General features: G+C 45.5%; 46 protein-coding genes, 1 tRNA gene and 1 pseudogene (2 of these 48 cut by a window edge). 28 read left to right on the forward strand and 20 right to left on the reverse strand.

The window, feature by feature from the left end; translation table 11 throughout:
* From AC060N_RS12040 to pip, 4 genes are all read left to right on the forward strand, one after another.
* Window positions 1-1,689, forward strand: partial view of a right-handed parallel beta-helix repeat-containing protein gene (locus AC060N_RS12040; RefSeq protein WP_479524014.1) — the 3' portion only. 306 nt of this gene lie to the left of the window's left edge; only the last 1,689 of its 1,995 coding nucleotides appear in the window; its start codon lies beyond the left edge, outside the window; its stop codon occupies window positions 1,687-1,689.
* 366 nt (window positions 1,690-2,055) lie between these two features.
* Window positions 2,056-2,541, forward strand: a complete 486-nt coding sequence (locus AC060N_RS12045) for a GNAT family N-acetyltransferase (RefSeq protein WP_479524015.1) — start codon at window positions 2,056-2,058, stop codon at window positions 2,539-2,541.
* 5 nt (window positions 2,542-2,546) lie between these two features.
* Entirely contained in the window at window positions 2,547-3,260 is a 714-nt protein-coding gene (locus AC060N_RS12050; protein WP_479524016.1) for a hypothetical protein, read from the forward strand.
* A gap of 184 nt (window positions 3,261-3,444) precedes the next feature.
* Entirely contained in the window at window positions 3,445-4,380 is a 936-nt protein-coding gene (gene pip / locus AC060N_RS12055) for a prolyl aminopeptidase (protein WP_479524017.1), read from the forward strand.
* 27 nt (window positions 4,381-4,407) lie between these two features.
* On the opposite strand, the gene AC060N_RS12060 is transcribed toward pip, so the two are convergent.
* Window positions 4,408-4,896 carry a threonine/serine exporter family protein gene (locus tag AC060N_RS12060; RefSeq protein WP_479524018.1) on the reverse strand — a complete coding sequence of 163 codons (489 nt, stop codon included), beginning with the start codon at window positions 4,894-4,896 and terminating at the stop codon, window positions 4,408-4,410.
* Window positions 4,897-4,899: 3 nt separating this feature from the next.
* A complete protein-coding gene (locus tag AC060N_RS12065; RefSeq protein ID WP_106542540.1) occupies window positions 4,900-5,667 on the reverse strand; it encodes a threonine/serine exporter family protein in 768 nt (255 codons plus the stop codon).
* Window positions 5,668-5,881: 214 nt separating this feature from the next.
* Between AC060N_RS12065 and AC060N_RS12070 the strand changes: the two genes are divergently transcribed.
* Window positions 5,882-6,742, forward strand: a complete 861-nt coding sequence (locus tag AC060N_RS12070; protein ID WP_479524019.1) for a 3-keto-disaccharide hydrolase — start codon at window positions 5,882-5,884, stop codon at window positions 6,740-6,742.
* 203 nt (window positions 6,743-6,945) lie between these two features.
* Window positions 6,946-7,179 (forward strand): hypothetical protein, encoded by a 234-nt coding sequence (locus AC060N_RS12075; RefSeq protein ID WP_479524020.1) that lies wholly within the window; start codon window positions 6,946-6,948, stop codon window positions 7,177-7,179.
* Window positions 7,180-7,449: 270 nt separating this feature from the next.
* Here AC060N_RS12075 and AC060N_RS12080 read toward each other — a convergent pair whose 3' ends face one another.
* Complete coding sequence (locus tag AC060N_RS12080; RefSeq protein ID WP_479524021.1) at window positions 7,450-10,908, reverse strand: ligand-binding sensor domain-containing protein; 3,459 nt, start codon at window positions 10,906-10,908, stop codon at window positions 7,450-7,452.
* A gap of 185 nt (window positions 10,909-11,093) precedes the next feature.
* Between AC060N_RS12080 and AC060N_RS12085 the strand changes: the two genes are divergently transcribed.
* The 8 genes from AC060N_RS12085 (at window position 11,094) to AC060N_RS12120 (ending at window position 21,855) form a co-directional block, all read left to right on the forward strand.
* Window positions 11,094-11,948, forward strand: coding sequence for a damage-control phosphatase ARMT1 family protein (locus AC060N_RS12085; RefSeq protein ID WP_479524022.1), 855 nt, complete (start codon window positions 11,094-11,096; stop codon window positions 11,946-11,948).
* 59 nt (window positions 11,949-12,007) lie between these two features.
* Entirely contained in the window at window positions 12,008-12,511 is a 504-nt protein-coding gene (locus tag AC060N_RS12090; protein ID WP_479524023.1) for a hypothetical protein, read from the forward strand.
* Between the two features lie 98 nt (window positions 12,512-12,609).
* On the forward strand, window positions 12,610-12,945 hold the full coding sequence (locus tag AC060N_RS12095) for a hypothetical protein (RefSeq protein WP_479524024.1): 336 nt from the start codon (window positions 12,610-12,612) through the stop codon (window positions 12,943-12,945).
* A gap of 200 nt (window positions 12,946-13,145) precedes the next feature.
* Complete coding sequence (locus tag AC060N_RS12100; protein WP_479524025.1) at window positions 13,146-15,578, forward strand: TonB-dependent receptor; 2,433 nt, start codon at window positions 13,146-13,148, stop codon at window positions 15,576-15,578.
* Between the two features lie 453 nt (window positions 15,579-16,031).
* On the forward strand, window positions 16,032-18,335 hold the full coding sequence (locus AC060N_RS12105) for an NADP-dependent malic enzyme (RefSeq protein ID WP_463229378.1): 2,304 nt from the start codon (window positions 16,032-16,034) through the stop codon (window positions 18,333-18,335).
* A 208-nt stretch (window positions 18,336-18,543) separates the two neighbouring features.
* Window positions 18,544-19,020: a flavodoxin domain-containing protein gene (locus AC060N_RS12110; RefSeq protein ID WP_463229376.1), complete on the forward strand. Its 477-nt coding sequence runs from the start codon at window positions 18,544-18,546 to the stop codon at window positions 19,018-19,020.
* A 123-nt stretch (window positions 19,021-19,143) separates the two neighbouring features.
* Window positions 19,144-19,647, forward strand: coding sequence for a DUF4199 domain-containing protein (locus AC060N_RS12115; protein WP_479524026.1), 504 nt, complete (start codon window positions 19,144-19,146; stop codon window positions 19,645-19,647).
* Between the two features lie 228 nt (window positions 19,648-19,875).
* Window positions 19,876-21,855 (forward strand): fructose-1,6-bisphosphatase, encoded by a 1,980-nt coding sequence (locus AC060N_RS12120; protein ID WP_479524027.1) that lies wholly within the window; start codon window positions 19,876-19,878, stop codon window positions 21,853-21,855.
* A gap of 317 nt (window positions 21,856-22,172) precedes the next feature.
* Here AC060N_RS12120 and AC060N_RS12125 read toward each other — a convergent pair whose 3' ends face one another.
* On the reverse strand, window positions 22,173-23,342 hold the full coding sequence (locus tag AC060N_RS12125; protein ID WP_479524028.1) for an IS4 family transposase: 1,170 nt from the start codon (window positions 23,340-23,342) through the stop codon (window positions 22,173-22,175).
* A 309-nt stretch (window positions 23,343-23,651) separates the two neighbouring features.
* Here AC060N_RS12125 and tnpA point away from each other — a divergent pair, with 309 nt between their 5' ends.
* From tnpA to AC060N_RS12150, 5 genes are all read left to right on the forward strand, one after another.
* Window positions 23,652-24,101 carry an IS200/IS605 family transposase gene (gene tnpA / locus AC060N_RS12130; protein ID WP_479524029.1) on the forward strand — a complete coding sequence of 150 codons (450 nt, stop codon included), beginning with the start codon at window positions 23,652-23,654 and terminating at the stop codon, window positions 24,099-24,101.
* Window positions 24,102-24,553: 452 nt separating this feature from the next.
* Window positions 24,554-25,012 (forward strand): RrF2 family transcriptional regulator, encoded by a 459-nt coding sequence (locus AC060N_RS12135; protein ID WP_479524030.1) that lies wholly within the window; start codon window positions 24,554-24,556, stop codon window positions 25,010-25,012.
* Between the two features lie 76 nt (window positions 25,013-25,088).
* On the forward strand, window positions 25,089-25,538 hold the full coding sequence (locus AC060N_RS12140) for a transposase (RefSeq protein WP_479524031.1): 450 nt from the start codon (window positions 25,089-25,091) through the stop codon (window positions 25,536-25,538).
* Window positions 25,539-25,755: 217 nt separating this feature from the next.
* A complete protein-coding gene (locus tag AC060N_RS12145; RefSeq protein WP_479524032.1) occupies window positions 25,756-27,738 on the forward strand; it encodes a M1 family metallopeptidase in 1,983 nt (660 codons plus the stop codon).
* Window positions 27,739-28,229: 491 nt separating this feature from the next.
* Window positions 28,230-31,799, forward strand: a complete 3,570-nt coding sequence (locus AC060N_RS12150) for a hybrid sensor histidine kinase/response regulator (protein WP_479524033.1) — start codon at window positions 28,230-28,232, stop codon at window positions 31,797-31,799.
* A 6-nt stretch (window positions 31,800-31,805) separates the two neighbouring features.
* Here AC060N_RS12150 and AC060N_RS12155 read toward each other — a convergent pair whose 3' ends face one another.
* Window positions 31,806-32,966, reverse strand: a complete 1,161-nt coding sequence (locus AC060N_RS12155; protein WP_479524034.1) for an MFS transporter — start codon at window positions 32,964-32,966, stop codon at window positions 31,806-31,808.
* A 262-nt stretch (window positions 32,967-33,228) separates the two neighbouring features.
* On the opposite strand from AC060N_RS12155, the gene AC060N_RS12160 reads away from it, so the two are divergent.
* The 3 genes from AC060N_RS12160 (at window position 33,229) to AC060N_RS12170 (ending at window position 34,239) form a co-directional block, all read left to right on the forward strand.
* Window positions 33,229-33,450, forward strand: a complete 222-nt coding sequence (locus tag AC060N_RS12160) for a DUF6132 family protein (protein WP_106542520.1) — start codon at window positions 33,229-33,231, stop codon at window positions 33,448-33,450.
* Window positions 33,428-33,871: a thioredoxin gene (gene trxA, locus AC060N_RS12165; protein ID WP_479524035.1), complete on the forward strand. Its 444-nt coding sequence runs from the start codon at window positions 33,428-33,430 to the stop codon at window positions 33,869-33,871. The genes AC060N_RS12160 and trxA overlap by 23 nt, the downstream gene beginning before the upstream one ends.
* A gap of 173 nt (window positions 33,872-34,044) precedes the next feature.
* Window positions 34,045-34,239, forward strand: a complete 195-nt coding sequence (locus AC060N_RS12170) for a 4Fe-4S dicluster domain-containing protein (protein WP_106542519.1) — start codon at window positions 34,045-34,047, stop codon at window positions 34,237-34,239.
* Between the two features lie 63 nt (window positions 34,240-34,302).
* Here the strand turns inward: AC060N_RS12170 and tilS are convergent, their stop codons facing one another.
* From tilS to proS, 4 genes are all read right to left on the reverse strand, one after another.
* Window positions 34,303-35,631, reverse strand: a complete 1,329-nt coding sequence (gene tilS / locus AC060N_RS12175; RefSeq protein ID WP_479524036.1) for a tRNA lysidine(34) synthetase TilS — start codon at window positions 35,629-35,631, stop codon at window positions 34,303-34,305.
* Window positions 35,632-35,730: 99 nt separating this feature from the next.
* A complete protein-coding gene (locus AC060N_RS12180) occupies window positions 35,731-36,726 on the reverse strand; it encodes a YhdH/YhfP family quinone oxidoreductase (protein WP_479524037.1) in 996 nt (331 codons plus the stop codon).
* Window positions 36,727-36,821: 95 nt separating this feature from the next.
* Entirely contained in the window at window positions 36,822-38,066 is a 1,245-nt protein-coding gene (gene pepT / locus AC060N_RS12185; RefSeq protein WP_479524038.1) for a peptidase T, read from the reverse strand.
* 180 nt (window positions 38,067-38,246) lie between these two features.
* The gene (gene proS, locus AC060N_RS12190) at window positions 38,247-39,722 is read right to left on the reverse strand and encodes a proline--tRNA ligase (protein WP_479524039.1); all 1,476 of its coding nucleotides are present in this window, start codon (window positions 39,720-39,722) and stop codon (window positions 38,247-38,249) included.
* Window positions 39,723-39,827: 105 nt separating this feature from the next.
* Between proS and AC060N_RS12195 the strand changes: the two genes are divergently transcribed.
* Window positions 39,828-41,384 carry a hypothetical protein gene (locus AC060N_RS12195; protein WP_146142015.1) on the forward strand — a complete coding sequence of 519 codons (1,557 nt, stop codon included), beginning with the start codon at window positions 39,828-39,830 and terminating at the stop codon, window positions 41,382-41,384.
* Window positions 41,385-41,438: 54 nt separating this feature from the next.
* Entirely contained in the window at window positions 41,439-42,968 is a 1,530-nt protein-coding gene (locus tag AC060N_RS12200) for an OmpP1/FadL family transporter (protein WP_479524040.1), read from the forward strand.
* Between the two features lie 248 nt (window positions 42,969-43,216).
* Here AC060N_RS12200 and AC060N_RS12205 read toward each other — a convergent pair.
* The 3 genes and pseudogenes from AC060N_RS12205 to cysD all read right to left on the reverse strand — a co-directional run.
* A pseudogene (locus tag AC060N_RS12205) lies at window positions 43,217-44,737 on the reverse strand (IS1182 family transposase); the annotation flags it as partial.
* 117 nt (window positions 44,738-44,854) lie between these two features.
* Entirely contained in the window at window positions 44,855-46,126 is a 1,272-nt protein-coding gene (locus AC060N_RS12210) for a sulfate adenylyltransferase subunit 1 (protein ID WP_479524041.1), read from the reverse strand.
* A 75-nt stretch (window positions 46,127-46,201) separates the two neighbouring features.
* On the reverse strand, window positions 46,202-47,128 hold the full coding sequence (gene cysD, locus AC060N_RS12215) for a sulfate adenylyltransferase subunit CysD (protein ID WP_228492094.1): 927 nt from the start codon (window positions 47,126-47,128) through the stop codon (window positions 46,202-46,204).
* A 201-nt stretch (window positions 47,129-47,329) separates the two neighbouring features.
* Here cysD and AC060N_RS12220 point away from each other — a divergent pair, with 201 nt between their 5' ends.
* Window positions 47,330-48,031, forward strand: coding sequence for a phosphoadenylyl-sulfate reductase (locus tag AC060N_RS12220; protein WP_479524042.1), 702 nt, complete (start codon window positions 47,330-47,332; stop codon window positions 48,029-48,031).
* 110 nt (window positions 48,032-48,141) lie between these two features.
* Here the strand turns inward: AC060N_RS12220 and AC060N_RS12225 are convergent, their stop codons facing one another.
* The 7 genes from AC060N_RS12225 to AC060N_RS12255 all read right to left on the reverse strand — a co-directional run bounded on the left by AC060N_RS12225 (window position 48,142) and on the right by AC060N_RS12255 (window position 54,189).
* Window positions 48,142-48,993: an enoyl-ACP reductase FabI gene (locus AC060N_RS12225; protein WP_106542510.1), complete on the reverse strand. Its 852-nt coding sequence runs from the start codon at window positions 48,991-48,993 to the stop codon at window positions 48,142-48,144.
* Window positions 48,994-49,141: 148 nt separating this feature from the next.
* Window positions 49,142-50,794, reverse strand: coding sequence for a DNA repair protein RecN (gene recN, locus AC060N_RS12230; RefSeq protein ID WP_479524043.1), 1,653 nt, complete (start codon window positions 50,792-50,794; stop codon window positions 49,142-49,144).
* A gap of 21 nt (window positions 50,795-50,815) precedes the next feature.
* A complete protein-coding gene (gene porD / locus AC060N_RS12235; RefSeq protein WP_479524044.1) occupies window positions 50,816-51,721 on the reverse strand; it encodes a type IX secretion system protein PorD in 906 nt (301 codons plus the stop codon).
* A gap of 48 nt (window positions 51,722-51,769) precedes the next feature.
* Entirely contained in the window at window positions 51,770-52,423 is a 654-nt protein-coding gene (locus AC060N_RS12240; RefSeq protein WP_479526993.1) for a phosphopantothenoylcysteine decarboxylase domain-containing protein, read from the reverse strand.
* On the reverse strand, window positions 52,417-52,977 hold the full coding sequence (locus AC060N_RS12245; RefSeq protein WP_479524045.1) for a flavoprotein: 561 nt from the start codon (window positions 52,975-52,977) through the stop codon (window positions 52,417-52,419). The genes AC060N_RS12240 and AC060N_RS12245 overlap by 7 nt, the downstream gene beginning before the upstream one ends.
* A gap of 53 nt (window positions 52,978-53,030) precedes the next feature.
* Window positions 53,031-53,357 carry a DNA-directed RNA polymerase subunit omega gene (locus tag AC060N_RS12250; RefSeq protein WP_106542507.1) on the reverse strand — a complete coding sequence of 109 codons (327 nt, stop codon included), beginning with the start codon at window positions 53,355-53,357 and terminating at the stop codon, window positions 53,031-53,033.
* Between the two features lies 1 nt (window position 53,358).
* Complete coding sequence (locus tag AC060N_RS12255; RefSeq protein ID WP_463229335.1) at window positions 53,359-54,189, reverse strand: outer membrane protein assembly factor BamD; 831 nt, start codon at window positions 54,187-54,189, stop codon at window positions 53,359-53,361.
* Window positions 54,190-54,488: 299 nt separating this feature from the next.
* Between AC060N_RS12255 and AC060N_RS12260 the strand changes: the two genes are divergently transcribed.
* Window positions 54,489-55,733: an aminotransferase class I/II-fold pyridoxal phosphate-dependent enzyme gene (locus tag AC060N_RS12260; protein WP_106542506.1), complete on the forward strand. Its 1,245-nt coding sequence runs from the start codon at window positions 54,489-54,491 to the stop codon at window positions 55,731-55,733.
* Window positions 55,734-55,815: 82 nt separating this feature from the next.
* On the opposite strand, the gene trxB is transcribed toward AC060N_RS12260, so the two are convergent.
* Window positions 55,816-56,814, reverse strand: coding sequence for a thioredoxin-disulfide reductase (gene trxB, locus AC060N_RS12265; RefSeq protein WP_479524046.1), 999 nt, complete (start codon window positions 56,812-56,814; stop codon window positions 55,816-55,818).
* A 262-nt stretch (window positions 56,815-57,076) separates the two neighbouring features.
* On the opposite strand from trxB, the gene AC060N_RS12270 reads away from it, so the two are divergent.
* Together AC060N_RS12270 and AC060N_RS12275 are read left to right on the forward strand one after the other, a co-directional pair.
* Window positions 57,077-57,151: transfer RNA gene (locus tag AC060N_RS12270), tRNA-Pro, on the forward strand.
* Between the two features lie 164 nt (window positions 57,152-57,315).
* Window positions 57,316-57,671 carry the start of a phage integrase SAM-like domain-containing protein gene (locus AC060N_RS12275; RefSeq protein WP_479524047.1) on the forward strand. 874 nt of this gene lie beyond the right edge of the window, so only the first 356 of its 1,230 coding nucleotides appear in the window; the start codon lies at window positions 57,316-57,318; its stop codon lies off the right edge, out of view.

The raw sequence follows: 57,671 nt of genomic DNA on the forward strand, positions 1-57,671 counted from the left end.
AGCCACTCAACTTCCCTGAAAGTAGAGGCCTTCGCTGTCCTTGAACACGCCGGAAATATCAATACCGACGAGGTCTGGGAAGAGGGTACCCATCTGGTTACCAGCAATGTTTATCTGAATAACGCCACCCTCACCATTATGCCGGGAGCAACGGTTAAATTTAAAAAGGGTACATCGCTGATCATTGGCCAAAGCAGTGAAAACTCGGCTCTCATAGCAAACGGCACGTCAGATAAACCGATTGCGTTCACATCCAATGCCAGTTTACCATCACCGGGAGATTGGGACCTGATCAACTTCAAAGACGGAACAATGACCTCATCGAGCATGAAGTATTGTGAGGTCAGTTATGGCGGTGGCTATAGCAGTTCCAGTGCGATGATCAACATTGAAAACACCTCACTTGTCATCGAAAATTGCAGATTTTCTCATAGCTCTTCATCAGGGTTTAACATTGATGGCGACGGTTTCTTTCAATCCTTTGTCAATAACGAAATCAATGATTGCGATGGCTTTGCCATCCACCTTTTTCCGAACGCGGTAAATTCCATCGGAACCGGGAACAGTATATCTTCGGAGCTGAGTATCGGAATAAAAGAGGGTTACTATACGATGGACAACTCCACCTGGTTAAATCAATCGGTTCCATATATCATTGAAGGAGACGTTTATGTTGGCAGCACAACCGGGGCGGCCTTAAATATCTCACCCGGGGTTATTCTCAAACTAAAAGAAAATGCGAGTATCCTGGTGGCATACGGAAGTTCAAAAACAGGGACATTAACTGCTGAAGGAACGACATCTGAACCTATTTTGTTTACCTCTGCAGCGGTAGCAAATGAAACACCCGGCAGCTGGGATCGGATTGGTTTTTACGACGGTACAAGTCCCAATACATCGTTAAAATATTGTACCATTGAATATGGAGGAGGATACAGTTCATCCGAAGGGATGATAGTGGTGGATAACTGTTCCGTAACTATAGAAAATTGCGAAATCAGATATTCAGATAATTATGGCATCAGGGCCGGTATCAAGGGGATGTTCAATACTTTTACCCAAAATTACCTGCATGATAATAACTCTTTTGCAGTAAAGATATTTGCCAACAACGCGCATACCATCGACACCGGTAACACCATTGAAAGCCCGTTGGGTATTGAGGTCAACGCCGATACCTATACCCGGGCAGATGAAACCTGGAGGAAACAGAGTTGTCCTTATGTGGTGAATGGTGTCGTGAATATTATCAGCCCCACCACAGCAAAACTCACAATAGAGCCCGGAACAATGATTAAATTGATGGAATCCGGCATGTTTAGGATTGGATATGGAACCAACCAGTATGGCGTTCTGGTAGCCAATGGTACTGCTTCTGAAAAAATCACCTTCACCACCAGTGCTGCTGCAGGAAGTGAGGCACCCGGACAATGGAAAGGCATTTTCTTTGATGATGGCACGGCAAATGGTTCCATTTTAAACAACTGTACCTTCTCATATGGCGGAGGCTATTCATCATTATCGGGAATGGTCAATTGTAGTTTAACACCATCAGGTGTACCTGTCATCACCAATTGCGACTTCTCCTATTCCGAAGCCTGGGGGATCTATTTAGGGGCAAACACAAGCCCCAATATGAATGGTAACTCATTTTCCAATAACACCCTAGGTGATATAAAAAGAAATTAAACAATCAAAAACATCCGGCGGTCGCCTGGGGATTTGTCTTCACGCTCGCTATGCTGAAAACCATTAATGTGCCGGTACCGGTAAAAGTGAAACTAGCCGATGAGCTGCAAGGCCTCGACCTGGTTTTCCACGGCGAAGTGGCCCGCCGGCAATAATAATACTGAACAAAAAACAGTTCGAACCCCCTTGATTGGAGTCTGCAAGCTCTGGTCGGGGGTTTTCTTTGCACAAATGTGCGTGCCTCGTCCAACTCTCAGGGAAGGCATGCTCATACCTCCACGCCGTTACTTTTGATTTATGATAATAAAAACCTAATTTCATTGGGAAAATGAGGCGGATGGGAAGATTGGCAATTAATTTGAAAATATGAACATTGAATATCAAATAATCTTAAAGGAGAGAATTACTGATTCTCACCGTAAGACTTTTGCACAACTATTAAAAAAACAAGGAAAAGTAAAAGGAGATCTAAACTTAAAGGCAGATAGGTGTAAAATGATTGCTTTTGCAATCTTAAATGGCGAAGCTATTGGTTGTGGAGCTATTAAAGAAAAAACACCTTCTGACTTTTTAAAAGAAAAAGGTAATTTACCCGATGAGTCTCAAAATTTCGATTGGGAACTAGGTTATATTTTTACAAAACCTACATATTCTGGAAAAGGAATAGCTTCTACATTAATAAGCAATCTGATTACAGAATATGGAGAAGACAATTTAATGGCTTCAACTGAAATTTCAGCGAACCCAGGAATGGTGAGAATTTTAGAAAAGAATGGTTTCAGGCGTTGTGGGACTCCTTGGAAAAGTGGAATACATTCGAATTATTTAGGACTCTTTCTAAAATACAAGTAATTGGAATGAATGAAACTCATAGAAATATATCACTAGTAATTGAAGTTGGTAATTCTTTTAAATTTATCAAAAGAGGTCTTGGCGAGATTCAAAAAATTACAGGAGCAAATGATTTTTACCATCCGGCACTACTTTTTTTATCAAGTGGATTTGAGAGGCTTTTTAAAACAATGCTTTGTCTAAACTATAAAGAGGTTAATAACAGACTGCCATCGTATAAAGAATTATTGAAAGGGAAAAATGGACATGATATTTTATACTTAAAATCAGAAATTGAAAAAATATGCATACCTGTAAATCGACCTTTTGCAAGTATGGATTACGATATAATAACCAAAGATAAAATCATCAACCGTATTTGTTCAACTTTATCTGAATACGGACAAAAATCTCGTTATTTTAATCTTGATGCAGTTTTGGGGAAAGAACAAGAATTTGATGCGATTAAAGCATGGGAAAAGATTGAGACTAAAATGTTAATAGAACATTTTGGAGAAAAAAAGTTTTATAGCTTGTTACAAGACCCGAAGAATTTAGACGCGCTTTATGAGAAATCAAATGAACTAATTACTTCAAGAATAGAACTCTTTACCAGAGCAGTAACCAGACAATTTATTTTTGGAAACTTCTCAAAAGATTCTAAAACATTTTTGTTTGAAATTCAATTATTTAGCGACATTGATGATGAGCGTATTGGAAAAACAGATTATAGATTTTAATGAAAAACTGGCTATAACAATGTATATATAAAATAGGTGTAACATTAGTATATTCAAGGGGTGTAGACCCTTTTAATTTGCAACGGTCAGATAAGTTTGAAACCCGCAATTACCTAATTTACATATACTCACCGTTAGGCAACTAAAAATCATGCAAGCAAAATCAAAAAATAGAAATATAATTATGACAGCAGAAAGCAACAACCAACCCTACCAAAACGGGTACATTGATGTTTCGGAGCAGCACTCACTCTATTTCGAATTGTATGGAAATCCGGAGGGAATTCCGGTGTTGTTCCTGCACGGCGGACCGGGAGCCGGATTTTCAGACAAAGACAAACAGTTCTTCGACGAAGAAAGGTACAACGTGATTTTCTTCGACCAACGGGGCTCGTCGAAAAGCAAACCATTTGGCTCCATCGAGAACAATACGACGCAGGACCTCATTGACGACATCAATAAAATACTGGACCACTTAGGATTTGAAAGCGTTTATGTTTTTGGTGGTTCGTGGGGAAGCACCCTAGCACTGGTGTATGCCATCCATTCGCCAGAACGTGTGAAGGGTTTAGTCCTGCGAGGTATCTGGCTGGCCAATCGATACGGACTAGATCACTATATGAATGGCGGAATTAAGCACTTCTTCCCCGACGTTTGGGAACGGTTTGCCAAACTGGTGCCCGAGGGAGAAAATCCGGTCAGTTACTATTTGACTCAAATGCTGTCGGATGATGAAGAACTCAGTGAAAAATATGCGTATGAATGGGCCTATTATGAAATGTCGTTTTATACCATCAATAAAATTGCCGATCCGGCTGAATCATTAAAATCCTTCTCGTTCAAATCGATGGCGATATTGGAAGCCCATTACATTAAAAACGATTGCTTTTTGCCGGAAGATTTCATCATGAACAACATCGATAAAATCGCCCATATCAAAACCTCCATCGTACAGGGAAGGTATGATTTTATTTGTCCTCCGGCACAGGCATTCAGGTTACATTCCCAATTGAAAAATTCAGAGCTGCATATGACGATTGCAGGACACTCTTCAACGGATGAAGAGACTAAAAAAGCCTTGATTAGTGAACTGGAAAGAATAACAACCGGGAACAAATAACCTGATCAATCTGGCTTAAGATGAAGACTATTTAATAATCTTCATCTCCTTTGCCGACTCTTTCCGGGTAACCAACATGGGAATGGCAACACCGGCCGCCAGCGACAGTAAAATGAACAAGGTCTTCAGTCCATTGCTGACGGCTGAATTCAGAATGTCGCTGTAGCTGTCGGCGTGCGTGTCGCCGGCCAGCCTGATCAGGCCCAGCATCATTCGATAGGCAAAAGCACCGGGAACCATGGGAATGACCGCAGGAATGGAAAAAACCAACGGCGGTGCATGTTTGCTGTGGGCCGCGGGAATACTCAGAAAACCGACCAGCGTAGCTCCGGCCAGCGACGCCAGAATAATATTGCCACCGAAATGCAGTATGACCAGCTTGGTGATTCCGCCCAGCGCTCCAACCAGCCAGATAACCGGCAAAGCACGCTGTGGCACGTTGAACAGCACGGCAAACCCGATGGCTGCAAATCCCAGCCATACGCCCATCTCCAGAAAGTGATACAGTTCCGTCATCGCCTAAATATTATAAATTATCATGGCTCCCAACATGCCCAATGCAATGGCAAAAGAGATAATCATTCCGTTGGCCCCACGCACCAAGCCGTTCATAATGTTTCCGTCGATTAAATCGGTGAATGAATTGATTAACGGTACACCCGGAATCAGAAACAGCACCGAGGTAGCAAAAGCCAACTCGGGATTACCGCCCAGTCCCCACTTCACGGAGGCGCCGGAAATCAGCGAAGCAGTGAGGGAGGCGAAGAAAACGCACATGTAACCGTTGAAGGAACGCTTCGCACTCTCCTGCCTGACAAATAACCCGGCAAAGGTGGCCACAAAAGCAACGCCCATTTCGGTCGCTTCGCCGCCGAATAAACGGCAGAAAGAAGCGCCGGCCAGACTAACCAGCAATAAAATGACTAACCGGGGATAATGCGGTAAACTTCGCAGCCGTTCTATCTCTTCGTTGATTTTCGGAATATCCCATCCTTCTTCCACGACCCGCCAGCTCATTCGACTAATACCGGAAACCACTTTAAAATTGACGCCGTGTGGCGAAGTTCGCTTCAAGCTACTGAAGAAGTATTGCGACTCCTCCTCCACCAACGTAAGCATCAGGGCGCGGTGCGTTACCAGCAACTCGGAGTTATAGCCCAATGCTTCGGCAATCCGGGAAATGGTCACCCGAATACGGCCGGTACTGGCGCCGGAGCTCATCAACAAAGCCCCTATTTCCAATAGTGTAGAAGCTAGTTCTTTGGTTCGCGTACTTACTTTTTCCATATTTTCAGGAATCGATATCCGGATACAAAATTAGGCCATTCCTGCCGGAACTCGGGAGCTAATCGCCATTTTTAACGATATGTTGATTTTATTTCCAGTTGAAAAGCGGTGTAGCTATCTCTATAGGCAATCGATCGTACCAGGACACATCATCGTTCCCGGCTACGAACCAGTTATTTTTATACTTTTGTTTATCTGACTAAACTCGAAACACATGAAAAAGCTAAGCTTCCTTTTCGGATTCCTGATTCTACTTGTTTCCTGCCAACAGGAAAAACAACCGCAATTTACCAGCATGTTTAACGGGAAAAACCTTTCGGGATGGGATACCTATCTGACGGCACCTTACGATACGTTGCAAAAGCTCGGGCTGAATTACGGCGATCCATTTCCGGATTCTCTCGTTTTCGGAGTAAATAACGATCCATTGGGCGTTTTCACGGTAGTGGAAAAAGATGGTGCCCCGGCCATCCGAATTTCGGGACAGATATTCGGATGCATTGCTTCGCAAAAAGAGTACGGAAACTATCATTTCCACCTCCAGTTCAAATGGGGTGAGAAGAAATGGGCCCCCAGAACAGAAGCGCCGCGCGACTGTGGTTTGCTCTATCATTCCGGCGGTCAGTTTGGCGTGGGCTCCAGCACCTGGATGCGCTCACTGGAATGCCAGATTCAGGAACGGGATTGCGGCGACTTTTACCCGGTTGGCGCTGCTTACACCGATATTCCGGCTTTGCCGAATAATGAAAACCGGTTTTACACTTACAAAGTGGGAGCTCCGCTGGTGACTTTTGGTGGAGACCTCTGGCGCTGTCAGCGTGATAAAAACTGGGAGAGCCTACCGGGAAAATGGACTTCCATCGACCTGTATACGGTTGGCGATACCAGCATTCACGTGGTAAACGGACACAAGAACATGGTGCTTTTCCATAACCGGCAGGTGGTTGACGGGAAAGAAGTGCCGGCGACCCAAGGCAAAATTCAAATTCAGTCGGAAGGTGCCGAGGTATTTGTGCGTGATATGAGAATCACGCCCATTACACATCTTCCCAAAGCATTACTGAACCAGAAGTAAACTGATATCGTTCTTTCGGTTTACCGGATACAACAAAATCCGTTGTTTGTCTGAAATGGCTGGCAACGGATTTTTTACGTATCAGAAGGTTCGGGAGTAGGAAAAGGATGTCATCCCTCCGATACAGTCTAAGAATGTAGGGTCAGGACATGTCCTGACCGCGGGGATGATATAGCTTTGGCAAGCTGGTTAACACCATAGGGATGACATCCTTAGCCTACATAGAAACCATTGCAACCTGGAAACAGCACAACCGGAAACCTGAAATAGGCCTCCACGTGCGGCGCAACAACGTTTCCATTTCAATGATGGCCGGAATGTGCGCCTCTTACCGTTCACACAATCTAAACCCGGGGTGGCGAAAACTACGTTTCCTTACCCCGGGCTACGCAATTTCAGCCCTTCAGGCTGACGGACGTAATAGCTGTAAAGTGTAAACCTGAATATTGGATACAGCGCGGCCACGATATATCGTGGCCCTACAGCATTGGCGCAACCTGAAACCTTGAAATCAATGAGAAATGAGTAATGAACAATGTAAGAGTCGAAAGTCGAAGGTCCAACGTCTAAGGTTGAGCAAAGCGAAATCCCGACCGTGCGTCGGGTTCTAATGTCCGGAGTCTTCTGTCTTTTTTCCAACCACAGGAACAGCGAAGCACAACCTGAAACCTTATCAGTCTAAAGTCTATTGTCTGATATCTGGTGTCTTACGACACAATTTCCGGTGTCACCGGAATGGTAAAATAGAAGGTACTTCCTTTATCGACTTTGCTTTTCACTCCTATTTTACCACCATGCCGTTCGATAAACTCCTTGCATAAAATCAATCCCAAACCAGTTCCACGTTCACCATGCGTCCCCTTCGATTTGAATTTCATATCGATGCGGAAGAGCATATTCAGATTCTCCTTCGCGATTCCCATTCCCTCATCTTTCACCCGGACTTCCACGTCATGACTGTTTTTCTTCACTTTCACAGCAATCTTTTTCCCTTCGCTGGTGAATTTGACCGCGTTACTCAACAGGTTCCGAACAACGGTATTGATCATGTCACGGTCCCCAAACGCCATGATATTTTCTTCCAGTTCGGTTTGCAGGTGAATGCCTTTCCGTTCAGCGGGAACCCGGTGTAGATTAATGTTCTCGTACACCACATTCGAGAGATTAAACGGACGAGGCTCAAAGTTAATGCGGCCGGTCTGTGCTCTCGACCAGGTCAGCAGATTCTCCAACAAGGAATAAATTTCCTTAATGGCATCGTTCACCCTTTTCATGCCCAAATGCTTGTCTTCCTCGTCGGCGTGCTCAAAATCCTCCAGCAATAAATCGGTAATGGAAAGCAGACTGGTAAAGGGATTCTTCAAATCGTGCGCAATGATGGAGAAAAATTTGTCCTTTGTAGCATTCAGTTCCAGCAGATTGTGTTCCGATTCGGTCAGTTGGCGGTTGGCCTCAGCGATTTGCCGGTTCTGCCGTTTCAGTAGCCGATTGGTTTTCGCTTTTACCAGGTAGTGATAAATCAGCAAACTAATTCCCAAAGCAAACAAAAACTCAAACGACATAAACCACCAGGTACGGTAAAACGGCGGCGTAATGATGATGCTCAGTCGCGCCTGATGCGGGCTCCACTGACCATCAGAGTTCTGCGCCTTTACATTCAGCACATAAGTTCCGGCATCCATATTGGCGAAGGAAATGTAGTTTCGGGTACCGGCATGAGTCCAATCCATATCGAGGTTTTCCATCCGGTAAGCAAAGCGGTTCGTTGCGCCGACCGGACATTTCAGTGCGGCAAATTCCAGTGCTAAAAACCGATGTCGATAATCCAGCTTGATGGTATTTGCATAAGAAATGCTTACCGGCAGGGTAAATTTTCCTCCCTCTTCAGTCACCTGGTAAATGCCTTTTTCTTCCTCTTTTATGTCCCGGTCCGGTTTTACTTGCACTTCACTGCCAAGCACATCCATACTGGTAATAACAACCTCCGCATCGTTGGCAACCGGTTTCAGTTTATCCGGTTCGATAATGTTCAATCCGTAAACTCCGCCAAAATAAAGTTTTCCATTGCGTCCCCGGTGATAAGCGCCTGCATTGAACTCATTACTTTGCAAACCGTCGTTTACGTCGTAGTTCTTCGTTGAATAATCTTTCAGGTTGAACCGACAGATTCCACCATTCGTGCTCAGCCAGAGATTCCCCTCTTCATCCGGCAAGATACCGTAGACCACATTACTGGGAAGTCCGTCCTCAGTGGTGAACCGCTGAAATTTACCGATATGGGTATCGAAGCGATTAAAGCCATCGTTGGTGGCAACCCACATCACGCCTTCTTTCTCCTCGAAAATGGAGAAAACATTATCATCGGATAAACTTTCCGGGTCGTTTGGATCGGAACGGTAATGTGTGAACTCTCCTTTTTGAATATCGAGACGATTCAGCCCTCCACCGTAAGTACCTATCCACAAATAACCCTTTTCGTCCTGCAGAATGGACGCAAAGATGATGTCATGCGAAAGGCTATGAGGGTCGCCGGGTTCATGTCGGTACCGAATGCATTTCCCGGTTGTCGGGTCCATCCGGTTGAGCCCTTCCCGCGTACCAATCCACAGGTAGCCATCTTTGTCCTCATAAATCACTCTGGCCGTATTTCCTGTCAACGTGGTACTATCATCCGGAATCGAACGGAAATGCTGAAATGTGCCGGTCGCCGGCCGGAATTTGTTCAATCCGCCACCATCCGTACCCACCCAAATGTTTCCTTTCCGGTCCTGAAAAACGGCCCTGACAGCTGATTCGGACAGTGAAGAAGCGATGCCTGGCTGATGTTCGTAAAAGGTAAAAGTTCCGTTTTTCGGCCAGTATCGTGCCAGTCCCCGGTCGTTCGTGCCTATCCACAAAGTACCGTCGCGGGCTTCAAGTATCGACCAGACGAAGTTACTGGGCAAGCTGTTTTCTTCCAGCGGATCGTGCCGCCACAATTCCACCTGGTGCGCATTGGGATCGTAGATACTGATTCCGGCACCGAAAGTTCCGACCCAGATAACGCCCGCCTCATCTTCGTATATGCAATTGATAAAATTCTCCGACAAGCTTTCAACATCGGCCGGACTATTCACATAATGATTTTGCTCTCCGGTTAAGGGATCGATTCGATAAAGACCATCCCCGTGCGAACCGTACCAGATATGCCCCGTCCGATCCCGCAGAATCGCTTTATTTGTATTGATCGACAAACTATTGGTTGAAGCGAAAGAACGAATTTTTGCTTGCAGTCTATCCGTGGCAAAATCCAGTTTCGAAAGCCCGAAGCTACTGACAAGCCACAATGCCCGGTCGCCATCCACAAGCAGGTTTTCCACGATCTGCCCGTCACTGTGTTCCTCGTCGGAGTTGGGGATTCGGTAGTGGCGGGTTCGTTTGGTTACCGATGAATAGTGCACCAGCCCATCGGTGGTTCCAATCCATAAGTCACTGTCTTTTATAGCCAATGCGGTCACCGAAACAGGAATTCCCTGGGGAAACAGGCCCGGAGGCTGAGTAACAACTCCCTTTGCCGGGTCGCATTTAAAAAGTCCTGCATCTGTGCCTATCCACAGCGTGTTATTGTTCTCAGGCAACAAGGTATTGATGCGCACCCGATTGGCGGCAACCGGCATTCTGATTCGTTCCACGGAAAGACTATCCAGTCGGATGCGATTCAGGCCGCTCAGCGTGCCAACATACAGATACTTTCCTCCATCATGAAAAAGCGTAGTAATGGTATCGCTGGTGAGGGAAAGTTCGTACCCCGGTTGATGTTTGAACCGGGTAAAAGTTTCGGTACGTGGATCGAACCGGGTAAGACCGCCTCGGGAGCCAAACCACAAAATGCCGTCGGGAGCAACAAAAATCTGCTCAATCCATTTATACGTCAGACTATTTGGATTTCGTTGTTCTGGCCGGTAAATCGTGAAATTTTTGCCGTCGTACTTGTTCAGACCGTCTTCCGTGGCAAACCACATAAATCCCATGCTGTCCTGCCGAATACAATAAACCGAACTGAGTGACAACCCATCGTTGATTGTTATTCGTCGAAACCGCACATGGTTGCTGTTTCCGTAAGTCGAAGCAGTAGATGAAAGGAAAAAACAGAAAAAAAAGAAATAGCTGACAGCTTTCAATCTCATCCCCTTTAGTTTAGTTGGTCAACACGCTCCATCTGCCCCCTTGCGCACCCGATATAGTAAGTTAAGGATAAAACCCTTTGAAATCAACGACGCAAAAATGTTTTCACCACCTCTCCCGCCATCAATTCCTTTGGTTTAAACCAATTCGTTTTTACTTTTACAATTCCCTAACTAAAAGACGCATCATGGATCACCGTTGTTACACTTGTCTGGTTAAATCGTTCGATAAATTACTCGAATCGCATCCCTTTCCGGAAGAAACCAAAGAAGCGCACATGAAAGATTTTCTTCGCTTTCTGGGTGCTGAAAACGGGAAAATGCTGCCGGCTGATGTCAGTCGCCGGAACCACCAGAAAATCCGGGAGATGTTGCAAAACGATGATCCCTACCGGGAAATCAAGATTCAGTCGAACAACGGTTTGATGGCTCAATACCATCACTGGAAGGAAAAAGTGCAGCAAAGTGACAATCCTTTCGAAACGGCCCTTCGTCTGGCCATTGGCGGCAACATTATCGATTATGCAGCGAATCCGGAATTTGACGTGGATGAGACTTTTGAAAAAGTCCTGACCAGCGACTTTGCCATTAACCATTCGCAACTGCTTCGTGAAAAACTGGAACAAGCTGACACGGTTCTTTACCTGGGCGACAATGCCGGCGAAATCGTCATGGACAAGCTATTTCTCGAGACCTTGAATCATCCGGGAGTAGTTTACGCTGTGCGCGGAAGACCTGTCATCAACGACGTAACCCTGGAAGATGCGCAAAGCGTCGGCATTGACCAATATGCGAGAGTGATTAGCAACGGAGCAGATGCACCTTCTACTCTGCTACACCTCGTTTCCGACGAGTTTCTGGATGTTTACCGGCAAGCTGATGTTATTATTTCCAAAGGACAAGGCAACCTTGAAGGACTTCTGGGAAACCGCGAAAAATCAATCTTCTATCTGCTCATGGTGAAATGTCCGCTGATTGGCGATAAACTAGGTGTGCAAAAAGGCGATTTCGTTGTCGCACACAACCACCTAATGAGAAACTAATTACCTGACGGGAAAACAAACAACCAGCATTTTACCCCTCAATACCAAACCAACTAACTATGAAAAGATTTACGGCAAACGGACAAAAGTGGCTCAAAATATTCCATCTCTTTTTCGTCGCTCTTTGGATTGGCGGCGCTTTCAGTATTAACCTGAAACAGTTTTTCATTCACCCGGAAACCGGAGACGAGCTTTACGGTATCATGTCAACGATGGATTTCATCGACTGGTATGTGATTGTGGTCGGTGCGAACGGAACCTTGCTGACAGCACTTCTATATTCCATTTTTACCAAATGGGGCTGGTTCAAACATCGCTGGATTACGGTAAAATGGATCATTTTACTGGCGGGAATTTCCTTTGGAACCTATCCACTCGGTCCGTGGCTGTCGGAAATGGCCGAAATCTCCCGAACACAGGGATTGGGAGCTTTTCACAACCACACCTTTCTGCACAACCAAAAAATGCTGATGATTTTCGGAACCATTCAGCTTTGCACAATTCTCTTTGCATCTGTCATTTCGGTACTAAAACCATGGAAGAAGAAGCTTAAGTCCGCCTAAGTTCTCTTTTATTTTAACGTTCGTTAAAACATTTCCAGCAAACGTCGTGTTATTTTTGCGACAGTTTTTAAAAGAACCGGACAAGTTTTATAACTCCGATGAGACGGAACCGATTTAATCTGCTTTTACTAGTCGCTTTTCATCTGGCAGCGTTTACACAACCGTTGCTGGTACCGTCTATTCACTGGTATGTTCACCATCATAAAGCCATTCACACTTCCGGTGATTCATCGGTTCTCAGTCATGAAGATACTTGTCCGATCAACCAGTTCCATTTTGTTCATTACATTGGAACGGATAGTGAGCAAGCGCATGTTGTTTTAGACGGTAAACCAATCGTCAACACTCTGTTACCCGAACAGCGTTTTGCCGAGTTTACTCACTTCTTTTTCCTGCGAGCCCCACCCGCACTTTCACTCCCACACACTGCATAAATTATAGCCTTTAGCTCATTTCCCGGAAGGAAATCCTAATCGGCTAATCCGAAGCCACCTGAATCCTGCGTGTTATTTCGCATAGGATAACTGTGTATGTTATTCATAGTGACTTCGATCAGAAAGGAATATGTTCCGATGGGAACGTATGTCCGAAAAGAACATCAGGTAAAATGAACACATCTAATAAGTTGAAGAAAATGATCAAAAAGATATTCCTCATTTCCATTATTGTTTTATTGTTACCATTTATCGTAACAGCAGCGCCTGCTGACGCGGCCAAAACTTCACTTACAGGAAAGGTGACTGATGCCAAAACAGGCGAATCGTTGCCGGGTGTCAGCATCTACTTCCCCGATTTGATGACCGGAACCGTAACCGACATGAACGGTAACTTTAAAGTCGACAATCTTCCTGCGTCCAAAATGATGGTCCAGGTGCGGTTCATCGGCTACAAGCTCATTGCCGAAAACATCGATTTATCGGAGGTGCATGAGAAAAATTTTGCCATGAATCCTTCGGTAACCGAAATCAATGAGGTGGTGGTAACCGGACTTTCCAAGGCTGCTACCCAAAACCGGACGCCAACTCCCATCGAGATTGTACCCAAAACCAAATTGCTGCAAAATGCGTCTTCGAACATTATCGATGCATTGGCAAAAGAACCGGGTATTTCGCAGGTGACTACCGGTGCCGGAATTTCCAAGCCGGTCATTCGCGGTCTGGGCTTTAACCGCGTTGTTGTCGTGAATGACGGTATCCGCCAGGAAGGTCAGCAATGGGGCGGCGAGCACGGAATCGAGATTGACCAGTATGATGTCAAACGGGCCGAAATTCTGAAAGGTCCCGCGAGTTTGGCTTATGGTTCCGATGCCATGGCCGGCGTCATCAACCTCATATCAGAGCCTCAGATACCTGAAGATCATCTGCAGGGCGGCGTGCTCACCAACTACCAAACCAACAACGGTATGCTTGGCTATTCGCTGAATCTCGGTACCAACAAAAACGGACTGCTTTGGAATCTGCGTTACAGCAATAAACGCGCTCATGATTATAAAAATAAGTACGACGGTTATGTGTACGATTCCCGTTTCAAAGAAGATGCATTGAATGGTGTTATCGGGCTGAACAAAGCCTGGGGATACTCACACCTGATTCTGAGTTACTACCATATGGTTCCCGGCATTGTGGAAGGCGAACGCGACAGCCTGACCGGGAAATTCCTGAAACCGGTGATGGTGAACGGTCAGCCAGGGGAAACACTGGCAACACACTCCGATTTCATGTCGTACAAACGGGGAATGCCTTACCAGCAAATTCACCATTACAAGGCGGTTTGGAAAAACAATTTCGTTACCGGAAAAGGAAACCTGAAAACCATTTTCGGATTTCAGCAAAACAACCGCCAGGAATACGGCGATATTGCCAATCCTGAACAGTACGGTTTGTACCTCAAACTGAATACCCTGAACTACGACCTGCGTTACCTGGTCCCCGAATCCAATTCGATGAACATATCCTTCGGGGTTAACGGCATGTTTCAACACTCGATAAATAAGGGAACGGAGTTTCTTGTTCCGGATTACCATCTATTCGATGCCGGTGTTTTTGTGCTGGCCCGAAAAAGTATCGACCAACTCGATTTGAGTGGTGGCCTGCGTTTCGACCGTCGTTCGGAGCACGGAGAATCGCTCTACCTCAACAATACCGAGGAACCGGTTTCTTTGGGTACTCCGGGTGCCACCGAACGCTTTCCTTCTTTCCATTCCGATTTCAACGGGATTTCGGGAAGTCTGGGAGCCACGTACCAGTTCTCGGAAAATATCTACGGAAAAATGAATATCTCGCGGGGATTCCGTGCGCCCAACATTGCGGAACTCGGCTCAAACGGCGTTCATGAAGGAACGCAGCGATACGAAATCGGTAACCCCGGTTTGAAACCGGAAAACAGCTGGCAATTCGACCTGGCTATGGGGATGAATACCGAACATGTCAATGCTGAGGTAGACCTTTTTAGCAACCGGATTCAAAACTTCATTTTCTCGCGAAAGTTAAACGGCGTTGCTTCGCAGGATTCCATTATTGACGGTGCTCCGGCTTTCAAATACGTATCGGGTGACGCGCACCTGTACGGTGGCGAAGTTCATCTCGATATTCATCCGCATCCGCTCGATTGGTTGCATTTCGAGAACAGCTTTTCCTATGTGCGCGGCGTCCAACTCAACCAACCGGACTCGACGAGGAACCTGCCGCTTATCCCGGCACCACGCTTTCAGTCAACGCTCCGGGCTAATATTCTTCCGAAAGGTAAAACGCTGCGAAATGGTTACATCGAATTTGGCCTGGAACACGATTTTGCCCAAAACAATTTCTTTGCAGCTTATGGCACCGAAACCCGGACTCCGGCATACACCTTGTTACATGCCGGCATCGGAACGGACATCTACTGGAACAACAAGAAACGATTCTCACTTTGGATTCAGGCCAATAACCTGGCAGACGTGGCTTACCAAAGCCACCTGAGCAGGTTAAAATATACCGGGATGAACTATGCTACCGGACGTGAAGGCGTGTACAACATGGGACGAAACTTCAGTTTTAAACTGCAAATTCCCATCGATTCAAAGCTTTGACAATCATTTTCAACGGAAAGCCTGCTGAAAGAAGTGGGCTTTTCTTATACAAATGCTAAAAAACGTTTAAACCTTTTTCGTTATTCTTCATCAAAGCTTTATTCAATCGCCGAACGTTGTATAATAGATATATCATGTTGTGATGTAAAATGCAATGCGGCTTAGTTAGTAGTTAGCAGGCAGCCGTCCCTCCCCGGGATGGCTGCTTTGCTTTTGGTCCACCCGGTTCTGCTTGTCAAACGCCCGTTCACTATTTATTTCGATTCTCAATCAGGAGACACTGCACGCTCCTTTCTGCTATCTGTCAAATAACTAGATACCACTTATAGTACAAGAGGAAGAATAAAGACAGGAGTTAACTCTTTCGAAAATAAAATGAACATATCGAAAAAAATAGATATCTGGACATGGAAAGTATTAATTTTGCTGTAGAAAACTTTAACGATCGATACCATGGCAAAAAAATTTCAGGATGATGCCCTACTGTACCACTCACAGGGCCGGCCAGGAAAAATTGAGGTAATTCCAACCAAACCGTATAGTACCCAGAAAGACCTTTCATTAGCCTACAGTCCGGGAGTTGCTGTTCCTTGTCTGGAAATAGAGAAAAATCCGGAAGATGCGTACAATTACACGGCGAAAGGTAACCTCGTAGCTGTTATCTCCAACGGAACAGCCGTGTTAGGACTGGGAAATATCGGCGCTTTGGCAGGCAAACCCGTCATGGAAGGAAAGGGATTGCTTTTCAAAACCTTTGCCGACATCGACGTATTCGATATTGAGCTGGACACGCAGGACGTCGAGAAATTTATCCAAACCGTCTCCCTGATTGCTCCTACGTTCGGCGGTATCAACCTCGAAGACATCAAAGCACCGGAATGCTTCGAAATTGAGCAGCGATTAAAAGAAACGCTGAATATTCCGGTGATGCACGATGATCAGCACGGTACGGCCATCATCTCTTCGGCTGCATTTCTGAATGCTTTGGAAATAACCGGTAAGAAGATTGAAGAGGTAAAAGTGGTGGTGAACGGAGCCGGCGCTTCGGCAGTGGCCTGTTCCAAACTCTACTTTTCGCTTGGCGTGAAACGCGAAAACCTGGTGATGTGCGACTCGAAAGGAGTCATTCACCGTTCGCGAACGAATTTAACGCCTACCAAGGCGGAATTTGCCACCGACCGCGATGTCCATACACTGGAAGAAGCACTCCGTGGCGCTGACATGTTCCTCGGATTATCGGTCGCCGATTTGTTGACGGAAGAGATGGTTCGTTCAATGAGCGACAACCCGATTGTCTTCGCTCTCGCGAACCCCAATCCCGAAATCTCGTATGAAAAGGCAAAAGCTTCGCGTCCCGATGTCATCTTTGCTACCGGCCGAAGTGATTATCCCAACCAGGTGAACAACGTGCTTGGATTCCCGTACATTTTTAGAGGTGCGTTGGACGTTCGGGCGAAAGCCATTAACGAGGAGATGAAAATCGCTGCAGTAAAAGCGCTTGCAGAATTGGCAAAAGAACCCGTTCCCGAAATTGTTTCCTCTGCTTACAATCAGAATACCATGAGCTTTGGTCGGGAATATCTGATTCCCAAACCGCTCGATCCCCGTTTGATATCGACCATTTCGGTGGCTGTTGCTCAGGCAGCTATCGAATCGGGAGTTGCCCGACATGAAATTGCTGACTGGGATGCTTACCGCGATGAACTGGACCGCCGACTTGGGCACGATAACGCGCTTATCCGGACCATCCGCGACCGGACGAAAAAATCAGGAAAACGGATTGTGTTCGCTGAAGGCGGTAAGCTTAAAATTCTGCAGGCAGCGCAAAATGTGCTTCACGAAGAGATAGCCACCCCGATTCTCCTGGGGAACAAAGAAAAAATTCTCCGGCTTGCCGAGGAAAACAACATTGACATCGAAGGCGCAACTATCGTCGAATTCTTTGGTCACGGTGAAGCCTGCCGTCGGGAAGAATACGCCAAAGTGCTTTTTGAGAAAAGACAGCGCAAAGGACTTACTCTGCAGGAAGCCAACGACCGGATGTATAACCGCGACCATTTTGGTATTATGATGGTGGAAATGGGCGATGCTGATGCCTTTATTTCAGGTTATTCGACTAAATATTCCGATATCATCCGTCCAGCACTGCGCATTATCGGTACCAACAATCCGGGCAGACACATTGCCGGTATGTACATGGTCATGACCAAAAGAGGGCCGATTTTCCTCGCGGATACCACAGTCAACTCGGAGCCAAATGCTGAGACACTGATGGCAACCACCTTGCTGGCCGACAGAGCTATTCGCCGTTTCAACATCGAACCGGTGATTGCCATGCTCTCCTATTCCAACTTTGGTTCGGTCCGAAAAGGAAACCCGGAAACACCGCGCAAAGCGGTAGAAATGTTGCATGAGCAGCATCCCGATGTGATTGTTGACGGTGAGATACAAGCCAACTTTGCCCTGAACAAAAAGATACGGATGGAGAAATTTCCGTTTGCCAAATGGGGCGACAAACATATCAATACGCTGATTTTCCCGAGTCTCAGTTCCGGAAACATCGCGTATAAATTGCTCCAGGAACTTGGCGGTTATGAGATTATTGGCCCGATATTACTGGGAATCGACAAGCCGGTTCACATTATCCCCATCGAAAGTTCGGTTCGTGAAATTGTGAACATGTCAACCATCGCCGCTCTCGATTCCATTTGCATGGAAAAATGTGACGACGAAGATACGAATGAGCCCATCGGCTAGTCAGTCAAAAAAGAAGTTAACAAAAGCCGGAACGAGCAGCGAATTCGTTCCGGCTTTTTATTTTGTTTTTACCCATTACAAATTTCCGGAAACCGGAATTTCATCCCTTCATATGCCTGTATCGAATTTCAGCAATTTGTAACTTTACACATTGAAAATCTGCACATGAGCAGACATTTTGTTGATTCATTCTGATACAAGCTAACGTATGAAAACTGCCATTATCTTTCGATCCAAACACGGAACCACCGAAACCGTTTCCCGCACCATGGCTCAAAAGCTGAGCACCGACGAGGTAACCCTCATCGACCTGAAGAAATACCCGAAACCCAACCTGCAGGATTTTGGACGCATTGTAGTAGGCGGCTCTATCCATGCCGGAGCCGTTCAAAAACAGGTAAAGAATTTCTGCACGGCACACCTCAACGACCTTCAGCAAAAAGAGGTAGGATTGTTCATCTGCTGCATGGACCGCGAGTTGCAGGAAAAAGAGTTTGAGAATGCCTTTCCGGACGAGCTAAAAACTCATGCCAAAGCTACCGGCATTATGGGCGGCGAATTTGTCTTCGAACGGATGAATTTTCTGGAACGGTTTATTGTAAAGAAAATCTCGAAAACCGACCATTCCGTTTCGGATATCAACGAGGAAGCCATCGATGCTTTCGTGAGTCGTTTGCAGGGCTGAATAGAAAACACACCCTAGTCACACCTCGCCGCCAGAATTGGCCTTCTGTTTTCTTTGCCGAAAAAAGAATAACTTTAGGTAAAATGAATCGTATTTGCCTAACCACCTAAACTAACAGAACTTATGAAAAACATTGGCATCGAAATTAAATGGGCTCTTATTTTCGTCATTATCCAACTGTTGTGGATGTTGCTGGAGCGCATGGCCGGCCTTCACGGTGAAAATATCGACAAACACGCCGTATTCACCAACTTTTTTGCGATACCGGCCATCGCCGTGTATGTGATTGCCTTGCTCGACAAACGCAAAAACCATTACGGGGGATTTATGACCTACGGACAGGGATTCATTAGTGGCGTTATCATCACCGTGATTGTCACCATCCTGAGTCCGCTGACGCAATACCTGGTTAGTACGGTGGTTTCACCCGACTATTTTGCGAATGCTATCGAATATGCAGTGAGTAATGGCAAACTAACACAGGAAGCTGCCGAAACCTATTTTAGTCTGAAAAGCTACATCATCCAGGGATTGATTGGTGCTCCCATCATGGGACTCATCACCACAGCTATTGTAGCGCTCTTTACCCGTAAGAATAATAAGCCGGAGGCAGCGGAGGCAGCGTAAAAAGAATAACGCTCAATAAACAAAGCTCCAATATTCTAGGTATTGGAGCTTTTATATTTTGCCCCCGTTACAACATTTTTATCACAAATTAGCAACACTTCAACTTTCGAAGGGTTTCATGCGTTTGCATGTTATCAAACAACCTTGCCGGCGCATTTTAATGGCATTTGTCATCTTTCAGCTTGCCGGATGGTTGTTATTTTGTTAACAGACTTCAAATCGCAAGTAATGAGTAATAACGACAATCTCTCCTTTTCAAGAGAAGAACTTCAGGACGAAATCAAATACCTGCGCCTGCTATCCGACCGCTTCCAAAACATCCAATCTGCCAGCACCGAGGTCATCAACCTCGAAGCCATCCTCAATCTTCCGAAAGGAACCGAGCATTTTTTGAGTGATATCCATGGCGAATACGAAACTTTCAGTCATGCGCTGGCCAACGCATCGGGTGTGGTCCGCAAGAAAATCGACGACGTATTCGGCAAGAATATCCGGGAAAAGGACAAGAAGATACTGGCCACGTTAATTTATTACCCGGAAGAGAAACTGGATTTGGTGCTGAAAGAGGAAGAAAATCCGGAAGAGTGGTTTACGGTTACGCTGCGCCGTCTGGTAGTGGTTGCCCGGGCTGCTGCTTCGAAATACACCCGTTCGAAAGTGCGAAAAGCCATGCCGCCCGATTTCGCTTACATCATCGACGAGCTCTTGAACGAGAGTGGCGAAGACAAAGAAAAATACTTCGAAGGCATTATCAGCACCATCATCCACATCGACCGGGCCGATGCATTTATCATCGCCATCTGCCGGTTCATCCAGCGACTCCTCATCGACCGTCTTCACGTTATCGGCGATATTTTCGACCGGGGACCGTCGCCCGAAAAAGTGATGGACCGTATCCTGAATTATCACTCCATAGACATCCAGTGGGGAAACCATGATATGTTGTGGATGGGAGCCGCATCGGGCAACCGGGCGCTGATTGCCAACATGATCAGGATTTCGCTCCGGTACAACAACATTGATACGCTGGAAGACGCATACGGAATCAACATGATGCCGCTGGCCACACTGGCGCTTCACTCATACGACAATGACCCTTGTGAAAAGTTCATTCCACTGGTTCTCGATAAAGGGAAAGACAGGGACCTGGTGAAGAAGATGCACAAGGCCATTTCCATTATTCAGTTTAAACTGGAAGGGCAAATCATCGAGCGCAACCCACAATTCAACATGCGCGACCGGTTGCTGCTCGATAAAGTCGATTACGAGAAAGGGACCATCAAAATTGGGAATAAAACCTACGAGTTGCTCGACAAGAACTTCCCGACCATTGACCCGAAGAATCCATATCAGCTAAACGAAGAAGAAACAGCGGTAATCGACAAACTGGCCAATAGCATTAAAAATGCCAACCGTTTGCAGAAACACATTGCCTTCCTGTTCTCGCACGGTAGCATGTACCTCACCTTTAACGACAACCTGATGTATCATGGATGTATTCCCATGACGAAAAAAGGTGAATTTCAGTCACTGGAAATTGAAGGAACGGCTTATTCCGGCAAGGCTCTTTGCGACCACTTCGACCGGATGGCCCGTAAGGCATACCAATTCCGCTTTCAACGGAAGTACGAACCCATCAGCGATTATATGTGGTACCTGTGGTGTGGTGCTTCTTCTCCCCTTTTCGGGAAAACGAAAATGGCGACATTCGAGCGTTATTTCCTGGCAGAGAAAGAGACGCATGCCGAAGGAAAGAATTCATACTACTCGCTGGTTTACGATGATGAAGCGTACTGCGATAAAATCCTGAATGAGTTCGGCATCGGCGGCCCCAATTCGCATATCGTCAACGGACATGTGCCGGTGCAGGTGAAGAAAGGCGAAACGCCCATCAAAGCAGGAGGCAAACTTTTCGTTATCGACGGTGGTATGTCGAAACCGTACCAGAAAGTGACCGGGGTTTCGGGCTACACACTCATCTACAACTCGTATGGTTTGGTGCTGGTGGAACACGAACACTTCGATTCGCGGCAAACCGCCATCCTCGAAGAGAAAGACATTATCTCGAAGCGGATTTATATTGAGGCTAGTGCCCAGCGTATGCGAGTAAAAGAGACCGATATCGGTAAAAGCTTGCTGGCGCAAATCGAGGACCTGCATAAACTCCTCGCGGCCTATAAACGCGGTTTAATTAAAGAACGTTTCTGATAAAAATAAAGGAGGCCCGCCAGCCTCCCTATAAAGTGTGAATACACATATCTCAGGGGGCTTTGCCCCCTTTTTTTATTGCCTTGCCTAATTTTGTAGAAGCCCTTCAGGCTTCTATCATTTTTTCGGCCTTTTTACCTGGGGGCGTTGCCCCCAGGTTTGGAATTTCAGACTTTCAGCCTGATACAGATAAGCTGACGTTGAATAAGCAATGAATTTCAATTGCCCATGGCTTTAGCCCAAATTCTTTAAGCCTGAAGGGCTCACATTCCAAAACTTGGGGCAACGCCTACGAGTGTTCGAAACCTTGTAAGAAGTTATCGAAAAACCAGGCTTGGGTCTCCCCCCGCGAAGGTTATCAGCATTTTAGTAATTAATTCATCAAGTTCAATTCGGAAGCGTCTCACTGCAGTTTTGTACCCGAGGTCATTACTTTTCTTATACATCAGAATTAAAATAGCCAGAATCAGGGTTAGGTACAATACAATTTTGATTCCATTGAGCGTTGTCGATACAAAATGAGAAAAGTTTAATTCCTGTTTGATAAAACGAAAGAATACTTCAATATCCCATCTTTTATGATAGATGGCTATTATCTCCTCAATATTCAAATCAAAACAATTAGTCAAAAAGCATATTTCTTCTTTTCCCTGTTTCTCCCTTTGGGTCCTAATTAGTCGGTAAGGGGCACTTAGTTTACTTTGTTGGTTATACAGACGAATAAATTGATCGCTAATAATAACCAGGTTATTACATTTTGGGACTTTAATTTCGGCGGAACTGATGAGCTCATATCTGGCTTTTGGGTTTATTCTGGTGACAAATTGTATCCCCTGCTCACAAAAGTCTGTAAAAATATCCCGTTTGTTCACCCCTCGATCGAAAACAAAGATACCGGATTTATCTGCATGATTGAAAATAGCTAAAGGAATGGTTTTGTTTTCATTATGTTCTTCCTGACTGGTAAATATTTCTGCTCCACAAGGAAAAATATCGGTCATTAATAAGGTATATTTTACCTGTTTCTTCTTATGGTACTGATTGCCGACAATCATTCCTTCTCTAAGCTTATTTGCTGTTTCGGTTACCAGCGTAGAATCAACCCGGACAATTGAGTGACTTTCTGATTCTTCCGGGGTAAAACGTTTTGCAAAGGTGGCATAAACAAATTCATAAATCTTCTTGAAGTACTCAGGATTCATTGTGGCTAGTCTGTCTGAAAGAGAATTGTAGTGCGTTTGACTTTGTTGATCAATATTGAAGAGGAATTTAAACTTTTGGGAGTTATATATATCTTCCAGCTCTCGAAGGCTTATTTTGGTACTTTCAAGGTAACCATACAATAACAGGTAGAACATATTTTTGCCGAACATCTTTTTTACCTGATGATCGACTCCTGTAGCATCGCTCAAATCTTCAAGAAGAGAATCGGGGATCATTTTTAATAGCTCCTCCGCAGTAAGCTTATTTGAAGTGCTTTTGGTCAAGATAAATACCCGTTAATAGTAGTAAAGATAGTTGTAACTCCATTGTTTGCACAACCATTACCACAATAGTAATTACCAATATATCAACATGTTTATGACTAAACTTTAAGTTTTGATATTTGCTTATGATGACATGTTAATAGAATGTTGAAAAACGACGGGGTAATTTAGAATTTTAAAGATTTTCATGTTTCGAACACTCCTAGGCAACGCCCCAAGAGAATGAACCTACTGCAACCCCCAGCCTGAAGGGCTGGCACAAACCTGAAAAGCGAACGAATCTAATATCAACCAGTAAAAACTCTAATCATGGGCCAATCACTCTCACAATTATACATTCATCTTATCTTTGGAACCAAAGGGCGTTATCCGTTCATCTCACCAGAGATAAAGCCCGCACTTGAAGCATATATCACAGGTATCTTTAAAAATCTGAAAAGCCCAACGATGATGGTTTATGCCAATCCTGACCATGTTCACATTCTGTTCCGTCTTTCTAAAAATCATGCACTGTCGAAAATAGTGGAGGGAGTCAAGCAAAGTTCATCTAAGTGGATGAAAGAAAAAGGAGTTGAGAAATTCGCGTGGCAAATCGGGTATGCGGCCTTTTCGGTTAGTAGTTCAAAGTTAGATTCCGTGAAAAGGTACATTCAAAATCAAGAGGAACATCATCGAACAACCAATTTTCAGGAGGAAGTAGAGACGTTTATGAAACATTACCAGGTTTCGGAATATGACGGGGAATATTTTTGGACGTAAACGGTGAAGGGTGGAAGCCCTTCAGGCTTCTGTCTTCGTTGGGGCCTTCTATCTGGGGGCGTTGCCCCCAGCTTTGGAGTTCCAGGCTTTCAGCCTGCTTCGGACGCCAACCGACAATCAGATTCCAGACATCAATATTAAATGAACAACGCGCCAATATCAACCACCGGTGTTTGGCACAATACAATTGAGAAGATGAACACGCCACCAATAAAAGAGCCTGAAAGGCTCGCATTCCAGAACTTGGGGCATCGCCCCAAGAGAACGAACCTACTGCAACCCCCAGCCTGAAGGGCTGGGCCCCGTCTCCCAATCGTACAAAAAACATTAATGAGACAAATGAGTAAAAGAAGACTTGTATCCTCGACAAAAAGAAAGCAAAACATCCCCGTTTCACAGGCCAAAAACTGTCTTCAAAATACTACCTTTAAGGTCAAATACTGATTTAATCGATGAAGTTTACTTCGAAGTTTCATGGCGGCATAAAAGCCCTGGTTGATATTGCTCTGTATGATGAAGGTGAAGGCGTATTACTGAAAGATATTGCTCAAAGAAACTACTTGTCTATACGATTTCTGGATCAGATTGTTGCCTCGCTGAGAAAGAACCAGTTAATCTTCAAGAATAAGGGCTACCGGACGGGATACAGACTGGCCAAAGACCCCAATTCGATTAGTTTGTATGATGTTTACATCGCGTTCGAGGGCAAGTTGGATGTATACCATTGCGTAGACGAAGCAACACCCTGTCCTGTTTCGCCTACCTGTGCAACACATTTTACACTTGAAAATTTAAATAAAGAAGTAACTTTATTACTCCGTAACCAAACCATTGGCGAAGTGTGCCAACTACAGGCTCAGCTGAACCATCAGTCCGATATAAAAGCTACCGGGTTGCTCAACGAGAATTAAACATACACGGTATATCATAAAATTTCCGGTCTTCTGACCGGAACAAAACGTAACCAATAACCAAACTAAAACAACTATGGGACAATCACTGGCCAAACTTTACATCCATCTTACATTTGGAACAAAGGACGGAATTCCTTTTATCAGCCCAACGATCAAACCGAGGCTCGAAGTATTCATTGACCAAATTCTGGAAAAACTGGAAAGCCCTTCCGTTCATATGCATGCCGATCCCGATCACCTGCACATCTTATTTTCGCTGTCGAAGGACCAGCCGTTAGCAACGGTGGTGGAAGCTATAAAGGAACAATCGACCCAATGGATGAAGGAACAGGGAATTGATGCCTTTGCCTGGCAAACGGGATATGCGGCATTCACGGTTAGTAGTTCGAATGTTGATTACCTGAAAAAATATATCCTCAACCAGCAGGAACACCATCAGAAAATCAGTTTCCAGGAAGAGGTGGAAGAATTCATCAGGCAATACCAGGTTGCCGAATACGACGGAAAGTATTTCTGGAACTAATCAATGGAAGCTGATGGGGGCAATGCCCCCATCTTTGGAATTTCAGCACCTCGCCCTGTGTGATTAGTGCCTGAGTTCCTCACCGTTTGTCTTAATTCTTCATTACCTCCCCCTCCGAAACCGGGGTTGTTTTAGGCAATTCGAAAAAAATATCCCATCTTGGGAAACGTTTTTCACGAATTAGTCAATAACAATAACCTTTCTCTAACGAACAGCGATGAATCGACTACAATCTGTCATCGGAGGGATGATTTTCATTTTCGGCCTGACCGGTCAGGCTCAGGCACAGCCGGCATCGAATTATGACCAACACAAGGCGTTCGACCCTACATTTATGAGTGAACCCGGAACGGCTTTTCGCAGTGGCAGCGGCGCTCCCGGTCCTATGTACTGGCAAAACCGCGCCGACTACAACCTGGCCGCCACACTCGACACGACACAACACCAAATTTCCGGAACCTCGGAAATTCACTATACCAACAACAGTCCCGACGCCCTGCCTTACCTCTGGTTGCAGGTAGAGTTGAACCTCTTTAAGGAAGGTTCGCGGGGAAGTTATTCGGGAAATGTACCGACCACGGCCGGTGGCATCGATATTCAATCGGTAGAGGTTACCCAGGATGGGAAGACCTATAAAGCCGACCATGTGATTACCGACACCCGGATGCAGGTTCGTTTGCATCAGCCGGTAAAACCCGATGGCGGCAAAGTAACTGTTACCGTGAAATATTCGTTTCACATGACGACGAACCAGTTCCGACTGGCGATGATGGATTCGAAAAACGGTGCCATTTATGATGTGGCCCAGTGGTATCCGCGCATGTGCGTTTACGACGATGTACGAGGCTGGAATACGCTTCCTTATCAGGGAGCCGGCGAGTTTTACTGTGAGTACGGCGATTTTGATTACAAAGTGACCGTCCCGGCTAACATGATTGTGGCAGGTGCAGGAGTACTGCAAAATCCCGAAGAAGTACTGACGAAGACTGAAATCAAACGACTCGAAAAGGCGCGTCAGAGCAACGAAACTACATACATCATTAAACCGGACGAAGTAGGAAAAGCGGAAACACGCCCTAAACAAGACGGCATGCTGACCTGGCATTTCAAAATGGAAAACAGTCGTGACGTATCGTGGGCTGCCTCGAAAGCTTTTGTGTGGGACGCCGCGAAAGCCAATCTTCCGGAAGGAAAAACCGTTTTGACCATGTCGGTTTACCCGAAAGAGAGCATGGGTAAAAATGCCTGGGACCGTGCTACCGAATACCTGAAGCACAGCATCGAGTCGTTCTCGGCCGATTGGTATCCTTATCCATATCCCACCGCCACAAATGTTGGCGGCCCGGTTGGCGGCATGGAATATCCCGGCATCATTTTCTGCAAGTGGAGTATCAACAAGGCGAACGTGATGTACTTTGTCACCGCGCACGAGATTGGGCACAACTGGTTCCCCATGCTGGTCGGCTCCGATGAACGCCGCTTTGGTTTCATGGACGAAGGACTGAACACCTTCATCGACATATATGCACAAGACAAGTTCAACCAAGGCGAATTCGGCCCGAAACGGGACGGCGAGTATGACCCGGAAGGAAAAAATCCGGCGCGTGATATTGTTCCGTTTATGACGAAAGACGGTACCGAAGCCATCATGAACTTCTCGGATGTGCTGCAATGGAAGAACGGTCACATGGTGAATTACTACAAAACGTCGCTGGGCCTCGTACTTTTGCGCGAATATATACTCGGACACAACCGTTTCGACTATGCCTTCCGAACCTACATCGATCGCTGGGCCTACAAACATCCCAGACCGGAAGACTTCTTCCGAACCATGGACGATGCCGCCGGTGAAGATTTAGGCTGGTTCTGGAACGAGTGGTTCTATCAAACCTGGACGCTGGATCAGGCGGTAACGGCTGTGCACTATGCCAAAGGCAAGCCGGAAGAAGGTGCCCTGATTACGCTGAAGAACAATGACCAAATGGTAATGCCGACGACCGTAAAAGTGGTGGAAAGCAATGGTAAAACCAGTCAGGTGAAACTCCCGGTGGAAATCTGGCAACGAGGCGGCACATACCTGTTCAAATACGCCTCCACCTCTCCTATCGACTCGGTGATTGTTGACCCGGACAAGCAACTTCCGGATGTAAATCCATCCAATAATGTCTGGACGAACGATAACAGACTTTCCGGAAAGTAAATCCGCTATAAAGACATTCTAATTGATATGAAGCCGGTGAAATTCGCCGGCTTCTTTATTTCTACCTAAACTGACATCCGAAGCTGACGTCAATAAACACCTCTGGTAGATAAAGTTATGAACAGAAAACTTTTACTGGTTTGATAACACCCCAATATAGCTTGCCAAAAGCATTCTTCAGGATAAAACACTACTCATCAATCCATTATTACCTCCAACGTTATTCACCATAACCCGCTAATTGCAGGCAAACCGGAATATGCAGCGTTTGTTTGTTCATATCATACCGGAAGCATCATCTAACAGACTGACCTTTTTTTCGTAATTTAAGTACCGGAATAAGAAGGACGGATAGAATAATCCATTTAGGAGCGCTAAACCTGACAGCCCGAATGAAATAGTTTGGAGCTGTTGTTACCAAAGAAGGACGTTTCGTAGCAAGATAAGCTGCAGATATTAACGAAACTTCCTGAACTCTAAATACGACCACCATGGAAAGAAAGAGTTTCATTGTTCGCAAGCCATCACGATGGTTCCCTTCCCGTAGAAATTCGATTATCATCTTCGCCATACTTCCATTGTTATTTAGCCTGATTACCCTTGCCGGATGGGCAACCGGAGTGGATGTGATTACCCGATGGCATCCACACTATATCCCAATGGCTCCTAGCACGGCTATCTCTTTTCTCCTTTTGGTGACGGCTGTTTTTCTCTCGTTCTTCCGCCCTCTCCCTAACTATTTTCGATTGGCCAAAATACCTGTGCTTATCACCGGAATCATTTCGTTGCTGGTACTTATTCATATTATTTCAGGAGGTCATTTCAACATCGAAACTATCATTGTTTCCCATCCGCCTCATTTTCACGGTCTCGAAACAGCCCGCATGTCACCGGCTACCGCACTGTTCTTCCTTTTTATTTCGCTGTCCTTATATTTTTACTTTTCTCATGCCCGTCGATTTCGACAAGCAGCCAGCCTGATGTTAACTTTATGTCTTGGAATCATAGCTCTCTTCGACTTGGGCTATCTACTTGACAATCCCTTGCTATACGGTGAAAAAATTATACCTCCGGCCATTAACACCGTAGGTTCCTTCACCTTTCTGCTAGTTGCCATCTTACTCCGTTTCGGTTTCCATATCTTCCCGGTCAAGCTGTTTACCGGCGACTCTTTGCATGCCCGGTTGTTGCGGGCTTTTCTTCCTCCGGGAATCATCATTTTGCTGCTTACCGGCATACTGGAATCCCGAATGTTCTCGCTATCCGAAACACAGGTCTTTTTCTCTTCACTAATTATCATTGTGGCCATCTTTGTACTCGGATTTGTTATCATGCGTATTTCCGGGCTTATCGGAAAAGAAATTGACCAGTCTTTCAGGTATCGTGCCAAAGCGGAAGCTGAACTGCGCGAGAGTGAAGAACGATTCCGAAAGTCCATCAGCGAAGCTCCCTTTCCGGCGATTATTCACGCAGATGACGGGCGGATACTCTCCCTGAATAAAACGTTCACCGATTTGACCGGCTACACGCTGGACGATCTGTCAACAATGGAAGACTGGATCAGTCATTCTGACGCCAGACTTCAGTCAGAAATCAGAGCCCATGTGGCAAACCTCTACCGGTTGAAAGAACGAATTGACGAGGGGGAATTTCCGGTTCTGACCAAAGACCAAAAAGTTCTCACCTGGGATTTCAGTACTGCTCCGCTAGGAAAACAGCCGAATGGGACCAACCTGCTTATCAGCATGGCCAAAGACACCACCGAACGAAAAGAAGCAGACCGGCTCTTAAAGGAAAAGGATAAGTGGCTCAAAGAGTCGCAACGAATTGGCCGAATCGGCTCTTACAACATCAATTTGAAGGAATGGACATGGACTTCCTCTGAGATTTTCGATGAAATACTTGGCATCAACGGGGATTTCGAGAAAAACATGGACAACTGGCTAAAATTGATTCACCCCGACCACCTGGAAGAAATGGGCGCTTATTTTAACGAGGTAGTTATTGGAAACAGGGAGGCTTTTAACCGGGAATATAAAATAAAACGACACAACACAGGAGAAGAACGCTGGATCTGGAGCCATGGAGAAATCAATTATTCCGATTCCGGTGAACCGGAAACCATGATCGGAACGGTTCAGGACATTACCGAACGAAAGTTCAGTGAATACCAATTCGAAAAGTCGCTTTCGCTGGTGAAAGCAACGCTGGAATCAACAGCCGATGGCATTCTCGTTGTCAGTAGTGATGGTAAAATCGTCGAGTATAATCAGAGGTTTGCCGAGATGTGGAATATTCCGGAACACATATTAGTCAGTCACAGCGATGAAAAAGCCATCAACTATATTCTGGAGCAACTCGAATATCCCCAACAATTTATCGATAAAGTAATGGAACTGTATGCCGAGCCGGAAGCAACTTCGTTTGACACGCTCGGATTTAAAGACGGACGCATTTTCGAACGCTATTCACAACCCTTACGGATGAACCAGCAAAGTGTTGGAAGGGTGTGGAGTTTCCGGGATGTTACCGAACGAAGAGTAATTGAGCAGAACCTGAAAGAGACGCAGTTATTGCTGAAATCAACTATCGAAAGTGCTAAAGACATCATCATTTTGGCGATTGACAAGTCCTACTGCTATTTAAATTTCAACCATACGCACTGGTTGACCATGAAACTGGTTTACGACGTGGAGATTGCTGTAGGAATGAATCTTTGGGACTGCATCCGGTCGGAGGAAGATATTCAGAAGATAAAACCCAATTATGAACGGGCACTTCGGGGCGAATCTCACTCACAAACAGAACACTTCGGCGATGGAGAAGGCGGATTTTATGAAACCTTTTACAATCCCATTATCAACGATAAAAATGAAATCATCGGAGCAACGGCCTTTTCCATCAACATCACCGAAAGGAAGAAAGCGGAAGCCGAACTTATTCAGGCAAAAGAGTTGGCCGAAGAAAACGACCGCCTAAAGACGGCTTTTCTTCATAACATTTCCCACGAAATCCGCACTCCCATGAATTCCATCCTCGGCTTCTCGGACTTGTTATGCGAAGAGGCAATCAGCACGGAGGAAAGACGGAAATATACAAGTCTGATTACACAATCGGGAGAGCACCTTCTTTCCATCATTACCGACATTATCAATATCGCAACCATTGAATCGGGCCAGGTAAAAATCAACCAGCGGGAAGTGAATCTGAAACGGATAACCGACAACCTCATCAGCCAGTTCCAACGGGAAGCGGAACAGAAAAAACTGGAGTTACGGCAAAGTATTCTTTCTGAACCACAAGAATTAATGTTGCTCACCGATGAAGTGAAACTGATTCAAATTCTGAATAACCTTTTGGGCAACGCAGTAAAATTCACTCAACAGGGATTTATCGATTTTGGCTACCGGGTAGCCGGGATGTTTATCGAATTTCATATAAAGGATACCGGAGCCGGAATTCCGGAAGAACTACAAGAAAAGATTTTCGAACGCTTCCAACAGGCCGATAGCAACATCTCGAAAGAATATGGAGGAGCCGGTCTTGGACTCGCTATTTCAAAAGCATACGTAGAACTGTTGGGGGGACAAATATGGCTGCAGTCGGAACCGGGGAAAGGCTCTGTATTTCGCTTTACCATTCCTTATATTCATCCGGACATCGTTGCAGAAGATGAGGCGGGAAATACGGTCTCTGACACTCCAACCGATGTATCAACCATTTTAGTTGTTGAAGACGAAGAGTACAGCTTTTTGTTGCTGAAATCTATGCTACCGGAGTTCCGTCTGGTTCATACGACCCAACTAACAGATGCCCTTCATATTATTCAGGCTAATCCTAATATCAATATGGTTTTCACCGATATTAAACTTGTGGAAGATGGAATCGACCTCATCAAAAAAATAAAAGCTTTTCGTCCCCAAATGCCCCTTATCACCATGACAACATATGGTCAGAAGAAAAGGTGGAATAAAATACGGGGCGTAACATTCAATGAATACATAAAACGCCCTTTCAAGAAAGAGGATATTAAAAGTCGCCTGACAAAATTTATTCAGTAGCTCTTCTTATTGCTTTTTCATCACAGTCGGTGTTCTTACAAACTGTGCAAATACCAATGAAGCTAATGCAATCCCGGCTCCGCCGATAAACGGAATCCGCCAGTTGTACATCCAGAGCAAACCGCCAAACACCGGAATAACCACTGCCATGATGTGATTAATGGTAAATCCCACAGCCATGGAGGGAGCTATGTCTTCGTGGTCAGCCTTCTTCTGGAAATAGGTGTTAATGGCAATCGAGAAGCTGAAAAAGAGATTGTCGACCAGATACATCGCCGTGGCCACGTTTTTGTCTTCAATCAGTCCATACCCGAGAAAAACCAAAAACAGACTGGCGTATTCAATGGTCAGCATCGTCCGTTCTCCAAACCGGTGGATGGCTTTGGCCACCTGCGGACTCAGGAAGAACGTCATGATGTTGTTCAGAACAAACAGGATGGTAATGTGTCGAACCGAGAATCCGTACTTCTCCACCAGAAGGAAAATCGCAAACACCACAAAAATCTGCCGGCGTGCACCAGCCAGAAAATTCAGCGTGTAAAAAAGCCAATACTTCTTTTTCAGAATCAGTTTTCGCTGCTGCGGAGGTTTGGTTTTATCGACCGGATCACGTGTCAGCGCGTACAACCCGGTCAGGATGAGAATACCACCAAACAACCAGAACATATTTTGCAACGGAAGAAAACTACTCAGCAACCAAATAATACCGCCTACCGTGATGTTGGTCAGTGCACCATAGCTTTTAAAGCTGGCCAGTACCCTCGGCACGCGTGTATGATCGAAATACTGAAGGCTGAGTGATTGATTGGTAGTCTCGAAGAAATGAAAGCCCACCGACATGACCACCGTAGTAAAAATCAATCCGCCAAACGACGGGAAGAAACCGGCCAGCAAAACTCCTCCGCCAAGCATGATGATGGAAAGCGCAGCAAACCGGTGCTCTTTAATTACCAGCAACAGGTAAACAACGAAGAAGGTCAGAAAGCCCGGTATTTCACGAACGGATTGTATCACCCCGATTTGAAATCCGTTAACACCCACTACGTCCACCGCGTAATTATTGAACAAGGTTCTCCATCCCTGAAATCCAATAGCAGAAGAAACCACCAGCAACAGCAGATAGCGGTACATCGGATTGTCGCGAAAAGTCCGGTAAGAATTCATCATCTCTCAGTTAGATTAAGACGACAAAAGTAATAAAATGAACCAGTAGCGGGTTTTATTAGATGTGAACACAAAATGAATGTTGCTTAATATTTACTTAAAAACGTTCTTTTCAGCATTGTCAAATATTCCTTATTTACTAATTGTCAACGCACTACACCATCAATGTTTATTGACCTTTTAAAATTTTCGCTCTGTGTGACTAAAGTTACTGAAGGAAGCCTTCTGCAAACCTTTCTTTGTAGCGTCATTCAAGGTTACATACATGATAGGTTTTTTTAAAAGCTATCGATTAAGAATTCTCTTTATCATTCTTGGAGGAATTGCCGGGTACCTTTACTGGTCCCAAATCGGATGTGCTTCCGGCACTTGCCCGATTACTTCAAACTGGTATACGAGCAGCGGTTACGGTGTTTTGCTTGGCTGGTTACTCGGTGATTCCTTCAGAGTGAAAAAGGGACAGAATGAAGAAAATGCAACGAACTAGCCAGATATCCGTACTGATGGTCATCTTCCTTTCCTTGTTGGTTTCGTGCAACCTGGCAGGAAATGGCAACCAGTCAAAAATGGCAGACAAAGGTAATGAGAAGAATTTGGTGGTTGTAAAGGATATGAGCAAGTTCACTGAAATAATAAACGGGGATACTCCCGTACTCGTTGATTTTTACGCCGATTGGTGTGCACCATGCAAAATGATGTCACCGATTCTCGAACAGCTCTCCAAAGAGATGCAAGGTTCGGTAAGAGTGGTAAAAGTGAATGTGGACAACAACAGAGAAGCAGCCATGCAATATGGCGTACGAAATATACCTACCATGCTCCTGTTTCGCAACGGACAAATCAAATGGCAGGGCGTCGGCGTAATGCAAGCCGACCAACTGAAATCTATTATTCAACAGAATAGCTGATATTGGTTATGATTTAGGTTTGGTTAGGGAAAAGGTTCGGTGGCCACCCGGCTGCCGGCCCTCCTTCCCGCTTTTTTCAGACAGTCCGTTGGTAATTCCAGTAAAGCTTTATCGAATTAAGACAAGACAATTTACCCATAGCGAGTAAATCGTGGAACTATTATAATAATCAGATGAAAAGCAGCATTTTAGTAAACGAACATTATTGTCCCAAAAATCATCCGTGTCCGGTCATCAGAGTATGCCCGACGGGAGCGATTTCGCAGAAGTCACCATTTCATGCACCCGAGATTGATGATGATAAGTGTGTAAGTTGTGGAAAGTGTATGTATTTCTGCGCGTTTGGGGCCTTTCAGCCTGGCAATTGATTTTATCCCAGCTCATAAGTTCATTGTGTCCCTCTGCCGTTAAGGTGGGGGGATTTTTTTATTTCATTTCCTACCTATCACAAGTTCCAATACGCGGGTCGTTTCATCGGTAATCTTGTACCGGTCGTCAATGCGTTTTCCAATCACCCAAACCACCTGTTCCCCATTGGTCACCAGCCAGGTATTTTCCTTCTCGGGAAGGCTCATTTTCTCATCGATAAAGAAATCGCTCAGCTTTTTAAAACCGGTCATTCCCAACGGTCGGAAATAGTCGCCCGGTTCCCATTTCCGTATTTTCAAAGGAAACTGAATTTTGTCCAAATCAATACAGGCAACTTTTGCCGAACGGGGAATCCTAAAATGCTGGTCCCGTTCCACCTTTCGTATTTGGATGGACATCGGCTTAGCTAAATCTTTGAGTTCTTCATCGATGTAATAAACCGCTTTCTCCTTATCAGGAAGTCGGGTGATGATGAGATATTCCCGGTCGCGGACCAACCGGTGTGTTGGCGAGAAAAACTGTCTTCCGGATTCACCGTCCAATGTTTCTTCAATCTGAGCAACCACTTCGCTATTGAAATGAAAGGGCTTCAAAAATTCAAACAGGTAAGTATTCAATGGCTGCAGCAATTTCAATTCGCTAATGGAGAGATGATATTCCCTTCCTTTGCGCACAGCCACCCGTTCCCAGCATTGCTGAATTTCCTGGAAGTAAATCGTTGAAACATCTTTCAGGTAGTGAATGGTCTTCTGCAAGCTTTCGCGGAATGAAGGATTCAGTTCTTCCATCAATGGCAGCAACTGATGCCGGATTTTGTTTCGTTGAAAATCGAGGCTGGCGTTAGATGAATCATCGCGGTATTCCAGCTCGTGCTCCAGGCACCAGTCGGCAATTTCCTTTCTGGAAGCAAACAGCAACGGGCGGACCACTCTCCCGTTCTTCGGCTTGATGCCCGTCATTCCTTTCAATCCGGTTCCCCGGGAAAGATTGAGGAAAAAGGTTTCCAGCAAGTCGTCGCGGTGATGTGCCACAGCAATGGCGTCGTAATGATTTTCAGCGCGGATTTTTTCAAACCAGTCGTACCGTAACTCACGGGCAGCCATCTCGATGGAGTAACCATGCTCTTCGGCGTATTCCTCCGTACTGAACGATTGATGATAATACCGTCGGCCATACTTTTCCGCCAACCTGGCCACCAATGCTTCGTCACCATCTGATTCCTCGCCACGCAGATGAAAATTGCAATGCGCAATACCCAAGGCATATCCGGCCCGTTCCAACAGATCGAGTAGCACCACTGAGTCCATTCCACCACTTACGGCCACCAGAATAGTATCGCCCGACGTAAACAGGTTGTGACGTTGAATATAGCTGACCAGTTCGTTTATCATCACTTCGTTTTATTCAAAAATACGATAATCCAGTTAACCAAAAGAAAACCGGAGACGATTTCAATCACTCTCCGGTTGCGGTTATCCCAAAAAATACGTTTACAACTTAAGAAGTACCTGTCCCCGGTTCTTCTTGCTCAACAGACGCTCAATATACGTATCCAGTTCATCGAGTGAAATGGTTGTAACCAGGTTATCGAGACCTTCCGGTTTCCATTCTTTGGCCAGTTTTTCCCAAACGGCTTTCCGTTCCTCCAGCGGTGTTTTCTGTGAATCTACTCCCAACAACGAGATGTTATTCAGGATGAAAGGATAAACCGTTGTGGGCAACTCACCCGAACCTATATTTCCGCAAGTCGTTACGTTCCCACCATATTTACAGGCTTTCAGTAATGTAGCCAGCGTATTTCCACCGACCACATCAACCGCACCGGCCCATTTCGGACGAAGGAGCGGCCGCCCGGACTGGTCATCTGTTTCCGATTTATCAATGTGCTGATGCGCTCCGAGTTTTTCTATCACTTCCCGGCTGTCGTCGAGATTGGAAGTCGCAGCGATGACTTCAAAACCTTCCTTCAACAGAATTTTTACTGCCAGACTTCCCACTCCGCCGGCAGCACCGGTCACGACAACCGGCCCCTGCGATGGTTTCTGGCCGGCGTCCAATAACCTTTTCACCGAAAGGGCAGCCGTCAACCCCGAAGTACCCAGCATCATGCTTTCGGCAAGTGACAATCCTTCGGGTAGAGGCACAATCCAGTTGGCCGGTACGCGAATGTATTCCGCGAAAGCGCCATCCGTATTCATTCCCAAATCGTAGGAAGTGACGGTCACTTCATCGTTGGTTTTGAACAATGGCGACGAACTTTCTTCCACGACTCCGGCTGCGTCGATTCCGGGTGTATGCGGATATTTTTTTGTTACACCCCGGTTTCCTGAAGCCGAAAGCGCATCTTTGTAGTTGAGCCCGGCGTACTTTACCCGAACCAGTACTTCCCCTTCCGGCAACTCACTGACGGAGCGATTTTCCAGTTTTCGCACAAACTCACCATTCTCTTCCGATACCCGGTAAGCTCTGAATGTTCTACCTGTCATATCAATTTTCTTTTCTTGTTCTTTCTATCAGGCTAACAAAAAAGAAAGCAGCCCCGTTCAGAGACTGCTTGTATTTTTTAGGGCAAAAGCCTGTTTTATTTTTCCGTTGCCGAAACCTTCTCGATGATTTTCAGAATGACATGGCACGCTTTCTCCATCGATTGGGTCGGAATGAATTCGAACTTGCCGTGGAAGTTATGTCCGCCGCCAAAGATGTTTGGACAAGGCAGTCCCATAAATGAAAGGCGGGCACCGTCTGTTCCACCGCGAATCGGCTCAATCTTCGGTTCCACTCCTACTTCTTTCATCGCCTCTTCAGCCATATCGACAATATGCAAAACCGGCTCGACTTTCTCCCGCATGTTGTAATACTGGTCTTTCAGTTCCAGCTCAACGGTTCCTTCACCAAATTCTGCGTTCACCTTACGAACGATGTGTTCCATCTCGGTTTTGCGATCTTCGAAACGATCTTTCTTGAAATCACGAATGATATACTCGAGTTCAGTTCGTTCTACGCTTCCGTTAATCGACAACAAATGATAGAACCCTTCATAACCTTCGGTATGTTCCGGCGTTTCGTGGCGTGGCAGCATACTGATAAACTGGCTGGCAATACGCATCGAGTTCTTCATCTTGTGCTTGGCCGAACCGGGATGCACACTGATTCCGTGAACTACCACTTTGGCAAAAGCCGCGTTGAAGTTCTCATATTGCAACTCACCCAACTCTCCTCCGTCCATGGTATAGGCAAAATCGGCTCCGAATTTTTCCACATTGAAATAGTCAGCTCCCTGGCCAATTTCCTCGTCCGGCGTAAAACCAACGCGCACTTTTCCGTGCTTAATTTCGGGATGACTGGTCAGGTATTCCATAGTCGTCACAATCTCGGCCAAACCGGCTTTGTCATCGGCTCCGAGCAACGTTTTGCCGTCGGTTACAATCAACCGCTGACCTTGATACTTCTTCAGGCCGGGGAATTTATCGGGCGACATAATAATCTTTTCGTCGTCATTCAGGACAATGTCTCCTCCGTCGTAATTCTCGACAAATTGCGGGTTCACATTCTTCCCTGAGAAATCAGGGCTGGTATCCATGTGCGCGATGAAACCTACTGTTGGTACTTCCTTATCGATATTCGACGGAAGTGTCGCCATCACGTAGCCATTGTCATCCAGCTCCACATCTTCCAGACCGATACCCTTCAATTCTTCGGCCAATTTCTGTGCAAACGTAATTTGCCCGGGTGTACTGGGCGTCAATCCGGTCTTGGAGTCGGACTGAGTATTTATCTTTACATAACCGATAAAACGGTCGACAACCTGGTTCTCCATTTTTATCATCAAATTTGCAGATTTAAGAGTCCGAATATAGCGATTTTTGCCGAGAGAGAAGTGCAGAAAATCACTGTAAAGTAGTGAAAGTGACGAATCTCATTATTTCTCAACCGAATGGAAAAAACGCACATAAAAAAGGGAATTACCGAAGTAACTCCCTCTTTTAAATATGATTGTGCGACTAACTTAATAAGCCAGTGCAAACAAGACTCTTCTCTTCGAAGGTTTACCGGTTACCATACAAACGCCTTCTTCCTCCTCACCCTCGAACGGGATACAGCGAATTGTTGCTTTGGTCTCCTCTTTAATCCGGGTCTCCGTCTCCGAAGTACCATCCCAGTGCGCCAGAATAAAACCGCCTTTGGTATTCAGTACTTCTTTGAACTCCTCGTACGTGTCTACTTTCACCGTACTTTCCTCACGGAATTTCCAGGCTTTCCGGTAGATGTTATTCTGAATTTCTACCAACAGGTCGTCCACGTACTGGTCGATGTCCTCGAGCGACTGAACTGATTTCTCCAGCGTATCGCGACGAGCTACCTCGACGGTTCCGTTCTCCAGATCACGAGGGCCAATGGCCAGACGAACCGGAACACCTTTCAATTCATACTCGGCAAATTTCCATCCCGGGCGCTGCGTATCACGATTATCATACTTAACGCTAATGCCGCGTGCCTGAAGTTTGGTAATAATTTCATCCACCTTCTCCGATACTTCAGCCAACTGTTCTGTTTTCCTGTAAATAGGTACAATCACGACCTGGAAAGGTGCCAGTTTCGGAGGCAATACCAAACCATTATTGTCGGAGTGAGCCATGATCAGTGCTCCCATCAAACGGGTAGAAACGCCCCATGAGGTCGCCCACACATAGTCGAGTTTTCCTTCTTTACTGGTAAACTGAACATCAAAAGCTTTCGCAAAATTCTGTCCCAGAAAGTGTGAAGTTCCGGATTGCAGCGCCTTACCGTCCTGCATCAACGCCTCAATGGTGTAGGTTTCCAACGCTCCGGCAAAACGTTCATTCGCCGACTTTGAACCCTTGATGACCGGCACAGCCATGTAATTCTCGGCAAAATCAGCATAAACATTGATCATGCGTTCCGTTTCCTCCATTGCCTCCTGCTTCGTGGCATGGGCCGTATGGCCTTCCTGCCAAAGGAATTCAGCGGTACGGAGAAACATACGGGTACGCATCTCCCACCGCACTACGTTTGCCCATTGGTTTATTAACAATGGAAGATCGCGGTATGATTGAATCCAGTTTTTATAGGTATTCCAAATGATGGTTTCCGAAGTCGGTCGTACAATTAACTCTTCTTCCAGTTTTGCATCGGGATCGACCACCACACCATTCCCATCCGGATCATTTTTTAGGCGATAATGAGTAACTACGGCACACTCTTTGGCAAATCCTTCTACGTGATCGGCCTCTTTTGAGAAGAAAGATTTGGGGATGAACAGCGGAAAATAAGCATTTTCGTGCCCGGTTTCCTTGAACATACGATCCAACTGGGCCTGCATTTTTTCCCAAATAGCGTACCCGTATGGCTTGATTACCATACACCCACGCACTGCTGAGTTCTCAGCCAAATCAGCCTTCACAACCAGATCATTGTACCATTGTGAATAATTTTCTTCTTTTGATGTTAGTTCCTTAGCCATCTTCTATCTTTTGGTATGGAATTTGCTTTATTTGCAGTGAATTTTCAAGCTTACAAAGTAAAGAAATTCTCTAAGAATATTAAATACTTTTGGGAGGACATAATCATGAAATCAAGGCTAAAACTGCTTACTGCCATTGCGCTTTTCCTGGGTGGATGCTCCACCGGTTCGATGGTATCGAGCGGGTATGTCGACGACATTTATTACTCGCCTGGCGATAACCCGCCCCCCGTTGTGGCACAGACCAGTGTTTCGCAACAAAAAGAAACCACGCCTCAGCGGCAACAAGTGGTTTCCAACATCAAGGAATCGGCCAGCGGCAAAACCGTTGACAATTATGTGCTGAAGGATGGTAGTTCACGTTCGTATGGAAATACTGATGCGTACTACTACAACGACCAGCCCGATTATTCCGACACTACTTATTATTACGATGAGGATTCGTTAAAATACGTCATCAATAATTATTACGAACCCAGTGACAACATGAGCTACAGCTCACGGATCCGTCGCTTCCATGATCCCTATTTTTACGACCCATACTGGGATTCATACATGTGGGACCCGTATTACTACGGACCTTCGTGGAGCATCAGCTGGGGCTTCGGATGGAGTAACCCGTGGTACAATCCATGGTATTATGGTGGTTGGGGGTATCCATACTCCTACTACAGCTGGGGTGGCTATTACAGCCCCTGGTATTATGGAGGATGGGGATACCCATATCACTCTTACTATGGTGGCTGGGGCGGTTACCCATACTACGGTTGGGGCGGATATTACGGCGGCGACTATCATGTAGACCGTTATCACGGAAGACGCAATTATACCGGCCGCCGTGGAGGTTCCAATGCCATTAATTACGGAGGAAGTAGCATCAATAGTGGACAGGCCTTAGGCCGCTCCATTCCGGTTGGTTCTTCCAGATCATCTTCTTCGGGTGCTGTAAAAGATGCTTCTTCATCTACCTCATCCGGAAGAAGAACAATTGGTGGCGCCGGTGCTACCGGAACCCGTTTGCAGGGAACCCGTCCGGGCACGTCACCTGATAAGTCGGGTACCATTAACCGTGGCACTACGACTACTACCCGTACCGCTACTTCAACCCGTCAATCCGGAACATATTCCGGTACACCGGGAAGGAATAGTCAGGTACAGACCAGTCTCCGTCGGGGAACTTCTTCATCAGTTCGCTCAAACTCAGGAACGGTCATGAGCCGGCCAAGAGTTCAGACTCAAACAACAACCCGGAGTCGTTCTGCCGTTCAAACAACAACGACTACCAGGAGATATACGCCAAGTTATTCGAAACCGAGAATGAATACGCGGGCTACGTATAACAGGTCTACCACTCGTCAGTATACACGGCCGAGCAGTTCGTCAACAAAATCGAGCTACAGTCGTTACAGCAAGCCGAGCAGTACCTCCGGAACACGTAGTTCAGCCGTTCGTTCCAGCAGCTCATATCGCCGTGGTTCGAGCAGTTCATCCAACAACTATCGTTCCGGTAGTTCAAGCCGAACTTACCGCTCATCCGGTAGCAGTTACCGTTCTTCGGGCAGTTCGAGCAGCGGAAGATCATACAGCTCACCTTCGTCAAGCGGAGGAAGCCGTAGTTCTGGTGGAAGTAGCGGTGGAAGCTATTCCGGTAGAAGAAGGTAAGTTGTGGCGAGTCCCGACAGAAAGAATGATGAAGAACTTTAATTCCTTTTGACAATGAAAAAGATAATCATGACCATCAGTGCGCTATTGGCACTGACACTATATGCTTCAGCTCAATATGTTGACCAGGCGCTTATGCTGTCTCAACAGAGCTACGGAGTCACAGCCCGGGCGAAAGCAATGGGTAGCGCGTTTGGCGCGCTGGGAGGTGATTTTTCATCTCTCAGCATTAACCCGGCCGGGATAGCCGTTTACCGCAGCTCGGAAATGACATTCACTCCCGATGTCTTCCGGTTCGATAAAACGGAAGCAACCAACCAAGGGTATATGGCTGATGATTCAAAATATAATTTCAGCATTGCGAACGCAGGTTACGTGGGGACTTATCGTCCCGGCGACACCGAAAGCGGGCTCGTATCGGTTAACTTCGGACTTGGATTTAACCGGCTGCGTAACTTCCATCAGAATTCGCTGTCAGAGGCTATGAATTCGCCTTATTCGCGGATGGATGCTTTCGCCCAAAATACGAATGGTATCAACTACAACGACCTAGTGACGACCGACAGTTACGATCCTTATTACAACGGAATTCCGTGGGAAAGTAAAATGGCCTGGGAAAACTACCTAATTGATGTGGCCAATCCGGGTAACGGAGACGATCTGTACAATTCGATTCTGTACCAGGGCGAAACCGTTAATCAGCATTACGCTATTCAGCGCGAAGGTTATATTAATGAGTATGTACTGGCACTGGGAGCCAACTTCAGTGATAAATTCTACATTGGAGCAACAGTCGGAATCAACGATTTGTATTACCTCGAAACATCAACCTACGGTGAAGACGGCGGTTCCAATGGCTTCGGTAACTTCGATTACTACAATTACCTGAGAACAACCGGTCTTGGATTCAACGTTAAAGTAGGTATGATTTTCCGGCCGATTCCGCAACTACGATTGGGAGCTGCGGTACACACCCCAACATTCTTCAATCTGAAGGAGAATTATCACTCGTGGATGTCTTCCAACCTTGACGCGAGTGTGGGTGCCGGAGCAGGCAGCCACCGCGAAGAAACACCGCATGGTGATTACAAATACGATTTGGAGACCCCCTTCCGCGCTATCGGTAGCGTTGCCTACCAATTTGGGAAGAAAGGCTTGCTTTCGGTCGACTATGAGTATGTGAATTATAACAACATTAAACTGCGCCACGGCAGCGATGGATACGATTTCTATTCAGAAAATCAGGATATCAGTAATTACTACCAATCTATCGGTAATATCCGGGTAGGTGGTGAATACCGGGTGACACCCGCCATTAGTTTGCGCGGAGGTTACGAATACTATGGAAGTCCGTATAAATCGACAGTGAGGGGTGTTTCTCAACCGAATTCCAATTACCAGCACGTAACGTATAACGGCGGACTTGGTTTCCGTTTTGGCAACACCAGTCTCGATATTGCTTACGGCTTGACCGATTTGACCCGTTACAATTATCCGTACCAGTTAACGGGTGTTCAGGTAGAACCGATTAAATATCACTCGATGGTACACGATGTAATGTTTACCATGGCATTCCGGTTCTAACAACAAAATACTATAAAGCAAAAGGAGGTTTCACCCCTCCTTTTTAGGAATTACTATTTAAATAAAAAGAGGCTGTCCAAAAAGGGCGGCCTCATTTTTTAAGCAGCTAACCTGATTGTTCCGAACATTTTGCTGATTTTTGGTAGGCATTGTTGTATGTCTGCTTTTGTGCAGGATATTGCTTCAAAAACGAAAATAATTGTATAAGGAACGGAATTTTTCGGATGTTTGGACATAGTTAGGGCCACTAACTTCCTCAAGTTGTGTCCAATGGCCATTAACCCAAACTCTACTTCTACCTTGGATAATCCTTTGAGGGTAAACCGGTTAAATTTGTTGTTTGATTTCAGCTGCCCAAACACCGCTTCCGGTTCGATGGGGCGCATACTGCGGTGGTAAAGGCCTTCTTCGCTGGTTAACCTTTCTCTTGCCAACCGGCGTAATCGGGTTAGATTGTGGTTGATTTCGAGCTTTCGGTTCCCCCTGGCTTTATAGCACAGCCCCCGAAGCGGGCATCCCGTGCAATTTTGTGCCTGGTAGATACTCACCTGGTATTCATATCCCAACTGTGTTTTGCGACTGTTACTCCCCACCTTACTGATGCGTTGTCCCATGGGGCAGACATAAAAATCCTTTTGCTGATTGTAATACAGGTTTGCTGGCAAAAAAGCATTATTCCTTTGACTTCTTTTTTGTTCTTTATGAAAGTAGTTGTACTTGACAAAGGCTTTTATGCCCTGATCTTCCAGATGTTGGTAATTCTCTTCGCTGCCATAGCCTGAGTCGGCAACCACCGTGGACGATCGCCTGTTGTAAAGTGATTCAAAATGGTCAAGGTGTGGTATCAGAGTGCTGGTATCGCCGGCGCGCTGATGAAGTGAAAAATGGGTAATAAACTGGTTCTCCGTGCTGATTTGAGTATTGTAAGCAGGCTTTAACTGCCCGTTTTTCATATGATCCTCTTTCATGCGCATGAAGGTGGCATCGGTATCCGTTTTTGAGTAGCTGTTTCTTTGGCCCAGGGTTTCCAGTTGCTGTTTGTATTTTTTCAGCTTCGGTAAGGCATCCGATTCCAATTGTTTCAACTGTTTTTGCTGTTTCCTGTTTAGTTTTGAGAGTTGCTCATTTATCTGGCGAATCTTCTGTTGCAACAGTTCGGAATCAATCGTCTGTGGCAGAGAATCTTCATCAGGAGCAGCAGAGTCCACTTCAATGCTTTCCTCAATCTCTTTTAGTACTTTCTCGATTTTGGCTTCAAGCTTCTCCTTGTATTTTTCAACTGAGCCACGCCAAACAAAAGTGTAGCGATTCGAGGTTGCTTCGATTTTGGTCCCGTCGATGTATTGTACATCAAGGCTAACGTACCCCATTTCGTTCATTAACCGAACCATGGAGGCAAACAACTGATGGATTTTATTTTTTAATTTCTGACTGCGGAAGTTATTAATGGTCCTAAAATTAGGCGTTGCTTCACCCGAAAGCCACATGTAATGGATATTTTCCTGAAGTTGCCGTTCTATTTTCCGGCAGGAATAGATATTGTTCAGATAACTGTAAAATAGTATCTTAATCATTACCCGAGGATGATACGAACTTGTTCCGCCGCCTTTATACGTCGATAAAATATCGTCTATGTTTAACTGGTCAACAACCTGATTAACCAGACGAACCGGGTGATTAGCCGCTATTTTATCGCTTAGGTTACCCGGAAACAGTACGGACTGTTGGGAAGTAACACTTTTAAATCGTACGTTTGATCGTGTTGTCATTAGCACCTTTAAGATACAAACCTTAAAGGGACAACAAAAACAAAGGCTGTCCAATTTTACTTTTTGGACAGCCTCTTTTGTTTTGTATGATAATGTATTTTATTCTTCCTGGAAATATCAGATAATCATACCTGCACCAACTGTGTTGTTGGTAGCCTCATCAATCAGGATAAGACTTCCGGTTGTACGATTACGTTTATAGGAGTCGAAGAAAAGTGGCTTGGTAGTTTTGATACGAATTTTCGCGATATCGTTCAACCCCACATTTTTATCATCGGTCACTTCTTCCAGCGTATTAATGTTCACCTTGTGGACCACTTCGGTTACCATGCAACGCGCTTCATTAGACGTGTGCAGCAGTGTGTATTTCTTCCGAAGAGCCATGGGCGTTTCGCTTAACCAGCTTACCATCAATTCAATTTCCTGGCCTTGCTGTGGTTGATTTTCAGCATCTGAAATCATCGAACCACGGCTGATATCAATATCATCTTCCAAGCGGATGGTCACGCTTTGTGGCGGGAAAGCTTCTTGTTGTTCTTCTCCACCAAAGTCAATGGCAGCTACTTTCGATTTCATCCCGGAAGGGAAAACGGCTACTTTCTGGCCTACTTTAAAAACACCGCCGGCAACACGCCCTGCATAGCCACGGTAATCATGGTACTTATCAGCCTGCGGGCGAATAACATACTGTACCGGGAAACGGGGATCGAGCAAATCTTTGTCATGCTCAATCGGGATATTTTCCAACAACCCAATGAAGGTAGGTCCATCGTACCAGTCTGTATTCTTCGATGTCTCCACCACATTATCGCCTAACTTGGCGCTGATGGGCAGATAATGAACGTCTTTATTTCCGAGCCGATCAGCGACTTTGCTGAAATCAGCTTTAATTTCTTCGAAACGCTCCTGGTTGAAATCGACCAGGTCCATTTTGTTCACGCAGACAATGACGTGCGGAATCTGCAACAAAGCTGCAATGTACGCATGGCGACGGGTCTGCTCGATAACGCCGTTGCGGGCGTCCACCAAAATAACTGCTGCATTGGCTGTCGACGCACCGGTTACCATGTTTCGGGTATATTGTACGTGTCCGGGAGTATCGGCAATGATGAATTTCCGCTTCGGAGTGGCAAAATAACGGTAAGCCACATCGATGGTGATTCCCTGCTCACGCTCGGCCCGTAAACCATCGGTCAGCAATGCAAGGTTGACCTCTTCGCCTCCCTTACCAACACTGGCCCGTTCAATGGCCTCCATTTGATCCTCAAAAATGGCTTTACTGTCATATAGTAGTCGTCCGATAAGAGTACTTTTTCCGTCATCCACGCTTCCTGCAGTGGTGAAACGTAAAAGCTCCATATCGAGATATCCGCTTTCTTTTCCAGACATATTTCAGTTTTAATTAAAATGCAGAAACGGCATCCGCTTCTGCCGGGTTATCTATTTTGAGTTAAGCAGGTTCTGTTAAAAATATCCTTCCTTCTTACGGTCTTCCATCGCCGCTTCCGAGCGTTTATCATCGGCCCGGCCTCCCCTTTCGGTTACCCGGCTGATGGCCACTTCCTGGATAATATCTTCCAGCGAATCGGCGGCAGAAAGAGTCAATCCGGTACAGGTGATGTCGCCAATGGTGCGACAACGTACTTTTCGTTTTTCCACTTTTTCACCCGGTTTCAATTCCATGAAAGGCGCTTTTGCCAACCAAACACCGTCGCGCTGGAAAACTTCGCGTTCGTGGGTATAATACAGGCTCGGCATTTCAATATTTTCGAGAAGAATGTATTGCCATACATCCATTTCGGTCCAGTTACTGATGGGGAATACACGGAAGTGCTCGCCCACGTTCTTTTTCCCATTGAAAAGGTTCCAAAGCTCCGGACGTTGGTTCTTCGGATCCCACTGTCCAAAATCATCACGGTGAGAGAAGAAGCGTTCCTTTGCACGTGCCTTTTCTTCGTCACGGCGTCCGCCTCCCATCGCACAATCGAATTTCTCTTCCTCAATGGCATCGAGCAGTGTTACCGTCTGCAGCATATTGCGGCTGGCATTCGGGCCTTTCTCTTCCACCGCACGACCTGAATCGATTGAATCCTGAACGTACTTCACGATCAGCCGGGTGCCGGTCGATTCAGCCAGCTCATCGCGAAATTTGATGGTTTCGTCGAAGTTGTGGCCGGTATCAATATGCATTAAAGGGAATGGTACCCTTGCCGGGAAAAAGGCTTTTCGTGCCAAGTGAAACATAACGATGGAATCTTTTCCACCAGAGAAGAGCATAACGGGATTTTCGAATTGTGCAGCCACCTCACGAAGAACGAAGATTGACTCTGCTTCCAGTTCCCGTAAATGATTTATAGTGTATTCTTCCATAGACGTTTGATTTTCCTGAATCTGATCCTTTACGCGGGTATGATAAAATTATTTTCTGTTTAAAAACAAGTACCCGGTCAGGCCACAAAAATATATAATCTGCCTAAAAAACGGTCCTGTTAAGCAAACAATTAATCAACTCAATCCGTATTCACACTTTCGGAATTGAAAAATACCGTTATTTTTGCACTCACGTATTGAGAAATCCCAAACACATCGGGTATGAAAGAAAGAATAGATGACCTGAATGAAAAATTTCAGGGGGCAAATGTTGGCGAAGTACTTTCCTGGTTTCTAAAAGAATTCAAGGGAAAGATAGCTTTATCCAGCAGCCTTGGAGCGGAAGATCAGGTGTTAACCCAAATGGTTACGGGCATTGATAAAGAAGCAACTGTTTTTACACTAGATACCGGCAGGCTATTCCCTGAAACCTACGACCTAATTCACCGCACAAACACTAAATACGGTATTAAGATTAAGGTTTACTTTCCGGAAGCTGCCCGCGTGGAAGAGATGGTTGGCAAAAAAGGGATCAATCTTTTCTACGAAAGTATTGAGAACCGAAAACTATGTTGCCATATCCGGAAAATTGAACCGTTAAAGCGGGCTTTCAAAGGTCTGGACGTATGGATTTGCGGTTTACGTCGCGATCAGTCGGTTACCCGCCACGATATGAAACTGGTGGAATGGGACGAGGCTAACGGCCTGATTAAACTCAATCCGCTTATCGACTGGACCGAACAAGACGTGTGGGATTATATCAATGAAAACAAAGTTCCGTATAATCCGTTGCATGACAAAGGCTATCCGAGTATAGGCTGCCAACCCTGTACCCGGGCTATTATGGAAGGAGAAGATGTGCGTGCCGGACGCTGGTGGTGGGAAAACCCCGACACGAAAGAGTGCGGCCTTCATAAACGCTAAAAAATATTTGAATTGGGAAAGGGATTGGGTCCCTTGTTAATGGAAAAAGAAAAAAGCGTCCGGAATCCGGACGCTTTTTTTTATGCTTGTAATCTCAATAAACCTATTTATCAATCGTATTTGTGCTTGGGATCGTCACTCAACTGGAAGCCTTTGTTGTATTGCTCCATTGCCTGCAAGCTCATACCCATCGATGAGAAACCTCCGTCGTTGAACAGATTTTGCATCGTGACCTTCTTGGTCAAATCAGAGAACATTACGAGGCAGTAATCAGCACACTCATCAGCTGTCGCGTTACCCAGTGGCGACATCCGCTCGGAGAAATCGAGCAAGCGGTCGAAACCTTTTACTCCGCTTCCCGCTGTTGTCGGCGTAGGCGATTGTGAAATGGTGTTTACCCTCACATTTTTCTCACGTCCGTAAATGTAACCGAAGCTACGGGCAATCGATTCGAGCAACGATTTGGCATCAGCCATGTCGTTGTAACCATAGAACGTCCGCTGAGCTGCGACGTACGATAGCGCGATTACCGAACCCCATTCGTTGATGGCGTCGAGTTTCTTTGCTGTCTGCATCACTTTGTGAAAAGAGAGTGCCGAAACATCCAACGTCTTGTTCAGGAAACCATAATCCAGGTCACTGTAATGTTTTCCTTTACGGATGTTGGGTGACATTCCGATGGAATGCAAGATAAAGTCAAGCTTTCCACCCAAAACTTCCATCGACCGGACAATCAGTTTTTCCAGATCCTCAACATTCGTTGCATCAGCAGGAATCACTTCCGTGTTGCATTTTTCAGCCAACTTCTGCGTTTCTCCCATCCGGAGTGCAACCGGTACGTTGGTCAATGTAAAGGTAGCTCCTTCTTCGTATGCTCTTTCGGCCACTTTCCAGGCAATTGAATTGCTGTCCAAAGCACCAAAAATAATACCCCGCTTACCTTTCAATAAATTATAAGCCATAATCTTAGATATTTAAAACTTGATCTCTTTTCCAAAGGCGGCAAAAATAAAAAAGTTATGATAAACCTTTTTCACCAGATTATTAAATAACACCTTTCCAACCCATAATGGTCAAAAAAGTTCACGATAAAGCCAAAAAAAAGCTCCGTTACCGGAGCAGTTCCTGTGCATTTTGTAAGGCCGCATCGGAGATATTCTCTCCGCTCAACATCTTGGCTAACTCTTCTACCCGCTCCTTTTCCGACAGAAGCTTTAGGTGAGTAACCGTCTCGTGTTCTGTATCCTGTTTGTACACCCAGAAGTGGTAATCGCCCTTGGCAGCCACTTGCGGAAGGTGAGTTATGTTGATGACCTGCATGCCTCCGGACATCTCTTTTAAAATACCGCCCATTTTGCCGGCAATTTCGCCCGAAATTCCGGAATCAATCTCATCAAATATAATGGTCGGCAATGCCTTCGATTTTGAAATCAGCGACTTAAGCGAAAGCATTAAACGGGACATTTCACCACCCGAGGCCACTTTCGATATCTCACAAAGTTCTGTATTCTTATTGGCCGAGAACATAAAACTAACCTCGTCGATTCCGGTTGCCGAAGGCGTACCGTTTGAAGCAAGGTCAACTCTGAAACGCGAATTGGGCATCCCCAACTGCAATAAAAGATTATTCACACGCTCTTCGATAGCCGGCAAAACTTCTTTCCGCTGCTCTGATAATTGCTCAGCCAGCTTTTTCACTTCAGCTTCAGCCGCATCTCGTTGCTTTTCGAGCTTCTCAATTTCCAAATCATACGAATCGATATCCGAAAGCTTTGCATCCAAAGATTCCCGAATTTCTATCAACTCGGCCACTGTTTCCACCCGATGCTTTTGTTGCAGCGTATAAATTGAATCAAGGCGTTCGTTCAGGAACTCGATACGTCCCGGATCATACTCTATACTTTCAGCAGCACGTTCGGCCTCATCGGCAATATCTTTTAATTCGAGGTAAGCACTTTCTAAACGCTGGTTTAGCTCCTCTCCTTCCGGGAAGAATTTCGACACCTTGCTTAATAAGTTTATTCCATCCTTGCTCCCGCGAACAACCGAAGGACCATCACCATTCAGCAATTCGAAAAGCTGTGTCAGGTTGCCTTTTATCTCTTCCGCATGGTTGAGTGTTTCCAGCTCCTTTTCCATCTCTTCCTGCTCGCCATCAACCAGTGCGGCACTTTCGAGCTGTTCGAACTGAAAACGGAAGTAATCCAAATCGGCTTTCGACTGATCGGCTTTTTCCACCAATGCATTTAGCTCCTGCACCGTTTTCCGGTAAACGCGGAATTTCTCCCGGTAGGATACCAGTAAATCATTGTGACCAGCATACAAATCGACTACCGTGAGTTGAAAATGCTGGTTATTGAGTTCGAGATTTTGATGCTGCGAATGAATGTCTACCAGGCGCAATCCCAAATCACGCATGGCTTTCAGGTTCACCGGTGTATCATTTACAAACGCTCTCGATTTCCCTGAAGGACTTATCTCTCGCCGGAAAATTGCCTGGTCTTCATAATCGAGATCGTACTGCTCAAACAACTCTTTCAATCCATAAGCCTTTACGTTGAAGACGCCTTCCACAACACATTTCTTCTCGCTGTCTTTCAACGCTGTGGTATCGGCCCGTTGTCCCAAAATCAGGGATAAAGCACCCAGGAGGATCGACTTTCCAGCTCCGGTCTCCCCGGTAATAATGGTAAAACCGGGATGGAATTCCACGTCGAGTTCCCGAATCAATGCATAATTACGAATCTTAAGCCGTTTTAACATAGTATCCTTTGTTAGTGGCGTTTAAATCCCATCTGATTTTTGAATCTTTTCGTATTTACCCGAGTTCGACGGGTCACACTCCGAGAGCACCGTCATCACCCTGCGCTTCTCGTCAGGTGTTCCTTTCTCAAAAATATTCACCAACTCATCCGACTTGGCGTCGAAGAAAATACGGTTGATGTAGGTATCCGGTTTCGTCCGGTAAATGCGCTGTATGTCGGTTAACGCATCGGCAATCTCGGCCCTTCCCACATCTGGCTTATCGGCCATCACGTCTAGTCCTTTCCGGTAATACCGGTACATTAAATCGTGAAAAGCAGAATACGAACGGTTCAGTAAATTCTCAGTCAACCAGTAACGGTTATAATCACTCTCGTACGCTTTCCAGCCTTTCTCCCGCGCATTCTGACACCGATTTACGATGTCCTGCGCTTTTTGAAAATAGGGCGTTCCGCCTTGCGGCGAAAAGGTATCATAATCGAAGCCTATAATAATGTAAGCATAGTAGGCCAGAATATTTGTCAACGCATCGGTATTGGAAGTTTCATCAAATTGAAGTGGTTGAAATTCGACATACCTAACGTGAAAATCGTTATCCTTAATATTGAGTACGGTTGATTCGTACGATGAATTGAAAACCGGCCGCCTGGATTGTATTTGGATGGTTCCCTTGAACTCGTCAGCAGCCACCTGTTGGGTTATCTGGATAAAGACGTTGCATTCAATCCGTTCGTCCTGCGAGAAGACGTTATCCGTCCATTTACGGTTATTCATGAACTCGTAAATATCCTTCTGCATCGACTGAAATATCTGTCGATTGGTTCCTTCAATCCGCGAACTGGACACACTTACATTACACCGCAGCTCCTGTCCAAATGCGGTTACCGAAAAGAAAACCAATAAAATAACGAGGATTGTTCTCTGCATACCGTTCTCTGTTTGTCTGCCTAAATTTAGCAAAAAGGAACAGAAGGTCTACTTTCTTTCCATCATATCGATCATCACATTGACGATATCAGCAGCCACTTCGGTTTTAGGCTTTAGTCCAAAGCGATGCTGTTTTCCGTTGCGTTCGATGATGGTAATCTGGTTCGTATCATGTTGAAAACCGGCGCCCTTATCCTGAAGTGAATTCAGCACAATGAAATCAAGATTCTTCTTCTCCAGTTTTCGTTGAGCATTTGTTTCTTCATCGTGCGTTTCCAATGCAAACCCAACCAGCAACTGTCCTTCCTTTTTTATTTTACCTAAACTGGCGGCGATATCAGGATTGGGCTTCAGATCAATGGTGTAATTACCTTCTCCCCTTTTCACCTTCTGCTCTTCCTTTTTTACAGGGGCATAATCGGCTACCGCAGCCGACATCACCGCACCATCGCACGAAGGAAATGCCTCCACAGCTGCGTGATACATCTCTTCAGCTGATGTCACGTCAATTTTTCGAATATTGGGATGGAAAATACTCAACGCCGTTGGGCCGGAAACTAAAATCACTTCCGCCCCACTATCGGCTAATGAAGTCGCAATGGCATACCCCATTTTACCGGAAGAATAATTTCCGATAAAACGGACCGGATCGATTTTTTCGTGTGTAGGACCTGCTGTAACGAGGAAGGTTTTATTCAGCAGTTTTTTTTTTCGTTGAAGAAGGAGATGACCTTTTCAACGATGACTTCCGGCTCTTCCATCCGGCCTTTACCGACCAGACCGCTGGCCAGTTCACCTGAGCCCGGATCGATAATCAGATTACCGTACGACTTGAGAATCTCGATACTCTGTTGATTCGACGGATGCTGAAACATGTCCAGATCCATCGCTGGAGCAACCATCACCGGGCATTTGGCCGACATATAGGTAGTTACCAGCAATGTATCGGCTATTCCATGGGCCATTTTTCCCATCGTTGAAGCCGTCGCCGGAGCCACCAACATCAAATCAGCCCAGATTCCCATATCGACATGACTGTGCCAGGTTCCATCTTCACTGGAAAAAAATTCACTGACCACCGGCTTATTGCTGAGGGCCGAAAGAGTCAACGGAGTAATAAACTCCTTCGCCGAAGGGGTCATCACGACCTGCACTTCGGCTCCTTCTTTCACCAGCCCCCTTAAAAGATAAGCAGCCTTGTAGGCTGCTATGCTTCCGGTTACGCCAAGTATAATTTTCTTTCCCTGGAGTTTCATGTATGCGTTAGTTGTTACCGCAAAACCAAACACTCATTGAGTGCCGGCCAATATTATTTCCGGTCTCTGGCCGGATTGCGGAAATAAATCTGATCGTCTTTCATCTCCTCGTAAGCGATGAGGGTCGGCTTAGGCAGACGCTCATAAAAACGAGAGATTTCAATCTGCTCACGGTTCTCGAAAACCTCTTCCAGGTTATCGGTATACGAAGCAAATTCCTGCAATTTTTGATTCAGCTCCTCTTTCAACTCAGCGTTAATCTGATTAGCACGCTTGGCCAGGACCATGATTGACTCATAGATGTTTCCTGTACCTCTTTCCAGTTCCTGCAAATCGCGCGGAACAGTTGTGGTAGGGGCTTTGGTCTTCTTGTAATCCATATTATTTATTACTATCGATTTTTAAATCTTCATCCGTAATATTCAACATCTTCTTCGTATTGTTGAAGAATTTGTCGGCTTCCTTCCGATGATCACTGTTTGGGTAATCATCTATAAAGGTATAATATTCGTCAAGTGCCGCATTCAAGCGGTTCTCTTTTTTCTCCGGAATACTGTTTTCTGCCAGCAGGTATTTCGATTTCAGCAACAGGAACATCAACTCTTCGCGATACTCCGAATCCGGGAAGTCCTTCAAACTATTCGACAACGAAACAACAGCTGCCCGGTAGTCACCCAAATCGTAATACAAACGACCACTCAAATATGATTTGTAAACCAGCTTCTCGCGAAGTTCATCAATCAATTTAGTGGCTTCTTTTACATTGTCTCCATTCGGATAGAGGTTAATGTAAAGCTGCAATGCATCGATTCCCTTTTTGGTGATCTCCTGATCGAGCCTCGGGTTCGGTGAATTCTTGTAATAACAATAACCAATTAAATACTGTGCTTCCTCAGAGTAATCGCTTCGGGGAAATTCTTTCAGCAGTTGCCTGAAATAATGCCCTGCAAGCAAATAATCTTTCTGTCCAAGGTAACTCTTGGCCAAATAGTAATAAACCTGATCCGCCCGGCTTGTTCCCCTGTAAATATTTACCAGTTCCTGGTAAAGGGTCGTAGCCCGGTTGAAGTCGTTATTATCGTAATACTCTTTGGCCTTTTTGTATTTAAATTCGTAATCGGTACTTTTAAGAACTTTCTGATAGTCACTACACGAAGCAGCAACAGTTGCCAATAAGGCGAACAGGAAAATAAACTTCAGTTTGCGAATCATTTTGCAAAGATAATTTTTTTCAACAAATCAAAACATCAAATTCTCAGAATTAAAAGGTGGTAGCTACCAACCTTCCCCCTAAAACTTTCACCTGTTTTACAACCTAATTTTAATTAGATTGAAAACGGGGAACAAAGGTTGCAAAAAGTCCTGAAAAGTTGATGCTTGCAGCCGGAAATTCGAATACGAAAAATGCCGCTCTAACGCTCTTTTTACTTCATGTTCAGCAGGTAGGGGGTGTTTGGTATAAAATCAAAAAAGTTTACTTTTGCATTGTTTTAATCAAAACCGCATGAATCGTGGATATTTTTGAGAAAATAAAGACAAACAAAGGAAATATTGGCCAGTACAAGAAAGAAGCTCATGGCTATTTTTCTTTTCCGAAACTCGAAGGAGAGATAAGTCCGAGAATGAAATTTCGCGGAAAAGAGGTACTTACCTGGAGTCTTAACAACTACATTGGCTTGGCTAACCATCCGGAAGTGCGTAAGGCTGACGCTGAAGCTGCAGCTCAATATGGTATGGCGTACCCAATGGGTGCCCGTATGATGTCCGGACAAACCAGTAAGCACGAAGAGCTCGAGAAAGAGCTGGCAGATTTCGTTGGTAAACCCGACGCGTTTCTTTTGAACTATGGTTACCAGGGAATGGTTTCCATTATCGATGCCATTGTCGGAAGAAATGACGTTGTTGTTTACGATGCCGAGTCGCATGCCTGTATTCTTGACGGAGTTCGTCTCCACATGGGAAAACGCTTCGTTTACCTGCACAACGATATGGATAGTCTGCGGAAGCAGCTCGAACACGCCACCAGCTTAGCTCAGAAAACCGGAGGAGGTATTCTCGTTATTACCGAAGGTGTTTTCGGAATGTCTGGTGACATGGGCCGTATCGACGATATCGTTGCGCTGAAGAAAGAATTCAACTTCCGTCTGCTGGTTGACGATGCTCACGGTTTTGGAACCATGGGTAAAACCGGTGCCGGAACAGGTGAAGAACAGGGAGTTCAGGATGACATTGACTTGTATTTCGGAACCTTTGCCAAATCGATGGCCGGAATTGGTGCATTTGTTGCCTGTCCGGAAGAGGTTTGTGATTACCTGCGCTACAATATGCGTTCGCAGACTTTTGCCAAGTCGCTGCCGATGCCAATGGTAATTGGTGCACTGAAGCGTCTCGAACTACTGCGCACACAGCCGGAGCTTCGCGAAAAGTTGTGGACCATTGTTAATGCACTGCAGAATGGATTGAAGGCTGAAAACTTCGATCTGGGTGTGACCAACTCTCCGGTAACCCCGGTTTACCTGTCGGGAAGTGTTGCCGAAGGTACCAATGTAGTGATGGACCTGCGTGAAAATTACAATATTTTCTGCTCCATCGTTGTGTATCCGGTTATCCCGAAAGGTCAGCTGCTGTTGCGTTTGATTCCGACCGCCAGCCATACACTCGAAGATGTTGAATACACCATCAAGGCATTCTCGGAAGTACGGAAAAAACTGGAAGCCGGAAAATACTCAACTACCAAAATGGCTCAGATATCGTAACCGATATAAAAAGCATTCAAAAAGAAAAGCCTTCCGTTTTGGAAGGCTTTTTTTATTTGTCAAAATCAGTGTTCAGCAAAAATCAGCTATTCTTTTCCGAAAGGTAACGCTCAGCATCGATTGCGGCTTTACATCCCGAACCAGCAGCGGTAACTGCCTGCCGATAGGTACTGTCCATTACGTCGCCACAGGCAAATACACCTTCAGCATCAGTTCTGGAACTGTTACCAATGGTATGAATGTATCCGACATCGTCGGTTTTCACGTAATCTTTGAAAATATCAGAGTTCGGTTTGTGACCAATCGCCAGGAAGAATCCATCGATTTTAATCTTAACCTCTTCTTCATGGGCTTCGCCCTTATTTTTCCATAACGTAGCTCCTTCAACTACCCCATCGCCGAACAGAGCCTTGGTCTGATGTTTCCAGAGAACCACTATATTCTTGGTATTGAATACACGCTCCTGCATCACTTTCGAAGCACGCAACTCGTCACGGCGAACAATCATATAAACTGTTTTACACAGTCCGGCCAGGTACAATGCTTCCTCGGCAGCAGTATCACCACCACCAACAACAGCCACGTCTTTACCACGATAGAAGAATCCATCACAGGTGGCACAGGCTGAAACGCCCGAACCAGCGTATTTCTTCTCGTCCTCCAAACCAAGATACTTGGCTTCTGCACCTGTGGCAATAATTACCGTATCGGCTTCGATTACCTTCTTGTTATCGATGGTAATGCGGTGAGGAGGACCATCTAATTCAGCTTTTGTTGCCAGTCCCCAGCGAACATCCGTTCCAAAACGCTTGGCTTGTGCTTTCAGGTCTTCCATCATTACCGGGCCGGTAATACCTTCCGGGTAACCGGGAAAGTTCTCTACTTCGGTTGTTGTCGTCAGCTGTCCGCCTGGCTGCAATCCTTCGTACATTACCGGACTCAAATTGGCACGTGCTGCATATATAGCTGCCGTGTATCCTGCGGGTCCTGATCCAATGATCAGACATTTTACTTTTTCAACTTCTCCTGTGGGTTCGGTCTTTTCCGACTGATTGTCCCCAAGATTCATGGATTTAAACATCTCTATAATTTTTTCGTTTTTAATTCCTTTTATTTGGTCACAAAGTTACGCATCAAAGCGTTTTCTTCCGAAAAATATCAATTGATTCTTATTATCTGAACATAAACAAAAACTATGAAGAGATGCTTGTTGCCAATTCGAAATTCAGGATTTTTGAAAACCAATGCAATAAGCGTAAACACTCGGACAGCGGGAATCTTTTTGAGTTGAAAATTTTGTAAAATTGAAAAAGCAACCTACATTTGCATCCGCATAAGCAAATCGGGGTGTAGCTCAGCTTGGTTAGAGTACTCGTCTGGGGGGCGAGGGGTCGCAAGTTCAAATCTTGTCACCCCGACAGATTTGGAAAGCCTGAAACGTCAATAAAAATAAGCGTTTCAGGCTTTTTTTATGCCTCGACCTGTTGCAGAACCTCTCAATATTTTGTTAAAACAAACCCACTTTCAGGCACAAATTCGCTACTTTAGGTGACACAAAAGTGTACACAAAATCACCTCCGATATGGCAAGTGTTTCCTTAGTTGTGAGAGATCGAATACTAAAAGATGGTACCGCGAATGTAAAAGTCCGGATTACCCATAAATCGATTAACGACTCAAAAAGCTTTCGTCGGGAGATTCCGACTGATGTTTATGTAAAGCCTACACAGTTCAAAAACGGACGTGTCGTCCGGCATCCGAAAGCACAAGAGTTAAATATGGCACTTTCGACCATTAAAGTGCACGTGGAAGGAATTATCGCTTCGATTAAAACGCCGACCAAATTCCTCACCATCGAGCAAATCATGGACCACATCGAAGAGGTTTCTACCCCGCAAAGTGAAACAGATGAAATTAGTTTCTTTGATGTCATTGATGA

The organism is Prolixibacter sp. DSM 2831, from assembly GCF_056493735.1.

Excerpts from the sequence above, each read along its gene's own strand:
- AC060N_RS12045 (WP_479524015.1), top strand. The coding sequence starts at position 2,056 with ATGAACATTGAATATCAAATAATCTTAAAGGAGAGAATTACTGATTCT.
- AC060N_RS12050 (WP_479524016.1), top strand. The coding sequence starts at position 2,547 with ATGAATGAAACTCATAGAAATATATCACTAGTAATTGAAGTTGGTAAT.
- pip (WP_479524017.1), top strand. The coding sequence starts at position 3,445 with ATGACAGCAGAAAGCAACAACCAACCCTACCAAAACGGGTACATTGAT.
- AC060N_RS12060 (WP_479524018.1), bottom strand. The coding sequence starts at position 4,896 with ATGACGGAACTGTATCACTTTCTGGAGATGGGCGTATGGCTGGGATTT.
- AC060N_RS12065 (WP_106542540.1), bottom strand. The coding sequence starts at position 5,667 with ATGGAAAAAGTAAGTACGCGAACCAAAGAACTAGCTTCTACACTATTG.
- AC060N_RS12070 (WP_479524019.1), top strand. The coding sequence starts at position 5,882 with ATGAAAAAGCTAAGCTTCCTTTTCGGATTCCTGATTCTACTTGTTTCC.
- AC060N_RS12075 (WP_479524020.1), top strand. The coding sequence starts at position 6,946 with ATGACATCCTTAGCCTACATAGAAACCATTGCAACCTGGAAACAGCAC.
- AC060N_RS12080 (WP_479524021.1), bottom strand. The coding sequence starts at position 10,908 with ATGAGATTGAAAGCTGTCAGCTATTTCTTTTTTTTCTGTTTTTTCCTT.
- AC060N_RS12085 (WP_479524022.1), top strand. The coding sequence starts at position 11,094 with ATGGATCACCGTTGTTACACTTGTCTGGTTAAATCGTTCGATAAATTA.
- AC060N_RS12090 (WP_479524023.1), top strand. The coding sequence starts at position 12,008 with ATGAAAAGATTTACGGCAAACGGACAAAAGTGGCTCAAAATATTCCAT.
- AC060N_RS12095 (WP_479524024.1), top strand. The coding sequence starts at position 12,610 with ATGAGACGGAACCGATTTAATCTGCTTTTACTAGTCGCTTTTCATCTG.
- AC060N_RS12100 (WP_479524025.1), top strand. The coding sequence starts at position 13,146 with ATGATCAAAAAGATATTCCTCATTTCCATTATTGTTTTATTGTTACCA.
- AC060N_RS12105 (WP_463229378.1), top strand. The coding sequence starts at position 16,032 with ATGGCAAAAAAATTTCAGGATGATGCCCTACTGTACCACTCACAGGGC.
- AC060N_RS12110 (WP_463229376.1), top strand. The coding sequence starts at position 18,544 with ATGAAAACTGCCATTATCTTTCGATCCAAACACGGAACCACCGAAACC.
- AC060N_RS12115 (WP_479524026.1), top strand. The coding sequence starts at position 19,144 with ATGAAAAACATTGGCATCGAAATTAAATGGGCTCTTATTTTCGTCATT.
- AC060N_RS12120 (WP_479524027.1), top strand. The coding sequence starts at position 19,876 with ATGAGTAATAACGACAATCTCTCCTTTTCAAGAGAAGAACTTCAGGAC.
- tnpA (WP_479524029.1), top strand. The coding sequence starts at position 23,652 with ATGGGCCAATCACTCTCACAATTATACATTCATCTTATCTTTGGAACC.
- AC060N_RS12135 (WP_479524030.1), top strand. The coding sequence starts at position 24,554 with ATGAAGTTTACTTCGAAGTTTCATGGCGGCATAAAAGCCCTGGTTGAT.
- AC060N_RS12140 (WP_479524031.1), top strand. The coding sequence starts at position 25,089 with ATGGGACAATCACTGGCCAAACTTTACATCCATCTTACATTTGGAACA.
- AC060N_RS12145 (WP_479524032.1), top strand. The coding sequence starts at position 25,756 with ATGAATCGACTACAATCTGTCATCGGAGGGATGATTTTCATTTTCGGC.
- AC060N_RS12150 (WP_479524033.1), top strand. The coding sequence starts at position 28,230 with ATGGAAAGAAAGAGTTTCATTGTTCGCAAGCCATCACGATGGTTCCCT.
- AC060N_RS12155 (WP_479524034.1), bottom strand. The coding sequence starts at position 32,966 with ATGATGAATTCTTACCGGACTTTTCGCGACAATCCGATGTACCGCTAT.
- AC060N_RS12160 (WP_106542520.1), top strand. The coding sequence starts at position 33,229 with ATGATAGGTTTTTTTAAAAGCTATCGATTAAGAATTCTCTTTATCATT.
- trxA (WP_479524035.1), top strand. The coding sequence starts at position 33,428 with ATGAAGAAAATGCAACGAACTAGCCAGATATCCGTACTGATGGTCATC.
- AC060N_RS12170 (WP_106542519.1), top strand. The coding sequence starts at position 34,045 with ATGAAAAGCAGCATTTTAGTAAACGAACATTATTGTCCCAAAAATCAT.
- tilS (WP_479524036.1), bottom strand. The coding sequence starts at position 35,631 with ATGATAAACGAACTGGTCAGCTATATTCAACGTCACAACCTGTTTACG.
- AC060N_RS12180 (WP_479524037.1), bottom strand. The coding sequence starts at position 36,726 with ATGACAGGTAGAACATTCAGAGCTTACCGGGTATCGGAAGAGAATGGT.
- pepT (WP_479524038.1), bottom strand. The coding sequence starts at position 38,066 with ATGATAAAAATGGAGAACCAGGTTGTCGACCGTTTTATCGGTTATGTA.
- proS (WP_479524039.1), bottom strand. The coding sequence starts at position 39,722 with ATGGCTAAGGAACTAACATCAAAAGAAGAAAATTATTCACAATGGTAC.
- AC060N_RS12195 (WP_146142015.1), top strand. The coding sequence starts at position 39,828 with ATGAAATCAAGGCTAAAACTGCTTACTGCCATTGCGCTTTTCCTGGGT.
- AC060N_RS12200 (WP_479524040.1), top strand. The coding sequence starts at position 41,439 with ATGAAAAAGATAATCATGACCATCAGTGCGCTATTGGCACTGACACTA.
- AC060N_RS12210 (WP_479524041.1), bottom strand. The coding sequence starts at position 46,126 with ATGTCTGGAAAAGAAAGCGGATATCTCGATATGGAGCTTTTACGTTTC.
- AC060N_RS12220 (WP_479524042.1), top strand. The coding sequence starts at position 47,330 with ATGAAAGAAAGAATAGATGACCTGAATGAAAAATTTCAGGGGGCAAAT.
- AC060N_RS12225 (WP_106542510.1), bottom strand. The coding sequence starts at position 48,993 with ATGGCTTATAATTTATTGAAAGGTAAGCGGGGTATTATTTTTGGTGCT.
- recN (WP_479524043.1), bottom strand. The coding sequence starts at position 50,794 with ATGTTAAAACGGCTTAAGATTCGTAATTATGCATTGATTCGGGAACTC.
- porD (WP_479524044.1), bottom strand. The coding sequence starts at position 51,721 with ATGCAGAGAACAATCCTCGTTATTTTATTGGTTTTCTTTTCGGTAACC.
- AC060N_RS12245 (WP_479524045.1), bottom strand. The coding sequence starts at position 52,977 with ATGAAACTCCAGGGAAAGAAAATTATACTTGGCGTAACCGGAAGCATA.
- AC060N_RS12250 (WP_106542507.1), bottom strand. The coding sequence starts at position 53,357 with ATGGATTACAAGAAGACCAAAGCCCCTACCACAACTGTTCCGCGCGAT.
- AC060N_RS12255 (WP_463229335.1), bottom strand. The coding sequence starts at position 54,189 with ATGATTCGCAAACTGAAGTTTATTTTCCTGTTCGCCTTATTGGCAACT.
- trxB (WP_479524046.1), bottom strand. The coding sequence starts at position 56,814 with ATGTTTAAATCCATGAATCTTGGGGACAATCAGTCGGAAAAGACCGAA.